The organism is Nonomuraea muscovyensis (genome assembly GCF_014207745.1).
Classification (GTDB): Bacteria; Actinomycetota; Actinomycetes; order Streptosporangiales; family Streptosporangiaceae; genus Nonomuraea; species Nonomuraea muscovyensis.
Genome location: NZ_JACHJB010000002.1, coordinates 2,603,529 through 2,661,199, shown reverse-complemented (window position 1 = coordinate 2,661,199; position 57,671 = coordinate 2,603,529). Strand labels below are relative to the sequence as shown.

Below are 57,671 nucleotides of genomic sequence, written 5' to 3'. Positions count from 1 at the left end.
AGGATCGAGTACACGAACATCATCACCGCCGCGAAGCTCGCCGACAGCACGAGCAGGATGAGCGGCTGGTCGAAGCCGAGCAGCAGGATCGTGATGCCGACCAGCGTCATGGCCCACACCACGAGGAAGTAGACCCGGTTCACCGTGATCGGCTTGTCGCGCAGGTAGACCGTCTTGATCGTGTCGGAGGCCAGGCGGGAGCTGTAGTCGACGATCCCCATGGCGGAGGCGAACAGCGCCAGCGCCCCGATCACCCAGAACAGGACCCCGAACCACGGCCCCACCGTGCTCTGCAGCGTCTCGCCCTCGACCTTGAGGAACTCGATGCTGTTGGCCAGCCCCGGCTCACCGAACACGGTCGAGTAGGCCAGCATCGACATGAGCGCGATCGTCACGAACGACACCAGCGCGAACGTCGCCCCCTGCTCGATGTTGGCGAAGCGCCACCACTCCCGCCAGCGGGTGAGGTTGGCCTTGGTCGGCGCGAACTGGAAGCCCGTCGAGGAGGCCGCCTCCTCGTGCCCGGTGACCGGGCTGACCAGGCGCGGCACGTACAGGCCCATGCCGAAGCCCTTGTCGCGGATCCAGTTGCTCTGGCACAGGTTCTGCCCGCCGCCTGCTCCGGCGTAGGCGATGGCGCCCATGAGCACCGCGAACTCCAGCGGCGGCACCGGGAACCGCGCCCCCACGGTCAGGCCGCGGCCGAGCTGCACCCAGCTCTCGGCCGTGATGGCGAACACGACCGCCACCACGATGAGGATGGCCACCAGGGCGATCTTCACGAAGATCACCCGCTCCAGTGCCACGTAGATGACCGGCGCCAGCGTCAGTGCCAGCGCGATGACCAGCAGCATGCCGATCGCGATCCAGCGCACGCTGCCCTCGGCCGCGCCGGTGAGGTAGCCGACCATGGTGGCCGACGTGGTGACCCAGCCGGGCCACAGGTTGGACGCCAGCGCCATGAGCACGAAGACCAGGCCCCAGTGCCGCCACATCCGGCTGAACCCGGTCAGCGCCGTCTCGCCGGTGGCCAGCGTGTAGCGCTCGATCTCCATGTTGATGAACCACTGGGTGACGATGCCGATCAGCGCGCCCCAGATGAAGATCAGCCCGACCTGGGAGGCGATGTACGGCCAGAGGATGAACTCACCCGACGCCAGCCCCACTCCCGCGCCCACCAGGCCGGGGCCGATGATGCGCCAGGCGTGGCGCGGCGGCTCGGGCAGGTCGCGGACGATGACGGGGGGCAGGATCTTCGCAGGAACGGTGGGAGTGAATTCCGACATCGCGGATCTCCTATGTTCGACGTGCGTGAACGTCACCTTACAGAGATCGCCAACAGGAGTGGAATAGTCAGTCGACCACGATGTACGCACCTTCGCCGGTGAAGCCCGCCACCCGCCCGCCGCGCGCCATCAGGCCGCCCAGCACCTCGCGCACGGCCAGCCGCCACGCCCGGCCCGCACCCGGATCCTCCTGCCGCAGCGTCTCGATGTCGCGCGGCGTCGCGACCAACACCGCGGGCCCGTCCGCGCGGCCGGCCACCGTGCCGCCGACCACCGCGCGCCCGGCCACCGCGCGCCCGACCACCGGGCGCTCGTCCCGCGCCTCCACCCCCACGGCGTACGGCGGGCCGGGCGGCCCGGCGGGCTGCCCGGCCAGCTCCCACACGGTCAGCAGCCGGTCGGACTCGTCGCCCTTGTTGATGGCGTCGTCCATCACGCCGTAGAAGTTCTCCAGGTAGGCGGTGGGCCGGGCGCCGAGCTTGGCCAGGTTGAACCGGGCGTTGCGGCGCACCAGCGGGTCGAACGTCCAGCTGATCCGGCCGAGGCCGCGCTCCAGGCACCACGCGCGCTGGTGCAGCTTGAGCGCGTAGCCGACGCCGCGCCCGGCCCGCGCGCCCGTCACGTGGGAGTGCAGGGTCCCCTCGGCGGCCCGGAAACCGACCGACGCCCCGGCCAGCTCGTCGCCCCGGAAGGCGCCGGCCACGTAGCCGCCCGCGTGCGCGAAGGTGATCATCAGCTCGACGGGCACCGGCGGGTCGCCCGGGCTGAAGTGCCAGATGTCGTCGAAGAGCTGGTACACCGCCTGGAACTCGCCGATCCGGCGCAGTTCGCGGACCGTCACCCCGGCCCGGTCGGCCGCCTCCAGCGCGGCCTTCCTCACCTCCGACATCCCGGCTCTCCTTCCTCCGCGCCGCCTTCCGCGCCGCCCGCCGTGCCGTCCCCGGCGGCACCTGACGCGTCGCCTGTGGTGCCGCTCTCGTGGGTGGCGAGCACGTGGCCCGCGCACCGGCCGTCGGCCCGGGCGGTCAGGCGCCCGCCGCTCACCCGTACCGCCGTCTCCGTGTCGTCGTCCGGCGCCGGCAGGCCGGCCGCCGCGGCGACGGCGCCCCGGTCGTCGCACACCACCCGCACCGGCGGCCACGCGGCCGGGGGCACCGCCCGCCGCAGGTGCTCGCCGAGCCGGGCCAGCGCCAGCCGGGCCAGCGGGCCCAGCTCGTCGGGGTCGCCGGTCACCACGACGGCCGCGACGGGCCCGCCCGGCGGGACGGCGCGCAGGACGTCCTCCAGGGCGGACAGCCGCCGCAGCCCGAGGAAGACGACCAGGCCGTCACCGGCGAGCCCGGCGGGCGTGCCGCGCAGCGCGTCGGCGACCGGCGGCGGCGCCCACGGGACGTCCACGGGACGGGGCCGCACCCGCGCCATCGGGGCCAGCGGGGCGGGCCCGAGGTCGAGGTCGGCCAGCCGCTCGCAGGCGCCCACCACGTCGGCAGGCCGGACCAGCTCCGGCGAGACCGCCGCCAGCTCGGACGCGCCCTGCAGCACGGTCAGCGCCGCGCCGGCCACCCGCACCAGCCGCCGCCCCCGCGCGCCGCCGAGCCGCTCCAGCGCCAGCCCGAACAGCGTCGCGTGCAACGTCAGGAGCTGCGCGTACGCCTGGCGGCTGGCCTCCTCGGCCTGCACCAGCGGCAGCAGGTCACGCTCCAGCCGGCCGAACACGGCACGGGCGCCGCCCGCCTGCCGGAAGCCGCCCGCCTGCCGGAAGTCGCCTCCGCCGCCCGCGAGGGCCTCGGCGACCCACGTCCGGGCCACGGCCTCCAACGCCCCGCGCACCGTGCCGTCCGCCACCCAGTCCGGCACTCCGTCCGCCACCCCGTCCGGCACTCCGGCCGTCACCAGGTCAGCGGCGGCGGCGGGACGGTCGGCGAGAGCGGCGAAGAAGAGGGCGCGCTTGCCCGGGAAGTTGGAGTAGACGGCCCCCCGCGTCAGCTCCGCCCGCTCGGCGATGTCGTCGATCCTGACGTCGCCGAACCCCCGCCCGGCGAACTCCTCGCGCGCGGCCGCCAGGATCCTCGCCCGGTTGCGTTCCTGGGACTCGGCCCGCGTGATCCTCGCCACCGCACCACGATAGCGCCGGAGGTCAGGCCAGCCGTTCGCCGAGGAACCGGTGGACGTTCCCGCCGACGATCTTGGCGACGTCCTTCTCCGGGAGGCCGCGCCGCAGCAGGCCCTCGGTCACCATGGGCAGCCCCGCCGGGCCCTCCAGGCCGGGGACGGACGTCTTCGGATCGACGCCGCGGGCGTTGAGACCCTCGCAGCACGGCGGCGTCAGGTCGTCCATGACCTCGCGGATGAAGTCGGGCCCGAGCCCCACGTGGTCGATGCCGGCGACGTCCGTGACGTGCTCGATGTGGTCGAGCAGGTGGTCGAGCCGGGCCTCCTCGGGCCGGTCCGTCAGGAACGGGGCGAAGAAGTTCACGCACACCACGCCGCCCGTCGCGGCGACGCCGCGCAACTGCTCGTCGGTGAGGTTGCGGTGGTGGTCGCGCAGCGCGCGAGCCGAGGAGTGGGTGGCCATGACCGGCTTCGCGGCCAGCTCCAGCACGTGCGCCACGCCGGAGGCGCCCAGGTGGGAGATGTCGAAGACGATGCCCAGCCGTTCCATCTCACGCAGGGCGGCGACTCCGGCGGAGGTCAGGCCGCTGCCGGTGGAGTCCTCGCCGCTGCCGTCGGCGAGCGGCGTGCGGCCCCAGTGCGCGATCGAGGCGATCCGCACGCCCAGCCGGTGCACGGTCGAGACGAGCTCCACGTCCGCGTCGATGCCGGGCATGCTCTCCATCGCGATGACCAGCGCGATCAGGCCGTCGTCCAGTGCCCGGTCGATGTCGGCGCCGGTCAGGCAGATCCGCACCCGGTCGGCGTTGCCCTCGGCGATCACGTGCGCGCACTCGATCATGCGCAGGGTCTGCCGGAGCGCTCCCTCGGGACGGTACTGGTCGTCGATGAACACCGGCAGCACCTGCAGCCCGACCCCGCCCTCGATGAGCTGCGGCAGCCAGCGCTCCCGGAAGAACGAGGCCCACTGGCCGGCCGGCCTGGCCGAGACCGCCATCAGCAGGTCGTTGTGGGTGTCGGCCACCACGGTCCGCTGGTGCAGGGGTGTCGTCATGGCATGGACCTTACCGCCCGGCCGCACCGCTCAGGCTCGGCGGTACGCGGGCAGCGGCGGCCGGGCCGTCAGCCTGCGGTAGAGGGCGGCCGGGCCGGGCCAGTTGTTGGTGACGCGGCCCTCGGGCGTCTTGTACCAGCTCTGGCAGCCGTTCACCCAGACCATCCGCACCATCGCGCGGTCGAGCTGCCGGGTCCACGCCGCCATCGCCTCCGGTCGCACTTCCAGCGGGCCGTGCCGCGGCAGCGCGCGCAGGCAGGCCATGATGTGGCGCACCTGGCACTCGATCATGAAGACGATGGAGTTGTGGCCGAGGTTGGTGTTCGGGCCGTACAGCAGGAACAGGTTCGGGAAGTGCGGTACCGAGATGCCCAGGTAGGCGTGGGCGCCGACGTTCCACTGCCCGGCGAGCGCCCGGCCGTCGCGGCCGGTGACCTCGATCGGGGCGAGGAACTCCGTGGTCCGGAAGCCGGTGGCGTAGACGATGGTGTCCGCCTCGTGCGTGCCCCCGGTCGTCTCGACGCCTCCGGGGACGATCCGGACGATCCGCTCCGTCACGACGTCGACGTCCGGCCGGGTGAGCGCCGGGTAGAAGGCGCTGTCGATGACGACACGCTTGCAGCCCGGCGGGTAGCCGGGGGTGAGCTTGGCGCGCAGCTCCGGGTCGGCGACCTGGGCGCGCAGGTGCGCGCGGGCACGCCGTTCCAGGACGGCCGCGCTCCATCCCCCGGCGAGCGCGGGGTAGAGGGTGTTCTCGACGTAGCGGAAGAGCCAGCCCCGGTACGCCCGCTGGAGGCCGGGGACCAGGCGTAAGGCCAGCCTGGCGGCCGGGCCGAACGCGGCGTCGGGCTTGGGGATCACCCAGTTGGGGGTGCGCTGGAAGACCGTCAGATGGCCGGCGCGCTCGGCGACGCGGGGGATGAGCTGGGCGGCGGACGAGCCGCTGCCGATCACCGCCACGCGCCTGCCGGTGAGGTCGTGATCGTGGTTCCAGCGGGCCGAGTGGAACGAGGTGCCCCGGAAGCCGGACATCCCGGGGATGTCGGGGAGGCGGGGACGGTTGAGCTGGCCCACTGCCATGACGACCGCGTCGAACGTCTCGCTGTCGCCGCCGGCCGTGCCGAGATGCCAGCGGGCGCCGTCGAAGGAGGCGCGCACCACCTCGGTGTTGAAGCGGATATTTCGCCTGACGTCGTACTTATCGGCGCAATGCTCTAAATAGGCCAAAATTTCGGACTGCTCGGGGTAGCGGCGCGTCCAGCTCCCGTACCGCTCGAACGAGTACGAGTACAGGTGCGACGGGATGTCGCAGCCCGCGCCCGGATAGGTGTTGTCCCGCCAGGTGCCCCCGAGCCCGGCCGCCTTCTCGAAGACCGTGAACGAGCCGATCCCCGCCCGCCGCAGGCGGATGGCCAGGCACAGCCCGCCGAACCCCGCTCCGACGATCGCGATCCTGGGTGCCATGCCGCCCTCCGGGTGGTACGTCAGGGTGCCCGCGCAACTGCCCGCACGGTACACCGAACGCCGTTCGGACGATACCCCCGCGGATCCCGATAGTCTGCGCAGGTGGCTGCAGTGACGCTGGCGGATGTGATCAAGGAGCTCGAGGCGGCCTACCCGCCCGCCCGGGCCGAATCCTGGGACGCGGTGGGCCTGGTGTGCGGTGACCCGGCCGCACCCGTGCGGCGGGTGCTGTTCGCGGTCGACCCGGTCGGCGCCGTCGTCGAGGAGGCGCTCGCCTGGAACGCCGACCTGCTCGTCACCCACCACCCCCTCTACCTGCGCGGCACCACGACCGTCGCCGCCGACACGCCCAAGGGCCGGCTCGTCCACACCCTCATCAAGCACGACATCGCCCTCTACACCGCCCACACCAACGCCGACGTGGCCAACCCGGGCGTCTCCGACGCGCTCGCCCGCGCCGTCGGGCTGGTGGGCGACCTGGTGCCGTTGCGGCCGTTCCCCGACGACCCGTGGCGCGGGCTCGGCCGCATCGGCGACCTGCCCGCGGAGACCACGCTGGAGGAGTTCGCGGCCCAGGCCGCCGCCGGGCTGCCGAAGACCGCGTGGGGCATCCGCGTCGCCGGCGACCCGTCGCGCCGCGTCTCGCGGGTCGCCGTCAGCGGGGGAGCGGGCGACTCGCTGCTGGACACGGCCCGTGCCGCCGGAGTGGACGTGTTCCTCACGGCGGACCTGCGGCACCATCCGGCCAGCGAGTTCGTCGAGGCGGGCGGTCCCGCCCTCGTCGACGCCGCCCACTGGGCCACCGAGTGGCCCTGGCTCGACAGCGCCGCGTCGATCCTGCGCGACGGTGGCGTTACCGTTGAGACGCGCGTCTCCGCCACGGTCACCGATGCTTGGACACGAGGATACTGATCATGAAAGCAGCCCCTGAGGCCCAGAAGCGACTGCTCGACCTGGCAGAGCTCGACTCCGCTGCCGACCGGCTGGCCCACCGCCGCCGCACCCTGCCCGAGCTGGCCGAGATCGAGGAGCAGTCCAAGCGCTACGCCAAGCTCGCCACCGAGGTGATCGAGGCGGAGACCGAGGCGAGCGACCTGGCCCGCGAGCAGACCAAGGCCGAGAGCGACGTCGACACGGTCCGCGCCCGCGCCGACCGCGACCAGAAGCGGCTCGACTCCGGCGCCGTGACCTCGCCCAAGGACCTGGCGGGCCTGCAGTCGGAGATCGCCTCGCTGCAGCGCCGCCAGGGCGACCTCGAAGAGGTCGTGCTGGAGATCATGGAACGCCGCGAGGCCGCCGACAGCAAGGTCACCGACCTGCGCGCGCAGCGCGACGAGCTGGCCGCCACCCGCGCCGCCGCCGAGGACCGCCGCGACGCCGCGCTCGCCGAGATCGACAAGGAGGCCGCCGAGGTCCGCTCCCGCCGCGGGGCCGTCTCCGCCGACATCCCCGCCGACCTGCTGGCGCTGTACGAGAAGCTGCGCGACCAGTACGGCGTCGGCGCCGCCATGCTGCACGGCGGGCGCTGCCAGGGCTGCAAGGTGGCCCTGTCCATCGCGGAGATGAACCGCATCAAGGCCGCCCCGCACGACGAGGTGCTGCGCTGCGACGAGTGCCGGCGCATCCTCGTCCGCACCCCAGAGTCGGGCCTGTGACCTCCTACGTCATCGAGGCCGACGGCGGCTCGCGCGGCAACCCGGGGCCCGCCGGTTACGGCGCCGTGGTCCGCGACGCCGCCGACGGGCAGGTCCTGGCGGAGACGGCCGAGGCGATCGGCGTCGCGACCAACAACGTGGCCGAGTACCGAGGGCTGATCGCCGGGCTGCGGGCGGTGCTCGACCTCGCGGGCGAGGGCGCGTCCGTCGCGGTGCGGATGGACTCCAAGCTGGTCATCGAGCAGATGGCCGGCCGCTGGAAGATCAAGAACGAAGGGCTGCGACCGCTGGCGCTGGAGGCCGGCGAGCTGGCCCGGCGGCTGCGGGTGACCGAATGGACCTGGATCCCCCGCCACCGCAACGGCCACGCCGACCGCCTGGCGAACGAGGCCATGGACGCCGCCGCCAAGGGCCTCGCCTGGAAGGCCGGCGGCACCACCGCCTCGGGCACCGGCACTCCGGGCGCGTCCGGCGTCCCCGGCGGAGGCGCCGCGGGCGCCCCCACGCCCGGCACGACCCTCTCCGCGGCCGGTGCGCCCGGCCTGGCGGAGCAGACAGACCTGCTCGACGTCGCCGAGGCCGCGCCGCCCGGGACTCTCGCCGCCGACCTCTCCGGCCCCGCCGCCTCGGTGGCCGCCGCCCAGCAGCGCGCCACCGGCCAGGCCAAGGGCACCGGCTGGGCGCCCCCCACCCGGGTGGCCACCTCCCTCCTCCTGCTCCGGCACGGCGAGACCCCGCTGTCCGTCGAGCGCAGGTTCTCCGGCCTGGGCGACGCCGAGCTGACCGCCAACGGCCTCGCCCAGGCGGCCGCCGCGGCCAGGCGGCTGTCCCGCGAGCCGTACCATCTCGACGCCGTCGTCAGCTCGCCGCTCAAGCGCGCCCGGCAGACCGCGGAGGCGGTGGCCCGGAGCGCCGGCCTCGACATCGACGTGGACGAAGACCTCAGGGAGACCGACTTCGGCGCCTGGGAGGGTCACACGTTCACCGAGATCCAGCGCCGCTGGCCGGCCGAGCTGGACGCCTGGCTCGCCGACCCCGACGTCCCGCCTCCCGGCGGTGAGAGCTTCGCCGAGGTCGCCGCCCGGGTGCGGCGGGCGGAGGAGCGCCTGGTCGAACGGTACGAGGGCCGGACGGTCCTGGTGGTCTCGCACGTGACGCCCATCAAGACGCTGCTGCGCCTCGCCCTGATGGCGCCGCCCGAGGCGCTCTACCGGATGCACCTCGACCTGGCCTGCCTGTCGCTGATCGAGCACTACGCCGACGGCCGCAGCGTGGTGAAGTCGTTCAACGACACCTCCCACCTGCGCTGACCCGGTCCGCCCCGGCGAACGTGGTGGCGGCCGTACCCAAGGTGCACCCGGGCACGGCCGCCGTTGCGCCACCGCCCCCCTCAGGCGATGGACACCCGCATTCCACCGCAGGGATCTTGCACGCCGCTAGGAGATCGCTTGAGTCCTGGTAACCTTCCCAGTGGACGAGCCGGTCGGGCGACCGCGTCGGGCCTCACGGCCCGCCGAGGAAGGTCCGGGCTCCACAGGGCAGGGTGGTCGGTAACACCGACCCGGGGTGACCCGCGGGACAGTGCCACAGAAAACAGACCGCCTCCCGCTCGCGGGAGGTAAGGGTGAAACGGTGGTGTAAGAGACCACCAGCGCCCACGGTGACGTGGGCGGCTCGGTAAACCCCACCCGGAGCAAGGTCAAGAAGGGCCGCTCTTCGGAGCGACCCGCGCGCGGCGCCTGAGGGCTGCCCGCCCGAGCCGCGCGGGTAGACCGCTTGAGGCCGCCGGCAACGACGGCCCTAGATGGATGGTCGCCCCTTCGCACGAAGGACAGAACCCGGCCTACAGACCGGCTCGTCCCTTTCACCCCTCTGGCCAGGGGCTGAGGGTTCATGCTTCCTTCTTGTTCCGGCTCTGTTCCGCCAGGTCTTTCTCGATCTTAGCGTCGATCGCGCCGCGTCCGAGGTCCTCGTCGTCCGGGAACAGGTACCCGTACGTGTCGAACGTCTCGCTGATGGTCGCGTGGCCGAGACGGCGCTGGATGCTCTTCGGGTTGAGGTTCGCCGCGATCAGGGTCGAGGCGTAGTAGTGGCGGAGGTCGTGGAACCGCGTCCCCTTGGGAAGGCCGGCCTTCTCGACGGCCTCGCGCCAGCAGTCTCCGAACGAGGAGCGCCGGGGGATCTTGCGGATGCGGTTGGTGATGAGCACCCCCTCGGGCCCAGGGGAGTAGCGCTGCATATGCCCCGTGATCTCCGCCAGGACGCCGTCATCGACGGGCAGGGTCCGCCGCGACGCCTTCGTCTTCAGCTCGACGAGAGCGCCCTTCTGCGCCTGCTGCTCGATGCGGATGCGCCGCTTGAGACGACCCTGGCCTCGGTGAGGCCGAGCGCCTCACCTTCCCGTAAGCCGAGGCCGAACCCTAGCCAGACCGCCAGGCGGTACCTCGGCGTGATGGCGTCGGCGAGCGCCAGCACGGACTGGGTCGGCAGAGGCTCCACGACGCGAGCCTCCACCCGGGGGAGTGGAACCCGCAGGCAGGGATTGGCGGGGACGACGCCGTCGTCCACCGCCGCCTGCATGAGCGCACGCAGGACGGCGAAGACCGTGCCGACCGTCGAGGGCGCGAGCGAGCCCTTCAGGGTGGCGACGAAGCTCTTCATGTCGGTACGGGCGAGCGAGCCGATCCGCCGGTCGCCGAACGCCGAGTAGATGTGGGTGTTGAGCACACACCGAGGTCACCGCGCGGCAGGTCCAGCGCGGGCTACAGAAGCGGTTCGACACCGCAGAGGACGTCGCCCGCGTGCTCTCGCTCCTGGAGGACTACGGCTATCTCCGACTCATGGAGGCGGCCCCAACGGGAGGGCGCAAGTCACTTCGGTACGCGGTCAATTCCCAGGTCTTCGATGACACGGCGACAAAAGCCTCGTAGAGGCATGTTGACCTGGGCTGATGGATGTCACCGGCAGGGGTGACAATGGCGGTGACACCGGGCTTCCCGGGACGACAAAACGGTGGTCGCCCAATGTCACCCACCCCGATGACAATTGTTCGCCCAGGTTAGCCGGCCTGCCCTTGGCCCGCGTCATCCCATTGTCATCCCAGCAGATGACACCGTTGACGCAGATCAGAGGGCGCATAGCCCCTTCTGTCACCGCTTCTACGAGCGGCTCGACTCGGCCTTCGCCCGGCGGGACTGGCCAGACCTTGAGACCGCGCTGGCCCAGGCAGAGACCGTGAAGGCTGTGGCGAAGGCGGTTCACAGCACGGCACGAGTCCATCGTGAATGGAACAGCCACCGAGTCGGAGCTCAGCGAGACATGCTCGGCGGGAGATAACGGGTTTGAGACGTATGCGCGCTGGGCGTGGTTGCAGCGTCACGCTAGAGGAGTGACGGCCTCTCCTCCTCAGCCGGGTGAGCCACGACCTCGGCGCTGGCCGCGGGTGCTGGTCTGGACGGCGGCCCTGGTGACGCTGCTGGCCGGCGTGGCCGGGTTCTTCGTGGCTGACCCGCTGGACCTCCCCACAGATCTGCTGGACGTGCTTGACAAGCGCGCCAGCGTGATCAGCATGGTGGCCGGGCTGCTGTTCGGTGGGCTAGGGGTATGGCTGCAACGACGTCCGCCTTCCGCTCCCGCGTCCTCACCGCCGGAACCGAGCAGGGCCCTGGAGCCAGCGGACATGACAGCGCCACGGACGCCTGCTCGACCGTTCCACCTGATGCCACGCCCGCTGCACCTGGTCGGCCGTGATGAGACGCTACCCAGCCTGCACGACCGCCTGGCCAACGCCTCGACGTTGCCCTACTGGGTGGCGGTCCATGGCCTGGGCGGCATCGGCAAGACTAGCCTGGTAGCCGAATACAGCCACCGCTACCAGCACGACTACCAACTGGCATGGCATCTGCCCGCCGAGGATCCCACCGTGTTGTCGGCCGCGTTCGCCGAGTTAGCCGCCCACCTCGGCGTGCAGCAGGCTGACCGGGCTGATCCCGTACGTCAGGTGCACGCTGTACTCGACGCCCATCCTGGTCGATGGCTGCTGATCTTCGACAACGCGCCCGACGCCGAGGCCCTCCACGGCCTCCTGCCGCCCACCGGCTCCGGGCATGTCCTGATCACCAGCCGGTCGGGGAGCTGGCCGGACCCGCACGGCCTGGAGTTGCCCGTTCTGGACTCCGGTCCGGCCACCGCCTTCCTGCTGGAGCGCAGCGGTTGCGAGGATGCGCAGGCGGCGGCCGCCGTGGCGGCCAAACTCGGCGGCCTGCCACTGGCGCTGGAGCAGGCCGGCGCCTACATGGCCGAAACCGGCACCGACCCCAGCGGCTATCTCGACCTCTTGACCCGCCACCGGTCGGCACTGCTCGCCGAGGGCAAGCCCTGGGGCTATGCCGAGAAGGTCACCTCCACCTGGCAGGCCGCCTTCGACCAGCTCACCACCACCCACCCGCAGGCGATCGCCCTGCTACGGCTCCTGGCCTGCTACGCGCCTGAGGACATCCCTTACCACCGCTTACTCGACGACCTCACCGTTGACTCGCTCGTCGAACTCGGTGATGGCAAGGGCGCCAAGAGACAGCTGAGTCTGCTCCCCGCTGGACGCCTGCAGGTAAACACCACGATGGCCGCGCTGCGCCGCTACTGCTTGATCAGCCGACCGCATGGCGGGCTGGTCTCGATGCACCGCCTGGTCCAGGCTGTCACCCTCGATCAGCTCACCAACGGCCAGCGCAACGCCTGGTCTGCCGTCGCCAACACCATCCTGGAGCAGGCCCTGCCCGGCACACCCTACGTACCTGCCGCCTGGCCTGATTACCGGCGCCTGCTGCCGCACGGCCTCACCGTCCTGCCTCCCGGGTCTGATGGCCTCCTCGAAATCTCCAGATATCTCGGCGCCGCCGGCGACTTCCGAACCGCCCGCACTCTGGCCAGGCAGCTGTGCGACCATCGCACCGAACACCTCGGCGCCGAGCACCCCGACACCCTGACCGCCCGGCACGACCTCGCCTATTGGACGGGGGAGGCGGGGGATGCGTCCGCCGCCCGCGACCAGTTCGCCGCCCTGCTCCCCATCCGCCAACGCGTCCAGGGTGCTGACCACCCCCACTCCTTGGAGACCTCACATCATTTCGCTATCTTCACCGGGCTGGCGGGGGACGCGGCCGCCGCCCGCGATCAGCTCGCCGCCCTGCTCCCCATCCGCCAACGCGTCCAGGGCGCCGAACACCCCGACACCCTAAGGACCCGACACGACTACGCCGACTGGATAGGGGATGCAGGCGATGCGGCCGCCGCCCGCGATCAGCTCGCCGCCCTGCTCCCCATCCGCCAACGCGTCCAGGGCGCCGGGCACCCCGACACCCTAAGGACCCGACACAATCTTGCCCATTTCACCGGGCTGGCGGGGGACGTGGCCGCCGCCCGCGACCAGTACGCCGCCCTGCTCCCCATCCGCCAACGCGTCCAGGGCGCCGAGCACCCGCGCACGTTAGACACATGGCACCAGCTCGCCTACTTCACCGGGCTGGCGGGCGACGCGGCCGCCGCCCGCGACCAGCTCGCCGCCCTACTCCCCATCTGCGAACGCGTTGAAGGCCCTGAACATCCCGAAACCCTAACCGTTCGACACGCCCTCGCCCGCTTCACCGGGCTGGCGGGCGACCCGGCCGCCGCCCGCGACCAGTACGCAGCGCTGCTCCCCGTACGCGAGCGAGTCCTGGGCACCGACCACCCCCACACCTTGGCCAACCGACACAGCCTCGCCCACTGGACGGGGCAGGCGGGGGATCCGGTCGCCGCCCGCGACCAACTGGCCGCCCTGCTGCCCATCCGCGAGCGAGTCCTGGGCGCCGACCACTCCGATACGTCGGTTACCCGGCACGACCTCGCCGACTGGACCGGGCGGGCGAGGGACGCGGCCGCCGCCCGCGACTAGGCCCCCGCTCCTGAACGTGTCCCCAGCCGCCATGTAGGTCTGACGGCGCCACTGGATTTCGTGGGGGTGTGGGGATTAGAACTAATCCCCACACCCCCACGAAGGCCGCTCGCTGTATTCGACCCCTGAGACAACACGGAGCGAAGCAGAGAGGGCGATATAGAGCGAGGCAAGTCACAGCCGGCCCAAGCTGCTGCGGGCGGCAGTCTTCCGCTCCAGCACCGAGGCCTTCGAGCCGGTGATAGACGCGCTGGACTTGCTGGAGCACTACCAAGATTCCGATGCCGAGTTCTATGCCGCCGCTGAGATCAAAGCACAACAGAGATCATTCTGTGAGGAGCTCCAAGGCCGCGAGCTCGGTCCTGGACACCACTGTCAGGGGATGGTCGTGCCCGTAAGCTCGCAGGGAGCTGTCCACGACGATGATGTACTCGGCCCGAGCTTCGGCCGTGCGCCCCTGCTTCGCCATGAGGCGCGCCAGCTCATGGCGAGTGACGATCGTGTGGGGGTTGTCGGCACCCGCCACTCTAGTCTGGTCACGCAACACCGCCAGCAGCACGTCTTCGGCCGCGCGATGCTCGCCTTTGGCCAGAAGGGCCCGGCCGAGTTCGTATCTGATGTCGAGGGTGTACACGTGGTCGACACCTCGCACCCGGATGGAGACGTCCAGGGCCTTGCGCAGGCTCTCTTCGGCCTCGGCGTGCCTGCCGAGGTCCGTGAGTGTCGACGCCCTATTGGACAGGCACAGCAAGGTGTCCGTGTGCTCCGGCCCCAGAATACGCACCTGTTGCACCAGCAAAGCGCTGTATCCTGCTTCGGCCTCTTCGAAAAGGCCCTGGCTGGCCAGGTTGGTCATCAGGTTGAGCCTGGTCCGCAGCGTGAGCGGGTGCTCCGCACCAATGACCCTCGTGCGTACGGCAAGCAGATCCCGGTAACCCGCCTCAGCTTCGGCGTAGTGCCCCAGCTCGCCGATGGCGCGGACCCAGTGGAAACGCGTGGTGAGCGTGTCCGGATGCTCGGGGCCGAGGACACGCGTGCGGACCGCCAGCACATCCTTGCAGGCACGCTCGGACGCGGTGAACAAACCGCAAGCCGCCAAGGCGCGCGCGATCTCATGCCGCGTCGCCAGGGAGTCGGGGTGATCAGCTCCGAGGACGTCGTTCTCGACCTCCAGCAGGCTCTCATACTCCTGGCGCGACTCCTCGTAGCGTCCCTGAGCGAACAACGCGTGCCCGACACTGTGCCGTACGGCAAGCGTGTCGGAGTGTCGCGGGCCCAACGTCGCCTCCTGGAGGTGGATGACCTCACGTAGCTCGGCCTCGGCCGCGACTGCGTCGCCCAAGTCGACGCGGGACCTCGCGCGCTGGTGGCGCAGTGCCAGCACCCGCCTGTGCCGCGCGCCCAGCACGTCGCACTGTCGAAGCGCGAGCGCACCCAGTTCCACCGCCGCGACGTATGCGCCGATCCCCCGCAACACGGCCGCCCCGCGAACGGCCACATCGGCGAGCTGGTCGAGGACGGGCTCCTCGATGACGGCAGGGGCCAGGCAGAGCAGGGCACGCAGGTGCGGCATCAGGCCCTGCCACACCGGCCAGTCGGAGGGCTCGTCCTCACGCAACCCCGAGACGACGCGGTGCACCACCCCGACGGCGGCCCGGGTGATCTCCGGGGAAGCATGCAGCCGACTCGCGGCTGCCACCAGGGGATGGACGACCAGCCCACGCCGTTTCCAGCCCGGCACCGTGCGAGTCTCCGCCAGGCCCATCGAGAGCAGTGCCTCCAGCCCGGACCGCACCTTCCGCTCCCCGCCGCTCACCTTGGACAACACTCGTGTGTCCAGCCAGCCGGTATCGATCTCCACCGACGGCGCGAAACAGGACAGCACTCGCAGCAGCGGCCGGGCCTGTGCCTGTCCCTGCCGGGCCAGGGTGTCCAGCGACACCTCCCACGTGCTCGTCACCACAGCGTCCTCACTACCTTCGCCAAGCAGTTCGGGCAGCCGGTCGTCCAGCGCGGTCATATAGGCGGTGAACGTCTGCTCGGCTGAGAACGGTGAGGACAGGTGATGCCCGGCATGCGTCAGAGCCAGCGGCAGACCACCCAGCCGACCCGCGAGGGCTCCCGCCTCGTCGGGTGTTCCTCCGTGCGCGGCCAGGCTTACCAGCAGCCGGGCCCCTTCGTCCCGGCTCAGCGGCGCGAGTGGGTGAAGCGCGCCGTGCCGCCCCCACGCTCCGGCATCGACGACCCGGCTCGTCACCAGGACCAGCCCCGACTGGGTCGGCCGCAGCCACCCGGTCGCCTCCATGACCGGCGCACCGGCCACCTGGAGGGCGTGCAGATCGTCGGCATTGTCGAGGACGAGCAGCCACCCGGTCCTCCGCTCCAGCCTGGTCCACAACACGTCGGCGGCGATCCGCCGACCGGCCCGCGCCTCCTCCACCTCACCCAGCGGCGCTCCGAGCTCCCCAGCGAGCCCCAGCAACGCCGCTGTCACTGAGGCACCGTCGGTCGCACTGACCCACCACACCAGGCAGCCCAGCTCCCGTGCCCGTTCGGCCAGCGCCAGAGCCACCGTCGTCTTGCCCACCCCACCCAGCCCAGCCAGCACGTGAAAACGGCCGTCAGGCTCTATCAGGCACTCCTCCAACTCCGCGAGGAGCTCCTGCCTGCCGTATAACTCGCCGAACTTGCCCGTCGGGGCCAGCAACACCGGCACGGGCGCGGTGGTGGTGACGGCAGGAACACGGGCATCGCGCTCGCGTGGCGTTCGCCGAAGCTGCAACACGGCGACAACCGCGGCAGCCACTCCCGCTAGCGTGCCCACCAGGGCCACGGGATCCATGACTACACTGTATGAACCTACGAGGCTGGGTGTCCTTAAGAGCGTCAAGACCGCTGGCGGCACCGTCGCCGACGATGCTCCACATTGAGCCGCTCCGAAACGATCACTAACCGCAATCATGGACTCTCACTCCGCTACCCGGCGCCCGGGGACATGTTCGGGAGCGGAGGGTCGACTAGGAGACGTAGTGGCGTAGGCAGAATTGGCGCAGGGTACCTGCGGGTAGCCGGATCGAGTGCGTTCAGCTCTAGGGCCTGTTTCAGAAGTGGATCACAGCCACTCGTTGATGGCGGCGATGGTCACGGTGGCGTCGTAGCGGACGGCGAGTTTGTCGTACCTGGTCGCGACGGCCCGGTGGCGTTTGAGCCGGTTGATACCGCATTCCACGGCGTGACGCTCACGGTAGTCGATCTTGCAGAACTTGGGCGGCCGACCACCGCGGCTGCCCCGGTTCTTGCGGTGGCGGACCTGATCGGCCTTCTCCGGAATCGTGCACGCGATGCCACGCCGGCGTAGGTACGCGCGGTTGGCGCGCGAGCCGTACGCCTTATCGGCACGGACCTTGTCGGGACGCTTGCGTGGGCGTCCCGGTCCCAGCCGGGGCACACCGATCAGCTCCAGCACGGGCTGGAACTGGGGAGAATCCCCGCGTTGACCAGCGGTAATGATCAGCGATAACAGCTTCTGGCCCTGCTCGACGGTCAGATGCAGCTTGGTGGTCAACCCACCCCGAGAGCGACCCAGCCCATGGTCGGCGGGCTCGACATCGACGCCCCCGGGCGGCTCTACCTGCAGATCCCCCTTTTACGCGCACCAGCGGCATGCTGGTGCGCACGGGTGACCGTGGAATCCACGCTCACCTCCCACGTGATCAGGCCCTTGGCATCCGCCCTGGCCTGCAGCTCCTTCAAGATCCGCGCCCAGGTGCCGTCCCGCTGCCAGCGCCGGAACAGCCCGTACACCGTCTCCCACTCGCCATATCGGGCAGGAACGTCCCGCCACGGCGCACCCGTCCGTATCCGCCACCGGATCCCATCGATGAGCTGTCGTTTCGTCCACTTCGCCGGCCTGCCAGGCTTCTTGCCGACCGGCAGCAACGGCTCCAGGACCGCCCACTGTGCGGCGGTCAAATCCCCACGACCCACCCCAAGATCATCCCAGAAGTGGATCACTCATGTGGTCCACTTCTGAAACAGGCCCTAGGCGCTACCCGCTGGTACTTCGGAGATCAGTGACGGATCAAGAGGAATACCGCACGCTTCGAATACAGCGCCGTTACCAGCGCTGCGCTGGACCTGCCACCGGACGCTGTGCCGCGAGACAACCACCTGGATGCCGACCGGCGCAGGCAACATTGCTGGCGCCACGGGGTAGGCGAGCCCACACTTCTACGGCCTGGCCATCGCCCTGGGCGAGCGGCACGACATGGCCATCCTCTACCTCGCCATGTCCGACGGCGTGATCGTCGTCGCTCGTGATGGTCTACTGTTCGCGTCGCCGCCTCCGTGTGCCGGTCCTGGCCTGGGTCGCGCTCGCCCGGGTGGGGGCTCATGGCCTGGCTCCTGGTGTAGTCAGGTTGCTGGGTCACAGGCCGGGGTTCGGTGTTGGAGTCACCGGGCCCCGGCCGCTTGCTACTTACTTGCGGAAGGGACCGCGGAAACTCGATTGAGGCGCGCGGTTGAGTGTTATCGGACTATCTGGACATGGCCCTGCCTCCAGCGCGGCGACCGGCTGGATGGGGGAGCGGCCTCCAGGAGGGACTCCAGGCTTCCCGCGTTCCTGTTCCGTCTCTGTTCCGCCGAAGCACCAGAAAGGCGGCAGAACGACGCGAAACGACGAAAGGCAAAAAGCCAGCGTAAATGGGGTGCGAGGGAGAAGTGCAAGGTCACAGAGGGGCGACGTCTGAGCCCGGCCTACAGACCGGCTCGTCCCTTTCATCTCGCTGACCAGCGCGACGCCGGTTGCGTCGAGCGGCCTTACCGGGGGTTGGCTCGTTGGCGCATCCCCTGCATGCCGCAGTCGCCGTAGGTCGTCCAACCGCCGAAGGCCTGGATGCCGTACGCCGAAGCGCCTGCATCGGCGCGCCTGCTGCTGATCATTCCCTTGAACGTGACGCATCGGCCCTTGGCCCGTGCTTTCACCGGTCCCGCGTAGTACTTGAAGGCTCCCTGGTCCTCGTACACGGCGGGGCCGAATACGGAGTTGCCCTGCACGAGGAGGGTCGCCCTGGTCACGGTGGGCGTGCCCACGAAACTCGACTTGATGGTGACGGCGCAGTGCTCCCCGGTGTGCGCGTTGTGGAGCAGGTAGACATGGCCGCGGAGGGAGTTCGTGTGGTCGGTCACCGGTTGGGCGCCTCCCGTCACTATCCCGAAGCCGCTGCCGCACACCTGCTCGGGGGTATACCCGCTCGTCGCGGCGCCGGCGGGCGCCGGTAACCCGGCGAGGACGGTGACGAGCAGGGTCGTTGAGGCGAGTCGCGTGATGACGTGACTGGTCACGTATTTCCTCCTGCGCCGTGGCGTGGCTGTACGGTCAGCGGGCCTGTTCACCGCGCGTGGTCCGGCGGAACTCGCGGTGAACAGGACAGCTCGGATGGTGATCACCCGGCACCTCCGAGGCTGGCGGGTCCGAGGGTTGTCCGGAAGTGGCCGGCGCGAAATCGCTGGTGAGATCCGGACAATGAGTTGTCCGCGGACAATGGGTTCTGTTGAATTGATCATCGGCGAAAGGAGCGGAGGGGAGGCGGCTGCGATGAACCGCAGGGTGGGCAGGCCCCAGGGCGGCCCTCGTGGCAGCACGCAGCAGGCGAACGCGCTGGCGGAGTTCCTGCTGACGCTCACCGGCGGGATGACCGTCCGCGAGCTCGCCGCGCGCTATCACGTGGGCAAGACGCTCTGGGGCGAGTACCGTTCAGGCCAGAAGATCATCCCGCTGGAGCTGCTGAAGCGGCTGGTGCAGGACCACACGCGCGACGAACGCACCCGTCACCTTCAGACGGAGACCGCAGCCCGGCTGCACGCGGCGGCTGTCGAAGGAGCACGCCAGGCACCTGCGCCGATGGTTCCGCAGCCCACGTCGCCTGCGACGGCACCGGCGAGCGCCGAACCAGCAGCGGCGCGGGCCCGGCCGGCCGCGAACCCCGACCAGGCACCCGCGGGGAGACACCGTCCACGTCCCCTGATCCTCGTCGCCGGTGGCGCCGCGATCGCGGTCTTCGCGGTGCTCGGCCTGCTGCTCGGGCCAGGTGTTCTGGGGAGGGACGAGGTGTTCGCCGTGGGGCCGGGTGGCCATGGCGTCTTCCGCTGGGACGGCTCGGACGCCACCGGGTGGACCAAGATCGGTGACGGTGCGAAGCGCCTCTACTCGGGGCCTGCCGGTCTGTTCGCGACCGGGACGGACGACCGTTTCTACAAGTACGAAGGCCGTCCTGGCCGGTGGTCACTCATCGGTGAGTCGGGCGGTGACTTCGCGGTCAGCGGCGCACACGTCTACCGGCTCGCCACCGACAGTCAGTCCGTTGACGTGTGGAACGGGCAGGGCACGTCGTGGACCAGGATCGGCGGCCCGGCGGTGCGGTTGTACGGCGGTGAGCCAGGGCTGTTCGCGACGAGTCCGGAGGACGGCTGGATCTTCCGGTATTCCGGCCGCCCCTTCGATTGGAAGGGCGTCGGCACAGCCGGAGCCTCGTTCGCGCTCACCGACAGGCACCTTTACGGCCTCACCCCGGAGCTCACCGCGGTCAACCGCTGGCTTGCGGACGATCCGGCGGCACCGTGGCCGCCCTGGGCCTATGCGGTGGGTCCGGCGGCGGAGCTGCATGGAGGCCCCGCCGGGCTCTTCTCCACGGACCCGTCGCGCGAGCGGCTGCGCGTCCTCACGGAGCCGGCGCCCGGCGTCGCAGCCCAGAGCTGGCAGGACATCGGCGCAGCGGGTGCGGAGGTGGCGGTCGGCCGGGGGGCGGTGTACGTCCTGACCAAAGACCGCTCGCAGATCCTGCGCTGGTCCCCCGGCTCCGGCACCTGGCAGCGAATCGGCGGACCTGCTCAGACCCTGACGGCGGGCTGATCCCGCGCCACGTTCCCCGCGCCCCACAGGCGGCCGGCGGCGCCGCGGTGGCAGCACGGCGTAGTGCGGTGGCGAGACACGGCGCGGGTCCTGCAGCGCGGGCCGAACGTGTCGCGTACCGGCTGATTTGACGGGATACCCCGCGGCCGGGATGTACTTGTCGCACTGGACATGAGGACAGGAGCGCGCATGCGGATCGTCCGATTCACCCACCCCCGGACCGGCACGGACGCGATCGGCGTCGAGAACGGCGAGCACATCGTGGAGCTGTCCGGGGCGGCCACGATCGGCGAGCTGCTCCGCACCCCGGTCGAGCGGCTGCGCGAGCGGTGCGAGCGGGCCGACGGCCCACGGCATCCGGCAGGCTCCGTGCGCCGGCTGGCCCCGGTGGACGGCCGGATGGAGGTGTGGGCCGCCGGCGTCACCTACCGGCGCTCGCGCGAGGCGCGGGTGACCGAGAGCGAGCGGGCAGCCGACGTGTACGAGCTGGTCTACGACGCCGAACGGCCCGAGCTGTTCTTCAAGTCGGTGGCCTGGAAGGTCTCCGGCGACGGCGGCCGGATCGCCGTCCGCGCCGACTCCGCCGTCGACGTGCCCGAGCCGGAGCTGGGACTGGTGCTGAACTCCGCGGGCGAGATCGCCGGCTACACCGTGGTCGACGACGTCAGCTCACGCACCATCGAGGGCGAGAACCCCCTCTACCTGCCGCAGGCGAAGATCTACCTGGGCGCCTGCGCGGTCGGGCCGGCGATCAGGCCCGCCTGGGAGGTCGCCGACCCGTACGCGCTGGACATCACGCTGACCATCACCCGCGACGGCCGCACGGCCTGGGACGGCAAGGCGTCCACCCGCGAGCTGCACCGGAGGCTGGACGAGCTGGCCGGCTACCTGTTCCGCGCCGACGCCTTCCCCGACGGGGCCGTCCTCGCCACCGGCACCGGTCTGGTGCCCGACCTGCCCTTCACGCTGCGGGCCGGCGACATCGTGACCATCGCCATCGCCGAGATCGGCACCCTGGTGAGCACGGTGGTGGAGGGACCCGACGCCATGCGGGGCTGAGCGCCCTGGTTCCCCCTGCGGGCGGACGCCCGGTCCGCCCCCAGAGGGACGACCGCCGTACGGGGGGCGCCTAACCTCTGCCAGGTGTTGAACGACCATGTCACCTTCCGCCGTGTCAGCGCCGGCATCCTCATCATCGTCGCCCCGCTGCTGCAGGCGGTGGCCGTCGTCGTCGACCCCGGCACCTGGGGGGACGACAGGGAGGCGGTCAGCTTCGGCGACAACCCGGCCCTCGCCCAGACCCAGTCGGTGCTCTACCACTGGAGCTGGATGCTCATGGCCGTCGCCGCCATCGGCCTGGTCCATCTCACCCGGCACCGGGCCACCCGGCTCGGGCACGCGGCCGGCGCGATGACCGTGATCGGCTACATGGCCCTGTCCGGGCTGCTGCTCAGCGACCCCGTCGAGTGGTGGCTGGGCAGGCGCTACCCGCCGGAGGAGACGCAGCGGATCCTCGACGAGATGATGAACCTGCCGGGCGTCGTCTACGGCTTCCAGCTCCCGTGGATGTTCCTCGGCTTCCTCGGCCTGCCGCTGCTCCTCGTCGCCGTGTGGCGGTCCGGCTTCGTCGGCTGGTGGGTGCCGGCGACGGCCACCCTCGGGTACGTGGGGTCGTTCGCGGTCGCGTACGGCCCGCTGACCGCGGTGTTCTGGATCGTCCCCGTCGCCGCGCTCGGCTGGACCGGGCTGAAGGTCCTGCGCATGGGCGACGCGGGCTGGGCCGCGTACTACCGGCCGGCGGTGCGGGGCGACGGCGTCCCCGCGCCCCTCGCCCCCTGACGTCGGCCCGCCCGGGTGCGGACCGGCACCCGGATGCGGACCGACGCCCGGATGCGGAGCGGCGCCTAGATGCGGACCGACACCGTGGACGGCAGCGGAGGCACCATGTGCACCCGCGCCGACCCGATGTCGAAGTAGAGCCCCACCAGCTCCAGCCGCCCCTCGCGCACCTGCTCGTCGACCTTCCGGTAGGTGCGCAGGTTCTCCAGCTGCTGCTGGACGTTGACCCGGCAGAGCTGGTCGAGCGCCCGGGAGTCCAGCGGCCCCTCCGCGGTCTCGATGAACCTCGCCAGGCTGTGGTGCCCGTGCCGCAGCCAGCGGCGCATCCCCGGCAGGCTGCCCGCCTTCACCCCGCCGCTGAGCAGCCCGGCCATCGCCCCGCAACCCGAGTGCCCGCACACGGTGATGGTGTGCACGCCGAGCACCTGCGTCGCGTACTCGATCGCGGCCACCACCGAGTCGTCATGCGGCTCGGCCCCCTTGCGCGGCACCAGGTTGCCGATGTTGCGCACCGTGAACAGGTCACCCGGGCCGCTCGCGGTGATGAGGCTCGGCACCACCCGCGAGTCGGCGCACGTGATGAACAGATGCGTCGGCTGCTGCTTGCGGGCCAGCTCGGTCAGGATCGGCCGTACCAGCGGAGCGGTCCGCCGGTGGAACTCCCTCGCGCCGGCCGTCAGCTGGCACTCGACCGGCGCGCGCGGGCCGTGCTCCGGCTCGTCCTGCGGCCGCCACGAAGGGCGGCGGCGCCGGTGCGCCCACGGCAGCCACCACCGGTCCGGCGTGGCGGGCGGGGTCTTGACCGGGTACATGCGGGCGCCGCTCGCGGCCAGCGCGTACCACTCGTCGTGCAGTTCGTCGATGTCCACCGTGCCGCCCTGCCGTTCGTGGCCCAGCCGCCAGGAGTGAATGGTCTCGAAGGCCGCGTTGTCCATGAAGTCGATGTTCAGGTCGAGGTCCACGGCCACGCCCGCGGGGATCGTGCGCAGCTCGTGCGTGAGCCTGGGCACCCCCAGGAACGTGAGGGAGCCGCAGATCGCGGCGTGCCAGCGGCCGTCCGGCATCTCCCGCACCTTGACCGTCACCCAGGTCAGCCGCCGCAGCGCCAGCAGCGCCGCCAGCGCCAGCCCCGCCAGCACCCCTTCGGCCAGCCCGAGGAGGATCACGGCGCCCATGGTGACGATGTACACCGGCACCTCGCCGTGGCCGTGCACCTTGCGGACGTGGCCCAGATTCACCATCTGCACGCCGATGAACACCAGCAGCGCCGCCAGCGCCTCCATCGGGATGAGCTGGATCGTCCAGCCGAAGCCCAGCGCGAACACCAGCACCCACACGCCGTGCAGGATCGTCGAACAGCGGGTCTGCCCGCCCGCCTGGGCGTTGGCCGTGCTGCGCACGATCACGCCGGCCACCGGCAGGCCGCCCAGCGCGCCCGTGACCATGTTGGCGGCCCCCTGGCCGGTCAGCTCCTGGTCGAGGTCGGCGCGGGGGCCGGAGTGCATGCCGTCCACCGCGACGGAGCACAGCAGCGACTCGACGCCGGCCAGCAACGCGACCAGCAGGACGGCCCCCACGATGTGGTGCCAGTCGCCGTTCGGCAGGACCGGGAAGGCCAGCTCCCCGAAGCTGCCCGACAGGTCGACGCGGGTGACGTCCCACCGGAACACCCACGCCGTCACCGCCGCGACCAGCAGCGCCGCGAGTGGTGCCGGCACCGCCTTGATCTGTTTGGGCAGCCGGGTCCACAGGGCCAGCACCGCGATCGTGAGCAGGCCCACCGCCACCGTGTGGCCGTGCATGGCGGCCACCTGCGAAGGCAGCTCCATGATGTTGGCCAGCGCCGAACGCTGCGGGCTGCCGCCGAGCACGATGTGCAGCTGGGACAGCGCGATCACCACGCCGACGCCCGCCAGCATGCCGTGGATCACGGCGGGGGAGACGGCCAGCGCCGCCCGCGCCGCGCGCAGCAGGCCGAGCAGGAGCTGTACGGCTCCGGCCAACAGGGTGATCATGCAGGTGGCGCGCCATCCGTACGTCTGCACGAGGTCGGCGACCACCAGGGACAGGCCCGCCGCGGGCCCGCTCACCTGGATGGCGGACCCGCCGAGCGCGCCCGCGACGATGCCGCCGACGACGGCGGCGATGAGTCCCGCGGCGAGGGGGGCGCCCGAGGCCATCGCGATGCCCAGGGAAAGGGGCACCGCGATGAGGAAGACCACGAGGGAGGCAGGCACGTCGTACCTGAGAGTCCTCAGGAGGTTACGCTGAGTGTCGCCGGTCATGCGGCAAACCCTAGTGCCCGGGTGGGCCTCCCCTTGGGGGGTCATGAACGGGTTTTACGCAATCCATGGCCTGGTGAGGGCAGCGCGTGTCTACCGGTAGTAGTCGGGAAGATCGTGCTCGGGGGCGCGGCGGCGGCCGCCGTCGCCCTGCCGGGCCCGGCCGTGATCGGGTGCGCCGGGCGCGTCGGTGTACGCCGGCCACCCTGGGGTGTCAGCCGGCGGCTCGGGCCAGGGGGCCTGCGACGGCGGGGCCGCGGTGAAGTCGCCCGTCTCGTACGAGGCGGGCGGCGCCGACAGCACGTCGTCGCGGCCGGAGACCGCCCGCGTGGGCGCGGTCGGGACACCCGCGGCGGGCGACGGGCCCGTCAGCGGGGCGGAGTCGTCGGCCACGGCCCAGCCGGGGCGCACCTCGTACGAGGCCCGCGACGGGGTGGCGGCGGGCTGCTGCGGCTCGAAGCCCGGCCACGAACCGGAGGGCGCCGAGTCGTCGAGGATGTCGGCGACAGGCGCCGCGGGCCAGGAACCGGACGTCGCGGACGGGACCGGGGTGGTCCAGGTCGAGTCGAGCGGGTCGCCCCCCCGGCCATGCGCGGCGGCGGGGAACGGGTCACTGGTGGGCGCGCCGTGGATGGGGGCGACGGGCACGGCCGGAAACGAGCCGCTGCCGGCCGGGGTGAACGCTCCGCCTGCCGGCAGGGTGCCCGGGGCCGTGGTGGACAGCGGGTCCGCCGCCGGAGCCGCGGCCGTCGGAGCGGCCGCAGCGGCGGCCGAGCGGGAACGGCGTGCCGAACGCCGGCTCGTGCCCGGAGCCGAGGCCGGGCCGGTCGAGACAGGGCCGGCCGCCGGGACGGAGGCGGGGGGCGCCGGCCGGGAGCCGGCGGCGAGCGGGTCGGGGCGGCCGGTCGGCGCCACGGGCTGGGCGCCCGCGCCCAGGATGCTCATCACGTCGGGGGTGGGGGCGGCGAACGTCACCGTGCGCTGGTCGGCCAGGTCGGAGGCGGAGGCGGCGGGCCGCTGCACGGGCGCGGGCTCGACCAGGTCGGCCAGTCCGGCGGTGGGAGCGGGCGCCGCGGTGCGGGCGGGACGCTGCGGCAGCGGGGCCTGGATGGTCACCGCGTCGGGATCGGCGGTCGCGGCGGCCTCGCGCCTGCCGGAACGCCTGCGCTCGGCCGGGCGCTGACGCTCGGCCGGGTGGTCGGCCGGCCGGCCGGCGGCCTGATCGGGGGTGCTCTCGGAGTTGCCGTCAACGGGGCGGGAGGCGCCCTTGCGCGCCGCGACCGTGCCGCCGGCGCCGAAGCCGCCCTCGGCCGCGTCGCTGCGGATGGAGGCCCAGAACTCCTCGTCGTCGTCGTCCGAACGGGGGTTGCCCCACTCGTCCACGCCGCGCTTGCCGCGCTGGCCGGTGCGCACCGGCTTGGGCTTGGGCTCGTCGATCGGGCTGAAGTCGGGGCTGAAGTTGGCCATCCGGGGTTCGTGGGCCGCGAACTCGTCGGTGGATCGAGCGTGGGTCTGCTCCTCCTTCTCGATCATCTGCTTGAGCCGTTCCGGGGGAAGCGAGCTCTCCCGGCGGTTCATGGAACGCATGCCCAGTGCCACGACGACGAGCACGAGGAGCACGATAGCGACCAAGCTGACGACGACCGCTGTCATTGCACCACCCTCAAAGCCATGGCCTCCCTGTGGCACCGGTGAGATCGCGCGGCCATCGACGCGATCTGCCCCCTTTGATCACCAGCGCCTGACAATTGGATCTGATTGTGTCGGACCACTGCGAGCGTTGTCACACCCTAAGCCAAGAATTGGTAACGATTATTACCCCTGGTGTTTGATTTCTCACTCGATGTGTACGGCGGTGAGCCGCCCGCGGGCGATGGTCTTGTCCGCGATCTCCTTGAGGACCGCGGAGAGGGGCGCGCCCTGCGCCACCTGGACCCTGCCCTGCAGCGTGTAGACGGTGAAGCGGTAGCTGAGGCCCTTGTCGCACGGGGGCTGGTAGCCGGGCTTGCCGCTCGTCACCCGCGCCTGGGCCGAACCCTCCGGCGGGCTCTCCGAAGCCCCCGGGCCCAACTCGGTCGTGGTGGCCGGGATGTTGTAGAGCACCCACTGCACCGCCGACTCCGACGAGGTGTGGGAGTCGGCCACGATCGCGATCGACCTGGCCTGCGGCAGCGGCTCGCTGGACCAGCGCAGCGGCGGGCTGCCCTGGCGGCCCTCGCACCCGTACTCGCGCGGCAGCGGCTCGCCCTCGCGCAGATCGGGGCTCGACACGTTGATCTCGGCGATCTCCTTGGCCTCCGACCTGCTGATGAAGCCGGCGCAGCCCGACACGAGAAGCACAAGGCCCACCGCCGTCACACTGACGGCGATCCGCCCCACGCGTCCTGTCGTGTTACACAGCCCCATGCCGGATGATGCTACGCGGCTATCGGGCATGCGCCGACCGTTTCGCGAGGGTCGGTGGACGGTAAAGGACGCAAAATCGGCCACAATCGAGGCATGAGGGGGGTGGGCACGGACGCGGACACGACCTTCGGCATCCTCGGGCCGCTCGAGGTGCGGCGGCACGGCCGGGTCGTGGAGGTCTCCGGGCAGCGCCTGCGCACCCTCCTGGGTCTACTCGCCCTGGACGCCGGGGTGACAGTTCCGTTCGACCGGCTGACAGCGGGGGTGTGGGACGACCGCGCACCCGCCGCCGTGGCCAACGCCCTCCAGGCCCTCGCCTCCCGCCTCCGCACCGCCCTGGCCAAACCCCCACCCGCCCACCCGCGTCCCGACACCGCCCCACCGGCCCACGAATGCGTCCCCCGCACCGGCCCCGTCGAGACCGCCGGCCCGGTCGCCCCGCACGCCGGGGACGGGAGCCGGGACACGGCAGCCCGGCAGATCGTGGTGGCGGACCCCACCGGCTACCGGCTGGCTGTCGCCCCCGAGCAGGTCGACGCGCACCGCTTCACCGCGCTCGCCCGCAGCGGACGGTCCGCCCTGACGGCGGGCGACGCTCGTACGGCGGCCGGGACGCTCCGGGCCGCGCTGGCCCTGTGGCGCGGTCCCGCGCTGGCCGACCTGGCCGGCGTGAGCGTGGCCGCCGGCGACATCGCCAGGCTGGAGACCCTCTGGCTGGCCGCCACCGAGGACCGCATCGAGGCCGACCTGCTTCTCGGCCGCCACGCCCATGTGCTCGACGACCTGACGGCGCTGCTCGCCGAACACCGCCTGCGGGAGCGGCTGCACGGCCAGCTCATGCGGGCGCTGTACGGCGCGGGCAGGCGCGTGGAGGCGCTGGCCGCCTTCGAGTCCGCGCGCCGGACGTTCCGCGACGAACTGGGCACCGCCCCCTCACCCCAGCTCACCGACCTGCACACCACACTCCTGCGCGACGACCCCCCTCCCACCCCCGACCGCGAACGCGCCGCCCTCGCCCAGACGCCCTCCGCCGCCCCCGACGCGGCACCTCACACCCCTCCCCACGATCGGACACCCGCCTCCCACCCAGACCCGCTCCCGGCTCCGGACGGCGGGACGGGGCCCGTCTCCGCCCCCGAGCCGCCGTCCCACCTCACCGCCGGGTCGCCTCCCGCCTCCCGCCCCGAGCCGCCGTCCCACCTCACCGCCGGGTCGCCTCCCGCCTCCCGCCCCGAGCCGCCGTCCCACCTCACCGCCGGGTCGCCTCCCGCCTCCCGCCCCGAGCCGCCGTCCCACCTCACCACCGGGTTGCCCCCCGGCTCCCGCCCCGAGCCGCCCGCTCACCCCGGGCCCGCCCGCGCCCTCACCGATCCGTCGCCCACCGCCGGCCCCGAGCCGTTCCCGTCCTCCGCGGTCCCGCCACACCCCCAGCGCTCCGGCGACGGGACGCTTTCGCCGCGTGCGGGGAACCTGCGCGCCCGGCTGACCAGCTTCGTCGGGCGGGAACGCGACGTCGACCACACCGGCGAACTGCTGTCGGGCCACCGCCTGGTCACCGTGCTCGGCCCCGGCGGGGCGGGCAAGACGCGGCTCGCCATGGAGGCGGCCGAGACGATGGGCGACGCGATGCCCGACGGGGTGTGGCTGGCCGAGCTGGCCGCGGCCACCGACGCGGCCGGCGTGACCCAGAGCCTGATCGGCGCTCTCGACGTGCGTGACGGCATCAGCGCCGCCCCGTCTCTCGGCGCCGCACCGCTGGAGCCCGTCGACCGGCTGGTCAGGGCGCTGCACGGCAAGCGGCTGCTGGTCGTGCTGGACAACTGCGAGCACGTGGCCGAGCACGCCGCGTTCCTGGCGGAGCGGGTGCTCGCCGAGTGCCCCGGTGTGAAGATCCTGGCCACCAGCCGCGAACCCCTCGGCATCACCGGTGAGATCACCTGGATCCTCCCGCCGCTCGCCGTGCCGCCCGCGGGCGCCGGCGCGGCGCAGGCGGCGGACTATCCGGCCGTGCGCCTGTTCGCCGACCGGGCCGCGGCCGTACGGCCCGGATACCGGGTGGACGACGACGCGGCGGCCGTTATGAGCATCTGCCGCGCCCTCGACGGGCTGCCGCTGGCCATCGAACTGGCCGCCGCGAGGCTGCGGTCCATGACGGCCGAACAGCTCGCGGCGCGGCTCGGTGACAGGTTCCGGCTGCTGAACGGGGGCAGCCGCACCGCCCAGCCGCGTCACCGGACGCTGCGCTCCCTCGTCGAATGGAGCTGGGAACTGCTCGGCGACGACGAACGCGTCCTGGGGCGCCGCCTGGCCGCCTTCGCGGGCGGCGCCACGCTGGAGACGCTGGAGCAGGTCTTCGGCGACGTGCTCGACCCGCTGTCGCGCCTGGTCGACAAGTCGCTGGTGGTGTACGACGCGGGCAGGTACCGGATGCTGGAGACGATCCGGGCCTACGCCGCCGAACGTCTCACCGAGTCCGGCGAGGAGGGCGCCGTACGCCAGGAGCACGCCCGCCACTTCACCGGGCTGGCCGAGGCCGCGGAGCCGGTGCTGCGGACGGCCGCCCAGCTCGACGGGCTGGGCCGGCTCACCGCCGAGCACGAGAACCTGTCGGCCGCGCTGCGCTGGTCGCTCGACCGCGGCGAGCCGGAGCTGGCGCTGCGGCTCGTCGGCGCGCTCGGCTGGTACTGGTGGCTCAAGGGGCACCGGCTGGAAGGCGCGACGCGGGCCCGAGAGGTGCTGGCCGCCACCCCGGGCTCCGACCCCGGGCTGCGCGCACTGGCGCTGGCCGTCCACGGCATCAACGCGGTGGGCGCGGCCATGACGTTGGAGGAGAGCCGCGACTCGATGCGGGAGCTGCGCCGGCTGCTCGGGTCCGTGCGCGAGGCGCACCCGATCGTCGCCATGGCCGTGCCGTCGCTGGTCCTGTACGGGGTGGAGGAGCCGGGCGACGACCGCCACATCGACGAGATGGTGCGGCACACCGACCGGTGGGCGAGCGCGACGGGCCTGATCTTCCGCGCGCTGCTGCACTACGCGGCCGGGCGGATCGAGGAGAGCGGGCGCGACAGCCGCGAGGCGTTCGAGCGCTACCGGGAGACGGGCGACCGGTGGGGGATGGGCACCGCGCTCGGCACCCTGTCGGACGTCCACCTCCTGCGCGGCGAGGCCGAACAGAGCGTGCGTGTCATGCGTGAGGCGTTGCGCCTGATGGACGAGTTGGGGGCGGTCGAGGACACCGCGTACATGCGGGCCAGGCTGGCGCTCGCCCTCAACCTGCTGGGCCGGTGGGCGGAGGCGGACTCGCTGCTGGGCGAGGCGGAGCACATCGTGACCACCCTCGGCGACGGTGTCGGCGAGGCGGGCGTACGGGGGGCGTGGGGGGAGTTCGCCCGGCATCGCGGCGACCTGGAGAGCGCCCGGCGGTACTACGCCCAGGCGCTGGCGCTCATGGACGACCTCGTCGCCACGCCGCCGCAGATGGTCTCGGCGGTCAACTCGTCGCTCGCGCTGCTCGCCGTCCAGGAAGGGGATCTGCCGCGGGCCAGGCGGATGGCGGTGCGCGCCCTCCGCCAGGCCGAGGGCGCTCGGGACGCGCAGGCCCTCGGGAGCGCGGTCATCGTCTGCGCCGGGCTCGCGCTGGCCGAGGGTCGCGCGGAGGAGGGGGCGACGCTGCTCGGTGGCGCGCAGGCCATCAGGGGCACCACGGCGGTGGTCGAGTGGGACCATGTGCGGATCGTCGAGGTTGCCGAGGCCGCGCTCGGCGGGAGCGGGCTGGCCCACCACCTGGAGCGCGGCCGGAAGCTGGATCGTGCGGACGTGGTGGCCATGGCCCTCGGCGTGTGACCATCCGCGACGGGCGTGTCAGCGCCCGCGGCCGGTGTGTGAGCAGCCGCGACGTTCTCCGCGGCGGGGAACGGGTCGCCGTTCCCCGCCGTGCGGACGTCGCGGCGGGCGGGCCGCGTGGGTGGGGCCGGGGTCAGACGTGGCTCCGGAAGACCCTGATGGCCAGCGGCGCGAACACCGCCATGAAACCGGCCGACCACAGCAGCGCCACCAGCATCGGACCGGCCACCTCGCCGCCGATCAGCAGGCCGCGGATGGCGTCGGCCAGGTGGGTCACCGGGTTGACGTCGGACCAGGCCTGCAGCCAGGAGGGGAACGTGGCCGACGGCACCAGGGCGCTGCTCGTGAACGTCAGCGGCATCATCAGCGAGAAGGAGAACATCTGCACCTTCTCGGGGTTGGACGCCTTGAGGCCGATCACCACCGACATCCACGACATCGCCAGGGCGACCACCACGAGCAGGGCCAGCGCCCCCAGCAACCCGGCCACGCTGGTCGTCACCCGGAACCCCAGCACCATGCCGAACCCCACCAGCAGCGCGAACGCCCACACCTGCTTGAAGGTGTCGGCGATCACCCGGCCGGCCAGCGGCGCGGTGCGCGCGATCGGCAGGCTGCGCAGCCGGTCGAAGACGCCCTTGGTGATGTCGGTGTTGAGCCCGATCGCCGTGGACAGCGTGTAGAACAGGGCATTCTGCACCAGCAGGCCGGGCAGCGCGAACTGCAGGTAGTCGCCCGTCGAGCCGGAGATCGCCCCGCCGAACACGTAGGTGAACAGCAGCAGGAACATGATCGGCTGGATGCTGAGATCGAGCAGCTCCCATGGGTTGTGCTTGATCTGCACCAGGCTCCGCCAGGCGAGCGTCATCGTCTGCTGGACGGTCGCGGCCGGCCCCACGCGCCTGGCCGCGACGGGCGGCGCGGTCGTCGTCACGGCGGTCATACGAGAGCCTCCTCGGCCTTGGTCTCATCGGGGGCGGTCTCCTCGGCGCGGTGCCCGGTCAGCGCCAGGAACACCTCGTCGAGCGTGGACTTGCGCAACGCCAGCTCCGAGGCGACGACGCCCAGGTCGTCGAGGCGCCGCACGATGGCCGGGACCACGGCCGGGTCGTGCACGGAGGCGGTCACCGTGCCGCCCGCCGTCTCGGGGACCGTGTCGATGACGTCGGTGACGACCTTGACCACCAGCTCCAGATGCTCCCCGCTGAGCGGCCGCACCTCCAGCACCTGGGCCCCGGTGGTCGCCTTGAGCTGGTCGGAGGTGCCCGACGCGATCACCCGGCCGTGGTCGAACACCACGATGTCGTCGGCGAGCTGGTCGGCCTCCTCCAGGTATTGGGTGGTCAGCAGCACCGTCACCCCGTCGGCCATCAGCCCGCGCACGACCGCCCACAGCTCGGTGCGGCTGCGCGGGTCGAGGCCCGTGGTGGGCTCGTCGAGGAACAGCACCTGTGGCCTGCCGACCAGGCTCGCCGCCAGGTCGAGCCGCCTTCGCATGCCGCCCGAGAAGGTCTTGGCGGCCCGCCCGCCGGCCTCGGTCAGGTCGAACCGCTCCAGCAGCGCCGCCGCCCGCGCCCTGGCCTCGGCCCGTGACATGCCGAGCAGCCGGCCGATCATCATCAGATTCTCGACACCGGTGAGCATCTCGTCGACCGCGGCGTACTGCCCGGTCAGGCCGATGAACGAGCGGACCTGGTGGGCCTGGCGCCGGACGTCGAACCCCAGCACCGTCGCCCTGCCGGCGTCGGGGGCGAGGAGGGTGGCGAGGATCCGCACGGCGGTGGTCTTGCCCGCGCCGTTGGGGCCGAGCACGCCGAGCAGCCTGCCGGGAGGCACCACGAGGTCGACGCCGTCGAGGGCCTTGGTCTCGCCATAGTGCTTCACGAGGCCCTCGGCCTCTATCGCGTAGCGCATGACTCCCCTTCAGTGGTTGTGCTCCCACTGTGGCGTACGCCACTGACATTTCCCTGACCGCAGTGCGGACGCCGCTGATAGATCGCTGACGTGCCGCGCGGCTTAAGCTGGGATTCGTGACACTTACTGGCCCGCTCCGCGAACCGGCGCACCGCGTCTCGCCGAAGGCCGTCAAGCTCTGGCTGCTGGAGGCCCTGATCGCGTTCGTGATCATGGTCGGTGGCTCCTGGCTGGTCGCGTCCTGGGTCGGCGGCAGCGACTGGTCGTGGGTGCCGGGCTGGTTCGCGACCCGCCCGTGGGTGCTGCCCGTGGGGGTGGCGGTGCTGCTGACGCCGTTCCTGGTGGCGGAGCCGTTCGTGCGCTACGCGGTGCACCGGTGGGAGCTGTCGGGAGACGTCGTGTACGCGCGGACCGGATTCCTGACCAGGGAGTGGGTGTTCGTGCCGGTGAGCAGGATCCAGACGGTGGACAAGGCGCAGGGCTGGCTGGAGCGGATGCTCGGGCTGGCCACCCTCGAGATCCGCACCGCCTCGCACGCGGGCTCCTCGACGATCCAGGGACTCGACTTCCACGTGGCGGCCGGACTGGCCGAGCAACTGGCGCACCGGGCCGAAGAGCTCAGGGACGACGCCACGTGACCGGCCCGGCCGAACCCCCCGAGACCCCCCGCCCGAAGAGCCCCACCCAGCAGGACCCCGCGCCGCACGGCCCTGCACCTCAGGGCCCTGCACCTCAGGGCCCTGCACCTCAGGGCCCTGCACCTCAGGGTCCTGCACCTCAGGGTTCTGGGCCTCAGGGTCCTGTGTCGCACGGTTCTGGGCCTCGGGGGCCTGGGCCGCACGGTGCTGTCCCTTCCGAGGTCGGTGCGCCGCCGTACGGGCCTGTTCCGCCCGCGTACGCGCCGGGGTCCGCGTACGCTCCGGGAGCGGCCCCTCCCGGGCCGGGGCCGGGTGGGCGGGCGCCGCAGCGGCTGAGTCCGAAGGTGCTGTTCATCGACCCGGTGCGCATGCTGCCCAACCTGCTCGTGCCGCTCGTCGGCGTGCTGTTCGTGGGCGGCTTCTCCGGCTCGTCGTACCTGTGGGCCGCCGCGGGCGCGGTGGGTGCGGTGGTGTTCGCGCTGATCAGGTGGATCACGTTCACGTACGAGATCGTGGGCGACCGGCTGGAGATCAACCGTTCGCTGATCAGCCGGTCGCTGCGCACCATCCCGCTCGAACGGGTACGGGGCGTCGACGTGTCCACCCCGCCCCTGCACCGGCTGCTCGGCCTGGCCATCCTGAAGATCGACACGGGGGCGAGCGGCGGCGACGAGGAGGGCAAGCTCGACGGCGTCACCCTGGAGGAGGCCGAACGGCTCAAGACCCTCCTGCTGCGCCGCGTGGCCGTCGCCAGGGCCCGGGCGGGCGCGGGCGCAGCACCGGGCCCGGCCGGCGCGGGAGAGGCCGCAGGCGCCGTCAGGGGGCCCGCCATGGAGGCCGGGCCCGGGGCGCCGGGCGGTGTCGCGGACGTACACGGGGCACCGGCGCAGGAGATCCACGTCCCGTCGGAGCGGACGATCATCACCGTGCCCCGCAGGTGGCTGCTCTACGGGCCGCTGTCCGGCGCGTACCTCTTCACACCGTTCGCCCTCGCGGGCGGCGCCATCGGACTGGCGTTCCAGTGGGGCAACGAGCTGGGCGTCGGCCAGGACGCCGCCTGGCAGGCGGGGCAGTGGCTCTGGGACCGGCCCTACCTGCTGCTGATCGCCGTGTTGCTGCTGGTGGTGGCCATGCCGTTCGTGGGCGGTGTCATGTACGCGGTGTTCAACTGGGACTTCCGGCTGAAGGACCGTGACGGCTACCTCGTGGCGGAGCGCGGGCTGATCAACCGGCGCAGCGTCTCGCTGGAGGCCAGGCGGGTGCGCGGCTACGAGATCGTGGACGGCCTCGTCGAACGCCGGGCCGGGGTGGTGCGGGCCTGGGCCATCGTGACGGGCCTCGGAGACTCCTCGACGCGAGGCCAGCTCCTGCCCGTCGTGCCCCGGAAGGTCGCCATCGAGGTGACGGCCGGGGCGATCGGGCCGTTCCGTGCCGAGCTGCGCCCGCACCCGCCCGTGGCACGCCGGCGCCGCCTGTTCAGGGCGGTGGCGCCGTGGCTGGCGTTGGGCGTCCCCGCCCTGGTGGCGGCCGTGGCGACGGGGAAGCCGGCGTGGTGGGTCCTCGCCGTGCTCCTCCTCGGGCCGGCGGGCCTGGGGGTGCCGCTCGGCATCGACCGCTACCGGTCGCTCGGGCACGGCTACGACGGGGCCCGCCTGTCGGTCCGCTCGGGGTCGCTGCGGCGCAAGCAGGCGGTGGTGGAACGGCGGGCCGTGGTCGGCTGGCGGCTGAAGCAGACGTGGTTCCAGCGGCAGGCCGGGGTCTACACGCTGATCGCCGGAGTGGGCGCGGGCGAGGGCGGCTATCCGGCGGTCGACGTCTCGGCCGAGCAGGCCAGAAACTTTCCCGCCGAGGTCACCCCCGAATGGCTGGCGCCGTTCATGGAGGGGCCGCGGCGGTAGTCCCCGGGCCGCGTGTCCTCGGTTTCGTCGATGACGCTTCAGGCGGCGGTACGTCCTCCTGGACGTACCGCCGCCTGATGGCCGGGTCAGTCCTGGCGGCGGGCGCCGAACATGATCTCGTCCCAGGTGGGCACCGAGGCGCGGCGGCCCCTCGAACCCTTGCGCGGCTGGCGGGCCGCCGGGGCGGGCGGGGGAGAGGGCACGGGCACCGGGGCCTCCTTCGCGGGGGCCTCCTTGCCCTTGTCGCCCTTGCCGGAACCGCCCTTGCCGCCGGCGTCCTTGGCCGTGTCGTCCCTGCCGGGGCGCGCCGCCGGCACCGTCGCCGCGGCCGGTGCCGGTGCCGGCTTCGGCTTGGGCGCGGGCGGCTTGGCGACCGGCTCGGGCGCGGCGGCCGCGGGTGCCGGTGCTGCCGCGGCAACCTCGCTCTCGGCAACCTCGCTCTCGGCAACCTCGCTCTGGGTGGCCTCGCTCTGGATGGCGTCGTTCTCGGTGGCGTCGCTCTGGGTGACCGCGCTCTCGGTGGCCGCGCCCTGGGGTGCCTCCACCTCGGGCACCCTCGTCGCGGGTGTCCCTGTTACGGGCGCTGCTGCCTCGGACGCCTCCGCCTTCGGCGCCTCGGCCTCGGACGCCTCCGCCTTCGGCCTCTCGACCTGGGGTGCTTCGGCCTGGGATGCCTCCGCCTTCGGCGCGTCGGCCTTCGGCGCTTCGGCCTGGGGTGCCTCCGCGCTGGGGGCCGGGGCGGCGGCTGCGCCGGCCTCGGGCGCCTGCGACGTGGTGACCTCGGTCACCTCGGTCGCCTTCGGCGTGGCCGGGGCAGGCTCGGTCGTCGCTGACTCGGCCGGTCCGGACTCGGCCGCCGTCACGGGCGCAGTGTCACGACCCTTCGTGTCAGGGACCGTCGTGTCAGCGGCCGTCGTGTCAGCGGCCGTGATCTTGGGAGCAGGCGCGTCAGGAGCAGGTGCGTCGGCAGTGGTGGGCTCGGGTGTGGCCGGCTCCGCCTGGGGCGACTCGGCCGCTGCGGCCGACTCGGCGCCCGGGGCCGGAGGCTGGGCCTGGGGCTGGGGCGTCTCCGGCTCGGGTCCCTGGGTGACGGCGTCCGGTTGCGGAGCGGCTGCGGTCTCCGGTGCGGCCTGTGCCTGCTCGGGTGCCGTTGTGGTCGCCTCGGCGGCGGGTCCGGCGGTCGGCGCGGTAGCCGGGGCCGCGTCCTCGGCCGCGGCGTCGGCGTCGGCGGACCGCGACGGCGATGCGGCCGGGGTGTCGGCGGGCTGTGCCGGCGTCGTGGTGTCGGCCCGCTGTGATGGCGCCTCGGTCGTGGTGTCGGCCTGCTGCGCCGGTGAACCGGCCGGGGTCGCGGCGGGCGCCGGTGACTCGTCGGGCGGCGTCGCGGGCGCGGCCTGGCTCACCGTGTCCGGCTGGAGCCCGTTCGGGGTGCCGGTGGTCGACGGCGTGTCCCGCGCCTCGGGAACGTCGGTGTCCGCACCCGCAGGCGTGTCCGTGGCTCCGGGTGAGTCAGGGAGCGCAGGCGTGCCGGCGGGCACGGGCGCGGCCGGTGCGCCGGTGGCGGAGGGCGTCTGCTCCTCGACGCCCGTGACGGTGCGCGCCGGCTCCCCGGTGACCGGTGTCGGCGTCTCCGAGGGGAAAGCGGGTACGGGCGCCGCCTGGGCGGGAGGCTCGGTGTGTGCCGGTGGGGTGTGCGCCGGGGCGGTGTGCTGGGGCTGGGTGTGTGCCGGGCCGGGGTGCGACGCGGGCGCGAGGGACGACGGCTCCTCCTCGTGAGGTGCCGCGGCGGTGGGCGACGGCTCGTCCGGCCGGGGGGTCGTGGCGGTGGGCGCCTGCTGGGAGGCGTCATGGGTCGCCGGGGCGTAGAAGGCCTCGGCCTCGCGGGCGCCACCGCGCTCCTCCGTACGGCTCAGGCCGAAGTCCGGAGGCCAGGCCGCGGGCGCGCCGCCGCGGCGGGCGGCGTCACCCGGCCGCAGGTGACCGGCGTCACGGGCGGGCTCGGACGATGAGGCGGCACCCGCACCGGAACCGGCGTCACGCGGTGGAGCGGCCGGAGTCGCCGAGGCGGCGGGCGGGGCAGGAGAGGTGGGAGAGAACGGCGAAGCGGGGTCACGCGGGGCGGCCGGCTCGGACGGGAAGGCCGGGCGGCGGTCCGGGGGCGTGCCCGGAGACCGCTGCAACGGCGGCGGTCCGAAGTCGGCGGTCCGCGGCTCGCCGCGCGACGGCCCGTGGTGCCCGACGGCGGGCTCCTCCGGTTCCCTGCGCGCCACCGGCGGGAACGGCAGCGGGTCCGAGCCGAGCGGCGGCACCGGCTGCAGCTTGGCCACGCGCGGCGTGAACGGCGTGACCGTGGTGTCCTCAACCGGAGGACTGGGGTCGAAGTCGGCCGACGACAGCCGCATGGCCTCGTCGTCGTGGGGCGTGACGTGGCGGCGGCGCGGGTCGAACAGCCACTCGGCGTGCCGGGTGTGACCGTTCCAGACGTAGCCGAGCTTGACCCGCCACAGGCCGTCGTCGCGCTTGGCGGAGTCCCAGTCGATCTCGTCGGTGGGCACGCCGCGCCGGGTGAGGCGCTCCGCGACGAGCTCGCCCAGGGTCGGGCCGGCCGATGACTCTCCGGGCATCCGCACGGCCACGCGCTGCGCCTGCTGGGCGACGTACTCGCGTTCCTGCAGCACCGGCCCCTCGAACCAGCGCACGCGTTCGACCGGGATGCCGGCGGTAGCGGCGATCTCTTCCGCGGTCTCTCCGGCGCGGATGCGCGCCTGGATCTCCTTGGGGCGCAACGGGCTCTCCACTTCGATCTCGTACTGCCCGAGACGGGAGAAGTTGCCGCGGACGGCAGCACGGAGCCGGTCGTCCACGGGAAGTGTGAAGCGTGTACCCCGCCCGGCAGTCGCCAGCACGAGATAGGTGCCGTCCTCACTCACCGCGACGAGTCGGAGCTCCTGCATGCGAGTCCCTTCGTCAGCGTGCTCAATCTTCCCCCGGACCCTTGAGTCTCTCGCGTGTGCCGGTTGCCTGCCAGCACCGTACCCGGCATGTCCGAACATCGCCTTCATGGGATAGCCCCCGGGCGATGTGACGCCGGTCACATTTGGCGATTCCATCCCCATCAGAGCTCTCCGGCCCGGAGAGTCCCCGACGGATTCTGTCGGACTAGGGCGTGTGACGCACCGTGGTCGGCCGAAAACGCCGAAAACGCCGGACGCGTCGGTCGCGCCGGACGCGCGAGCGAGGCGCCGGTGACGGGGACGCCGGCGCGTTCGAGCCGCCGCACGGCCGTCGACAGGGCGGCGGAGCCGGCTCCGTCGACGGCGAGCGTCGCCACGGCGGGTCTCCTGGCGTGCCTGCGCACCCAGTCGAGCCCGGCGACGACGTCCGACAGCGTGCCCGTCCCGCCGCAGCCCAGCACGCGGACCGAGGCGAGCCTGGCCCGGGGCGCCGCCCCGTGGACCCGCCCCGCGGCCTGGCGGGCCACCCGCGTGCCGTGGCCGGTGCAGTCGCCGCCGGTGCCGCCGGTGGCGTCGAAGGCGTGCCACGCCCGGTCGCCGAAGTCGCCGTGGGCCGGGTCCAGGCCGCTGTCGACGACGTACACGGTGATCCCGGGTCCGTCCGCCGCACCGGCGGGAAGCCGATGCGGGCCGGGGACGGGCAGGACCAGCCGGTCGGGCTCCAGGGCGCGCACCCGTGGGTCGGCGGCCAGTTCGGCCGCCTCGGCCGCGGTGAGCCACGTGGCGAAGCCGGGCAGCGCCGCCGTGTAGTAGCGGCGCACCCGCCAGCGCACCTCGCCGACGAGGTCGCGGGCGGCGGAGCGGTCACGGGCGGTGACGAGGTAGGCGCGGGAGGGTTCGTTCGCGGCGGGCCGGCCGGCCAGCCCGGAGGCCGGCGTCATGGCGAGGGGCACCGCGGTGGTCACGGCCGTCGCGACCGCCGTCGCGGCGGCCGCGGCGAGGTAGACGGAGGGCAGGCCGAATCGTCGGGGCACGAGCCAGAAGGGTGCCTGTCACGTACGTCACAGGAACAACGGGACACGCGCCCGCGTCTATTCACGAGGAAGCTCTTTACCCGGCGCATGACGAACGGCGCCCGTGAGCGATCCCACGACACACACACCACGAAAGGGGACTGGTCCCAGGCATGGGCGGCGAGCAGCGGAACTTCGAGCTGAGCGTGCCGCAGATCGGGGGAAGCGCCCTTGCGGCGGTGACGGCGGCGGTGGCGGCCTCCTATCTGGGGGTCGCGGGCACGGTGATCGGCGCCGCGGTGATGAGCGTCGGCACCACGATCGGCACCGCCGTCTACACGCACTACCTCAAGCGCACCGGTGACAAGGTCAAACAGCGCACGGTCATCGTCTGGCGGCGGGACGGGGAGGAGCCCGAGGGCGCGACCGAGGGCGAGGGCCAGGGTGAGCCGGCGACGGCCGTCCACGCGACGGCCCGCGACGCCACTCCCGCCAACGCGGAGGACGCGGAGGACGCGGAGGACGCGGGGAAGGACGCGCCGACCCTGGTGATGGAGCGGCCGGTGCCGGCGGGCCCGTCGCGCGGCGGGCTGCCGTGGGTCAAGATCGCCGCCGTCGCCGCGCTGGTGTTCGCGATCAGTATGGGGGGCATCCTGGCCTACCAGGGGCTGACCCAGGCCACGGTGCACGAGCAGGTCACCGGCCAGACACCGAAGAAGCGGCCCGACCCGGCGCCCGAGCGCGAGGAGCGGCGGTCCGAGGAGCCCGCGGCGCGGACCGGAACGGCTCCGGCGGCCCCGTCCGCGACGCCGACGCCGACCGCCACGCGCACCGCCACCCCCACGCCGGCTCCCACGACGTCCGCCACCCCGTCGGCGACGCCCTCGCCCACCCGCGACACGGCGCAGCCGTCCGCACCGGCGACCGAGGCGCCGACGCAGGACCCCGGGGAGACGGGGGCGCCTGCCGTGACGGAGCCCGCGCCGCAGGTCAGCGAGCCGGACGCGGACCCGGAGGCGAGCACGGAGGCGGACACGGACCCGCTCCCGCGGTGAGTCAGCCAAGGACGCGGTCGAGGTAGGCGTTGCCGAACAGCCGGCCGGGGTCCAGCCGGTCGCGCAACGCGACGAAGTCGGCGAAGCGCGGGTAGACCCTGGCCAGGTACGCGGCGTCCCGGGTGTGCAGCTTGCCCCAGTGGGGCCTGCCCTCCAGCCGCGTCATGATCTCCTCGACGCCCTCGAAGTACGCCCCATGCGGCGTCGGCCGGTACATGTGGCACGCCACGTATCCGGTCGGCCGCCCGTACGCGGTGGACAGCCACGCGGAGCTGGGCGGCGTCACCCGCACCTCCACCGGGAAGGTGATCCGCCACCCGGCGCGCTCGACCAGGTCGCGTGTCTCGCGTAGCGCCCGGCCGAGGTGCTCGCGCGGCACGGCGTACTCCATCTCCAGGAAGCGCACCTCCCGCCGCGAGGTGAAGACCCGGTACGAGACGTCCACGGCCTCGGAGTCGGCCAGCGCCGCCGCGCTGAGCGCGTTGATCCGGGGGATCAGCCCGGGCAGGCAGGCGCCCGCGGCGCAGGCCAGGCCGAAGAGGGTGTTCTCCAGGAAGACGTTGTCCAGCCAGTGCTTGACCGCGCCGGGCGGCCGGGCCGGCCCGGGGTCGCGGTTGCTGGTCTTGACCAGGCACGCGTCGGTGTGCGGCAGCCAGAAGAAGTCGAGGTGCTCGTCGGCGGAGGCGATCTCGTCGAGGCAGCCGAGCATGCCGCTCAGCGTGGCCCGCCGCCGCCTGTTGCGCAGCAGGAACGCGGGCTCCACCCGCAGGGTGACCGCCGTCAGCACCCCGAGCGCGCCCAGCCCGACCCGGGCGGCGTCGAACAGGTCCTCGCCCGGTGCCGCCGTCACGACCGAGCCGTCGGCGAGCACCAGCTCCAGCGCGCTGACCTGGTCGGCGAGGCCGCCGGTGTCGCGGCCGGTGCCGTGCGTGCCGGTCTGGATGGCGCCGGCGACCGTCTGCTCGGTGATGTCGCCCATGTTGGCCAGGGCCAGGCCCCGCTCGTGCAGGAGCTCGTTGAGCGCCTTCAGCGGTGTGCCGGCGAGCACGGTGACCTGGTCGCCGGTGATCGAGCGGACGCCGGTCAGCGCCGTAGGGCGCAGCATGATGCCGTCGGTGAGCGCCACGTCGGTGAAGGAGTGGCCGGTGCCGACCATGCGCACCCGCCGCCCGCCGGCGGCGGCGTCGCGCACCGCGCGCACCACCTCGTCGGTGGAGGCGGGTGTGCGGACCTCGGAGGGGCTGGCCGTCTGGTTGCCTGCCCAGTTCGTGAACAGCATGGCCCCTCCGAGGCTCGTTCCGACTAAACGTGAACGATACTCAGTTTTCCCAGCCCTGCGGAAGCGGGAAGACGTCGCCCGGCTTGAGGTCGTGCTTCTTGACGATGTCGGACACCTTGACCAGGTGGTAGCCGCGGCCCTGCAGCGTCTTGACGATGGAGGGCATCGCCTCGACGGTCTGCTTCACCCAGTCGTGCATGAGGATGATGCCGTCCCGCTCGGCCACCTCGAGCGTGGCCTTCTTGATGGCCTCCGCGTTCTTGGTGTCCCAGTCGCGCGAGCCGGCCGTCCACAGGATGACCGGCATGTCGAACTCGGCCGCGACCTCCGTCACCTGCAGGTCGGCCAGTCCGTACGGCGGGCGCAGGAGCTTGGGCTCGACGCCCGCGGCCTTCTTGATCTCGTCCTGCGTCTTCTGGATCTCGCTGCGGATGGCCCACGGCTCGATCTCGGTGAACTTGGGGTGCTTGTAGCTGTGGTTGCCTACGTCGTGCCCCTCCTGCACCATGCGCTTGACGAAGGAGGGCCGGCTCTTCACGTACTGGCCCTCGAGGAAGAACGTCGCCTTGGCGTCGTACTTCTTCAACGTGTCGAGCAGGGTGCCGGCGTACTTGCCGGGCCCGTCGTCGAAGGTCAGTGCGATGCACTTGACCTGCGTGCAGTCGACGGCCTTGGCCGTCTTCTTCGTGGCGGCCGCCTTGCCGCCCTGGGGAGGAGTGGTGTCGGCCAGCGCGGGTGCCGGGATGAGGGCGAGCGTGACAGCCGCGATGGCCAGGAGTGAACTGCTTTGTCGGGACATACTAGTCGTATCCAATGTGAAGGGTGTTGCGAGGGATGTCTCGACCGTAGCGGATCAGGGTTTGCCGGGTGAAGCCGCGTCGGGAATCCTCAGCAAACCCGAACCTCCGACACCCACAACGACGGCGACCGCCGCGGCGGCCAGCGCGAAGCCGTAGGCGTTGGACGCGCCGAACGCCTCGGTGAGCCGGCCGCCGGCCCACGCGCCGATCGACACGCCCAGCCCGATCGAGGTCGAGATCCACGCCATGCCCTCGGTGAGCAGCGACGACGGCACCAGCCGTTCGGTCAGCGAGAAGCCGGTGATGAGCGTCGGCGAGATGGCCAGGCCCGCCATGAACAGCGCCACGGCCATCACCCGCGCGTCGCCGATGAAGGCGATCGGCAGCAGCCCCACCGCGAACACGCCGAGCGCCCGGACGAACCGCCCGCGCAGCGAGATCCGCCAGCGCCGTGACCCGAACCACAGTCCCGACACCATCGACCCGCCCGCGAACGCCGCCAGCAGGAACCCGGCGGCGCCCTTGACGCCCTCCTCCTCGGCGAACGCCACCGTGATCAGGTCGACCGAACCGAACACCGCCCCGAGTGCCAGGTAGACGCATGACAGCAGGGCGATGCCGGGGATCAGGATCGGGGTGCCGCCGCCACCGCCGCGGTCCGCCCGCACCGGCGGCTGGGTGCGCCGCTGGGCCGCCAGCGCGAGCGAGCCGCCCAGCATGGACACCAGCGCGACCAGCAGCCCCGCGTACGGGTTGATCGCGGTGGCCAGCACCGTGACCAGCGCGGGGCCGGTGACGAAGATGACCTCGTCGGCCACCGACTCGAAGGCGAAGGCGGTGTGCAGCCGGGCCGAGCCGCCGTGCAGCGCGCTCCAGCGGGCCCGCACCATCGAGCCCAGCGACAGGGAGGTCGCGCCCACCAGCAGGCCGGCGGCGTACAGGGTCCACTGGGGCAGGTCCAGTCGGGCGCACAGCATGAGCCCGGCCAGCGCGAGCGCGTTGACGACGGCGAACGGCACGATCACCCGGGCCTGGCCGAACCGGTCCACGAGCCGGCCGGACAGCGGGGCGGCGACCGCGAACGCGAGGTTGGTGGTGGCGGCGACCGCGCCGGCCATGGCGTAGGACTCGGTGAGCGCGGTGATGAGCAGGACGATGCCGATGCCGAGCATGGACATCGGCATCCGGCCGATGAACCCGGCCAGCACGAACCCTTTGACGCCGGGCCCGTCGAACAACCCCCGGTAAGGCCCGACCACGTACTTTCCTCCTGTCACACTACGTGCTTACCTTTACGTGCCGTATGTCCGAACGGCAAGTGGTTTTCCCGCTGTTTCCGCTAACCTTTCGCGAGTGCCAGGTCTTCCTTCGCTGCGCGCCGTGCTGCTCATGGTCGCCGCCGTGGTCGTGCTGACCGTGGCCGGCGGGGCGGTGGCGGTGGTCGTGGGAGACGACCTCTTCCGCACGGCCCGCGAGACCCCCGAGCAGCCCTTACGCCGGGCCGAGCCGCAGCGGCAGCCCGAGCGGCTCGACCGGCTCGTCCCCACCACCGCCCCGGTCAACGACCGGGCCGCCGACTTCGGCGCCGGCGGCCCCGGTGTCACCCCCACCCCGCCCCACGTGCTCGCCATCGCCCGCGGCGAGGTGCTCAAGCGGACCCGCCACGCGCTGTCCGGGATCAGGCACGTGCAGAAGATCACCGTGGTCGACGCCGGCACGGTCAAGGTGTCGGGCACCGCACTCAACCTGCTCGCCGTGGACCCCGCCGAGTTCCGCTCCTGGACGCCCAAGGCGGTCGCCGACCAGCCGGCCGTGTGGAGCGCGCTGGCCAGGGGCGAGTTCGTCGCCGAGTCGGCGGCCGCGCGGCGGCTCGGCCTGGTGCTGGGCGCCGACTACCAGATCGATGGCGGCCCGAGGCTGCGCCTGGCCGCCTCGGCGCCGCTCGGGCTCAAGGGCATCGACGGGCTGGTCAGCGCCGAACTGGGCGGCAGGCTCGGCCTGGCGAAGGGGGTCGCGGTGCTGCTCCACGGCACCAGGCCGGACATCAGCCCCGCGAGCGTGCGGCGGCTGCTCGGCTCGGGCGCCCAGGTGCTCTCGCTCACCGCCGCGGCCCCCAAGCCCCGGACCAGCCGGCAACAGGACCGGCAGCCGCACAACCCCGTCGCCGCCAACCGGCCCACCAGCTACCTCGACCTCTACAAGCAGTCGGCCACCCGCTGCCCCGGCCTGTCGTGGACCGTGCTCGCCGCGATCGGCCAGGTGGAGAGCTCGCACGGCCGCAACAACGGGCCCTCCAGCGCGGGCGCGCTCGGACCGATGCAGTTCATGCCCGCCACCTGGAAGGCGTACGGCGTGGACGGCGACGGTGACGGCAAGGCCGACATCTGGAGCCCGTACGACGCGGTGCCCGGAGCCGCCAACTACCTGTGCGCCAACGGCGCCGGCAAGGGCGGCGAGAAGCTGCGCAAGGCGATCTGGTTCTACAACCACTCGTGGGACTACGTGAACAAGGTCATGGGCATCGCCGAGGCGTACGCCCGCACCTATGCCTGAGACTCCCGAGCCTGGCGGGCGGCGGGCCGGACGGGGGCGGGGCAGCAGGTCAGCGGGCACGGCACCGGCTCCGGCTCGTCCATGAGCTCGCGCACCATCCGCACGAACGCCGGGTGCGTGCCCGCCGTCGCCGCCCGCTCCATCGGCAGCCCCCGCTCGGCCGCGACCTGCCGGGCCTCGGTGTCGAGGTCGTAGACGACCTCCATGTGGTCGGAGACGAACCCGATCGGCACCAGCACCACCGCCGGCGCGTCGAGCTTGCTCAGGTGGTCGCACACGTCGGGCTCCAGCCACGGCACCTGCGGCGGGCCGCTGCGCGACTGCCACACCAGGTCCCAGGGCTCGCCGCGGCCGAGCGCCTCGTTGACCAGCTCGGCCGAGCGGCGCAGCTGCGCCTCGTACAGGCCGCCCTCGGGCCCGGCGCTGCGCGCCATGCCGACCGGGATGCTGTGCGCGGTGAACACCAGGCGGGCGTCGTCGCGGCCCAGCCTGGCGAGCGCCTGCCGGGTGTGGTCGGCCATCGCCTCGACGAACCCCGGATGGTCGCCGAAGTGGCGCATCTTGACCAGCTCGGGGCCGCCCTCGACGGAGATCCTGGCGATGTCCTCGTAGTACTGGCGGCAACCGGAGTAGCCGGCGAACGCCGAGGTGGCGAAGACCGCCGCCCTGCGCACGCCGTCGTCGCGCATGCGCCGCACGGTGTCCTCGCCGAACGGGCGCCAGTTGCGGTTGCCCCAGTAGACCGGCACGCCCGCCACCGGGCGCAGCGCCTCGACCAGGTCGCGGTTCTGCTGGTTGATCGGGCTGATCCCGCCGAAGCCCTGGTAGTGCTCGGCCACCTCCAGCAGCCGCTCGCGCGGCACGCCGCGCCCGCGCACCACGTTCTCCAGGAACGGCATCACGTCGCCCGGACCCTCCGGACCGCCGAACGAAAGGACCAGGAGCGCGTCGTAATTCCCCACGTGACAACCCTATGCCGGGACGGTGACGGTCCACGCCGCGAGGTAGGTTCGATCGGGTGAGCGCATTCAACGACATACGCGACTATGTGGCCGTCCCCCGGGTTCTCTCGCTGAAGCTCGCTCCCGACGGGTCCCGGCTGGTCTCCGCTGTGCAGTCACTCAACCCCGACGGCAGGTCGTACGGCACCGCGCTCTGGGCGATCCCCCTCGACGGCGAGCCCCACCGGCTGACCCGGTCCGCCAAGGGCGAGAGCGCCGCCGAGTTCACCGCGGCGGGCGACCTGCTCTTCACCTCCGCCCGCCCCGACCCCACGGTCAAGGACGCCACCGACGAGGTGCCCGCCCTGTGGCTGCTGCCGCGCGCCGGCGGCGAGGCGCGCCAGGTGGCCTGCCGCCCCGGCGGCGTCTCCGCGGTCCGCACGGCCGGCGACGTGGTCGTGTTCGCCTCCGATGTGCTCGACGGCGAGGCCGAGGCCGAGGAGCAGCGCCGCAAGGCCCGCAAGGACGCCGGGATCAGCGCGATCCTGCACGAGAGCGCCCCCGTGCGCTACTGGGACCATGACCTCGGCCCCGGCCGCACCCGGCTGTTCGCCGCCCGGCTCGGCGCCGACCGGCTGGAGGACGTCCGCGACCTGACGCCCGACCCCGGCGAGGGCCTGCGCGACGTGTCGTTCGAGCTGACCCCCGACGGCTCCACCGTGGTCGCCACCTGGCGGGTGCACCTGCCGCTCGGGCAGTTCCGCACCGAGCTCGTCGCCATCGACGTCGCGAGCGGCGAGCGGCGCGTGCTGTTCACCGACGACCGCAACGACTTCACCGGTCCGCTCGCGGTCTCGCCCGACGGCGGCCGCGTGGCCTGCGTCCGCGACCGGCACACCGACCTCGACGTCTCGGCCCGCTCCGAGCTGTGGATCGGCGACCTGGCCACCGGTGAAGGCGCAGCCCACGCGCCCGACCTGTTCCCGATGGACCTCGCCTGGGCGCCCGACTCCTCGGCCGTCTACCTGGCCGCCGACCACCAGGGGCGCCGCCCCGTCTTCCGGGTCGCGCTCGACGGCCAGGTCACCCGGCTCACCACCGACGACTCGGCCTACCTCGGGCTCAACCCGTCGCCCGACGGGCGCTTCGTGTACGCGCTGCGCAGCGCCGTCGATCGGGCACCGGGCCCGGCCCGCGTCGACACGGCCACCGGCGAGATCGCCGACCTGTCCTCGCCCGCGCCGCGCCCCGAGGTGCCCGGCGCGCTCACCGAGATCTCCGCCACCACCGACGACGGCGCCACCGTCCGGGGCTGGCTCGTCCTGCCCGAGGGCGCCTCGGCCGAGCACCCGGCGCCGCTGCTGCTGTGGATCCACGGCGGCCCCGTCGCCTCCTGGAACGACTGGCAGTGGCGATGGCAGTCGTGGATCATGGCCCAGCGCGGCTACGCCGTCCTCATGCCCGACCCGTGCCTGTCCACCGGGTACGGCCAGGACATGATCGACCGCGGCTGGGGCGACTGGGGCCCGCGGACCATGGCCGACCTCGACGCCATCGTGGACGTGGCCGTGGCCAGGGACGACGTCGACGGCGAGCGGCTGGGCGCGATGGGCGGCTCGTACGGCGGCTACATGGCCAACTGGGTCGCCGGGCACAGCGATCGCTACAAGGCCGTCGTCACCCACGCCTCCCTGTGGCACCTCGACCAGTTCGCCGGCACCACCGACGTCGCCATGTACTGGCAGCGGGAGTTCGGCGAGCCGGGCTCCGAGCGCTACGCCAAGCTCTCCCCCCACCACTCCCTCGACCGGATCCGCACGCCGATGCTCGTCATCCACGGCGACAAGGACTACCGGGTGCCCATCGGCGAGGGGCTGCGCCTGTGGTGGGACCTGCAGCGCACCGGCGCCGAGGCGAAGTTCCTCTACTTCCCCGACGAGAACCACTGGATCCTCAAGCCGGGCAACGTCGTCGCCTGGTACGAGACGGTCCTCGCCTTCCTGGCCCAGCACGTGCTGGGCCAGGAGTGGAAGCGCCCGGACTCGGTGGCATGATGGCGCACCGCACCGAATCCACCGACGCGGCCGGCTTCCTGCGGCTGGCCGAGGACATCGCGCGCGAGGCGGGCGACATGCTGCTCGCCAAGCGGCCCTCGATGTCCACCGCGTCCGGCGACATCGAGACCAAGTCCAGCCCCACCGACGTGGTCACCGCCCTGGACAAGGCGTCCGAGCAGCTCATCCGCGCCCGCATCCAGCAGGCCAGGCCCGGCGACCGGATCCTCGGGGAGGAGGAGGGGGAGGCGGGCGGCGACTCCGCCGTGCGCTGGATCGTCGATCCGATCGACGGCACCGTCAACTTCCTGTACGGCCTGCCCGAGTGGGCGGTCTCCATCGCCGTCGAGGTGGCCGGACGGATCGTCGCGGGCGTGGTCAACGTCGTGCCGCGCGGCGAGGTGTTCACCGCGGCGCTCGGCGCGGGCGCCCACCTGAAGACGGCGGGGCTCGGCGTCGAGACGCTGCGCTGCAACACCGGCGTCCCGCTGGGGCGGGCGCTCGTGGCGACCGGGTTCGGCTACGCCGCCGGGCGGCGCGCCGTGCAGGGCGAGGTGGTGGCGGCCGTGCTGCCGCGGGTGCGCGACATCCGGCGCGGCGGCTCGTGCGCGGTGGACCTGTGCTCGGTGGCCGCCGGCCGGGTGGACGCCTACTACGAGCGGGGCGTCAACCGGTGGGACCACGCGGCGGCCGGGCTGGTGGCGAGCGAGGCGGGGGCCCGGATGGGCGGCCTGAACGGCGAGCCGGCCGGCTCCGGGCTCGTGCTGTGCGCGGCGCCCGGCCTGTTCGAGGAGCTGCACGACCTGCTCGTCCCGCTCGACCCGGAACGCGACGCGTGACCCCGTTCCGTCCGAACTGATCACGCCCGGACATGACGCCCGGACATGACGCCCGGACATGACGCCCGGACATGACGATGGCCGGGGCCCCCCTCCTCCCAGGGCCCCGGCCGCCGTCTGTCAGCCGGTCAGCGGAACGCCGTGATCGTCCGCCAGGCGGCGCAGATCCTCGATCTCGGCGGTGAGGGTGTCGGCGAGGTAGTCGTCGCCGGTGCTGCGGGCCTCGCGCAGGCCCTGGTAAGCCTGGTCGAGGCGGTGTTCGATCGTGGTCGTGAACTCGCCCATCTCACCTACTTTCTGCGGGGGTTACAGAAACCTCTGGGGCGAAGTGACCCCACCGGTGCCACGCACGCGGTCAAGGGTGTCCAGCAGGCATACCCAACCCTGTCGCCGTCCCAAACCACCGATTCGCCATGAGACGGCCGTCGGTGGCTCCGGAGCGCCGTCACATGCCTTACCGTGCGCTTATCGACGTGCTGGGCAGAATGAACGCGGAATCGGAAAGAGGTGCATCGGGCGTGCGGGTGCTGGTGGTTGAGGACGAGCGGGTGCTCGCCGACGCGATCGCGACCGGGCTGCGGCGCGAGGCGATGGCGGTGGACGTGGCCTACGACGGCGGCGGCGCGCTGGAGCGCACCTCCTACATCGACTACGACGTGATCGTGCTGGACCGCGACCTGCCGGTCGTGCACGGCGACGAGGTGTGCCGCCGGCTGGTGGCCCAGCGCACCGCCTCCCGCATCCTCATGTTGACGGCCTCGGGCGACGTGGACGACAAGGTGGAGGGGCTCGGCCTCGGCGCCGACGACTACCTCGCCAAGCCGTTCGTCTTCGTCGAACTGGTCGCCCGGGTGCGGGCGCTCGGCCGCCGCTCGGCCCCGGCGCTGCCGCCGGTGCTGGAGCGCGGCGGCATCCGGCTCGACCCGGGCAAGCGGCTGGTCGAGCGTGACGGGCGGGAGATCAACCTCACGAAGAAGGAGTTCGCGGTCCTTGAGGAGCTGATGCGCGCCGAGGGCGCGGTCGTCAGCCAGGAGGACCTGCTGGACAAGGCATGGGACGAGAACATCGACCCGTTCACCAACGTGGTGCGGGTGACGATGATGACGTTGCGCAAGAAGCTGGGCGACCCTCAGGTGATCGAGACGGTGCCCGGAGTGGGATACAAGCTGTGATCCCGTCCCTCCGAGGCGGCGCCTTCGTCGGGGGGGCCGGCGGAGGAGGTTCGGTGAGTGAACGGCAGGACGGGCGCGAAGCGGTGCCCACGCACCCCATGATCAGCCCCCATTCGGAGCGCAAGGCGACGCGGGTGCAGGCCCCGCCGCCCAGCGGCCCTCCCGCCTGGGACGGCCCCCCGCCGCCCACCCACAACCCCCTCCAGCGGACGGCACGCGAACGCGTGCGGGAGCTGCCCGCCAAGGTCAGCATCCGCTGGCGGCTCACGCTCACCTACAGCGGGTTGTTCCTCGTCGCGGCCGGCGTGCTGCTGTTCTCGATCTACCTGATCGTCGGCAGCGCGATCGACGAGGCGTGGCTGCCGCTCGACCTGACCGATCTCGGCCTCGACCCCCGCGACGAGCTGCAGGCGCAGCTCCAGTGGAAGGCGGCGCAGCAGTACGCGGTGCGGTCGGCGCGCGAGACCCTGGTCCGCAGCTCCATCCTCGCCCTCGTCGGCGTCGGCATCCTGGCCGTCATCCTCGGCTATTTCGTCGCCGACCGCGCCCTGCGGCCCGTCGCCAAGATGAACACCACCGCGCGCAAGCTCTCCGACAGCAACCTCGCCCACCAGCGCATCGACCTGCAGGGCCCCGACGACGAGCTGAAGGAGCTGGCCGACACCTTCGACGACATGCTCACCCGGCTCAACGTCGCCTTCGACACCCAGCGCCGCTTCGTCGCCAACGCCTCGCACGAGCTGCGCACCCCGCTCACCATCAACCGGACGGTTCTGGAGATCGCGCTGTCCGACCCGGAGGCGTCCGAGGACCTCAAAGCGCTGGGCCGTACCCTGCTGGAGGTCAACGCCCGCAACGAGAAGCTCATCGAAGGACTCCTGCTGCTCGCCAGGAGCGAACGCGAGCTGGCCGTGCGCAAGCCGCTCGACGTGAAGGACGTCGCCCGGACGGCCGTCGAACAGGTCGCGCCATTCGCCGCGGAGCACGGGGTAACCCTCACCACCGATCTGGTCAGCGCGCCTACCGTCGGTGATCCGGTGCTCCTGGAGCGGTCCGTCAGTAACCTCCTTGAGAACGCCGTGAAGTACAACATTCCCGAAAACGGAAAAGTCTGGCTCCGGACGGGAATGGTGGACGGTGCTCTGGTTGTTCAGGTGGCCAACACTGGGCAGCACGTCCCGGCGTACGAGGTGAACAGTCTGTTCGAGCCGTTCAGGAGGCTCCACGCGGACCGCGTGGATTCGGCCAAGGGAGCGGGTCTGGGGCTGTCCATCGTCCGGGCCGTGGTGCAGGCACACGGGGGCAACGTGACCGCGGTGCCACGGGACGGCGGCGGGCTGGTGGTGACCATTCGGTTGCCGAGTCGCTGATCCGGCGTGTTGGTCCGGTGGGGGCGTCTCGTTCTTGCCGCACATGTGGTTGGATGTGCCGTCGAAACACGGTGGTGCGTGACGCCCGGGCTGTGGGTTTCGCCATATTTGGCTAACCATCGCCACTGGCAGCAGGCCCTGACGTGTTGGGAGGTTTCGTTTGCCGTTCTCCGGGGGTACCGATGCACAATCTTCCCCACCGAGCGGGCACAAGACGTACCTCTCGGACGTTAGAAGACGCGCGATGAGCGCGAAGACATATAGATGAGGGGGATGGAGTAGCACTATGGCTACCGACTACGACAGCCCGCGTAAGACAGACGACGACCTCGGCGAGGACAGCCTGCAGGAGCTGCAGGCACGCCGCACCGACAAGTCGTCCGGCAGCATCGACATCGACGAGACCGACCTGGCCGAGTCGCTGGAGCTGCCGGGCGCGGACCTGTCCAACGAGGAGCTCAGCCTGCGGGTCATCCCGCGCCAGGCTGACGAGTTCACCTGCTCGCGTTGCTTCCTCGTGCACCACCGCAGTCAGCTGGCCTCCGAGAAGAACGGTCAGCAGGTCTGCCGGGAGTGCGCGGCCTGACCGGAGCGAAGGAGCTCGGGGCGTCGCCGGCATGAATCGATGCCGGCCGGGCACTGAGCTGTCGCGACCATAGGACGGAGGCTTCGCGTGGCCGAACCGGACGCCGAACCTGACAGGGACCAGCAACCGCGGACCGAGGCCGCCGACTCCGACGTCGGCGAACTCGTCGGCAGGCTCACCGAGCCCGGTGACCTGGAGCCGGCCGAGCGGCGCAAGCTGCTCGGCCGTCTGACCCGCGCCCTGCGTCAGCGCTCGAAGCAGGCCGAGGGCACCGGGCGAGGCCGGTGGCTGGCCGACGTCTTTCTCAACATCGCGCCCCGCATCCCCATCCGCGATCTCCAGACCATTTCCGAGCACCACCACGGACTGACCGGCGAGCTGCTCGCCGACGACCTCGTCCGCACCGCCCAGAAGGCCACCATGACGGTCGGCGCCATCGGCGGAGCGCTCGCCGCGGCCGAGTTCGCCGCCCCGCCCCTGCTGCTGTCGGCCCCCGCCCAGCTCGTGGCCGAGACCCTCGTGGTCGCCGCCATCGAGGTCAAGCTGCTCGCCGAGCTGCACGAGGTGTACGGCGTGCGCATCGAGGGCACCGGCACGCAGCGCGCCGCCGCGTTCACCGCCGCCTGGGCCAGGCAGCGCGGCATCGACCCGCTGGCCCCCTCGTCCGTGACGCTGGCGCTCGGCGCCGCGACCAAGACCGCGCTGCGCAACCGCCTCATGCGGACCCTCGGCCGGCACCTGACCACGCTGGGCCCGTTCCTCACCGGCGCCGTCGCCGGCGGCGCGCTCAACCGGATCGCGACCAAGAAGCTCGGCGAGGCCATCCGCACCGACCTGCGCGGCAAGCTGCCGCCGCCCCCCGAACGCAAGCGGCTCGGCCGCTGACCCCGTTCCTTCGAGGTGCGCGAGCCGCTGCCGCGCGTCTCGCCTAGCCGCCGGTCCGCCGGTCGACGACGCGCTTGAGCTTGCCCACCGAGCGCTCCAGCGTCTCCGGGTCCACCACCTCGGCCTCCACGCTCACGCCGACCGTGTCCTTGACCGCCCGGCGCAGCGCCGCGGCGGCCTCCTCCCGGCCCGCGCGCGCCTCGAAGCCCGGCCGCGCCTCCACCTTGACCGTCAGCACGTCGAGCCGCCCCGGCCTGGTCAGGTGCACCTGGAAGTGCGGTGACAGGCCGGGCGTGCGCAGCACGATCTCCTCGATCTGGGTCGGGAAGACGTTCACCCCACGCAGGATGATCATGTCGTCGGTACGGCCGGTGACCTTCCGCATGCGGCGGAACGCGGGCCGCGCGGTGCCCGGCAGCAGCCGGGTCAGGTCGCGGGTGCGGTAGCGGATGACCGGCATGGCCTGCTTGGTGAGCGTGGTGAGGACGAGCTCGCCCTCCTCGGCGGGCGCGCCGGTGAACGGGTCGACGACCTCCGGGTAGAAGTGGTCCTCCCACACGTGCAGGCCGTCCTTGGACTCCACGCACTCCTGCGCCACGCCCGGCCCCATCACCTCCGACAGGCCGTACACGTCCACGGCGTGCAGGTCGAAGCGGTCCTCGATCTCGCGGCGCATCTCCTCCGTCCACGGCTCGGCGCCGAAGACGCCGATCCGCAGCGAGCACGCCCGCGGGTCGAGGCCCTGCGCCTCGAACTCGTCCAGCAGCGCCAGCATGTACGACGGCGTGACCATGATGACGTCGGGCCGGAAGTCGGCGATCAGCCGCACCTGGCGCGGAGTCATGCCGCCGGAGACCGGCACCACCGTGCAGCCCAGCCGTTCGGCCCCGTAGTGGGCGCCCAGCCCGCCGGTGAACAGGCCGTAGCCGTAGGCCACGTGCACGATGTCGCCCGGCCGCCCGCCCGCGGCGCGCAGCGAGCGCGCCATCAGCCCGGCCCAGGTGTCGACGTCGCCGCGCGTGTAGCCGACCACGGTGGGCCTGCCGGTCGTCCCGCTGGAGGCGTGCACCCGCACCACCTGCTCGCGCGGCACCGCGAACATGCCGAACGGGTAGCCCTCGCGCAGGTCGTCCTTCGTGGTGAACGGGAAGGCGGCCAGGTCGCCCAGTTCCTTGCAGTCCTCGGGGTGGACGCCGTGCTCGTCGAACCTGCGGCGGTGGAGGGGGACGTTGTCGTAGGCGTGGCGCAGCGTCCAGCGCAGGCGGCGGAGCTGGAGGGCGGCCAGCTCGTCGCGGGAGACCCGCTCGATCGGGTCGAGGCCTCCGGGGGAGGGCGGGTCACCGAGGCGCATCTGATCTCATCTCCCTGCTGCGGCCGCGGAACTCCGCGACCACCTGACCGCCGGTCCTGCTCACCGTGACGTCGTAGATGCCGCTGCGGCCGTACCGGGTGCGCTCGGCGGCCTCGGCCACCAGCTCGTCGCCGGCGCGGGCCGGGGCGACGAACGTGATCTCCGCGCCGGCGGCGACCGTGACCGGGCCGTAGGTGTTGCACGCGCACGCGAAGGTGGTGTCGGCCAGCAGGAAGACGTAGCCGCCGTGGCACAGCCCGTGCCCGTTGATCATCTGGTCGGTCACCGTCATGCGGCACACCGCCCGGCCCTCGGCGAGGTCGACCAGCTCGATGCCGAGGGCGGCGGAGGCGGTGTCGGCGTCCAGCATGCGCCGCGCGCTCTCCACGTCAGCCCCTCTCTACTGACCGAATGTTCGGTAAACAAAACATTCGGTGCGGCCTTCTGTCAAGGGTCCGGTCGCGGTGGCTGCGGGACCGCTGGGGCGGGGGGTGCGCGCGTGCCGGCCGGTGCCGGGCATCCGGTGCGCCGCGGATCGCGGCGGGATTTCGGTCCGACCACCATCTGGAACATTTGGGCGAAATGTGTTAATCGCGTTTGTTTATGCAGGTCCTGGGCACGGTGTCTAAGGCGCCGCTCGCCGTCTGCGAGCTCGCGGCGAAGACTGGCACCGGTGGCCCGGCCGAACCTCGGTCGTGGCCGGCCGCTCCTTGGGCCCCACCAGCCGCTCGATCGCCGTGACCGGTCCCGCGCGGACCGCAGGCCGGCGGCGGACGCCGTGAGCCGCACAGCGCGGCTTCCGGACAGCAGAGCCTAGGAGGACTTGGGTGAATGGCCGTAGCTCGTTTCTGATCGTCGCCAACCGGTTGCCGGTCGACCGGTCGATCGAGCCCGACGGAACGGCCTCATGGCGCAGGAGCCCCGGCGGGCTGGTCACCGCCATCGCACCGGTGATGCAGCGCCGCCACGGCGCCTGGCTCGGGTGGCACGGCGCGCCCGACGAGACGCTGGAGCCGCTGGAACAGGACGGGATGAACCTCATCCCGGTGCCGCTGTCGGCCCGCGAGGTCGAGCTCTACTACGAGGGCTTCTCCAACGCCACGCTCTGGCCCCTGTACCACGACGTGGTCGCGCCCGCGATCTTCGAGCGCGAGATGTGGGACGCCTACCGCGCCGTCAACGAGCGCTTCGCCGTCGCCGCGGCCGAGGCCGCCGACGAGGGCGCGGTGGTGTGGGTGCAGGACTACCAGCTGCAGCTCGTGCCCGCCATGCTGCGCAAGCTCCGGCCCGACCTGCGCATCGGGTTCTTCCTGCACATCCCGTTCCCGCCGGTGGAGCTGTTCTGGCGGCTGCCATGGCGCAAGGAGCTGGTCGAGGGCCTGCTCGGCGCCGACCTGGTCGGCTTCCAGTTGCCCGGTGGCGCCTCCAACTTCCGGCGGCTGTGCCGCAGGCTGCTCGGCCTGCCGTACAAGGGGAACGAGCTCTTCCTCGACGACCGGGTCGTCACCACCGCCGCGTTCCCCATCTCCGTCGACTTCGGCGAGCTCGACACCCTCGTCCGCGAGCCGCACATCATCCAGCGCGCCAAGGAGATCAGGGCCGAGCTGGGCGACCCCGAGCACGTGCTGCTCGGCGTGGACCGGCTCGACTACACCAAGGGCATCGGCCAGCGGCTGGAGGCCTTCCGCGAGCTGCTGGAGGAGGGGACGCTCGCGCCGGGAGAGGCGGTGTTCGTGCAGATCGCCACGCCCAGCCGCGAGCGGGTGGAGGAGTACCGGCGGCTGCGCGACGACATCGAGCTCCAGGTGGGCCGGATCAACGGCGAGCACTCGACGCTCGGCCTGCAGCCGGTGCAGTACTTCCACCAGTCGTACGGCCGTGAGGAGCTGGCCGCCCTCTACCTGGCCGCCGACGTCATGGTCGTCACCCCGCTGCGCGACGGGATGAACCTGGTGGCCAAGGAGTACGTGTCGTGCCACCACGACCTGTCCGGGGCGCTGGTGCTCAGTGAGTTCGCCGGGGCGGCCGACGAGCTGCGGCAGGCCTACCTCGTCAACCCCTACGACGTGGAGGACGTCAAGCGCCAGATGATGGCGGCCATGCGGTCCACGCCGCACGAGCTGGCCCGGCGCATGCGCACGATGCGGCGCCGGGTGGCCACCTACGACGTGGACCGCTGGGCCAGCGAGTTCCTCAACGCCCTGGAGTCACCTGCTTCAGAGCCCGCCACGAGTCGTACCGCTTCTTGGCAGTCCGATTGACCACGATCTGCGCCACGGACATGCCCACGCCCATCACGACCGCGTAGCCGATCGCCTCACCCATGCCGACCTCGGGGGAGTCCGGGTCGACCGGCGGCTCCTTGCCCGTCGTCTTCACCCAGACGAACCCGAGGATCTTGCGCGCCGCCCACGCGGTCGCCAGACCGACCAGTCCGCCGACCACCCGCCAGGCGACATCGGGCCTCTCCTCTGCCATGCGGCCTCTCCTTCCCGTATGTAACGAACACTAGTCTCTACCGCTTGTGCGACCTTGGAAGCCGTACCATAAGGAGGCATGACTCAGCAGCGACCAGAACATGCGCTCATGCCGGAGAAACCGACTCTCGACGGCTTGGAGCAGGTATGGGCGGCGCGCTGGGAGGACGAGGGCACCTACCGCTTCGACCGGTCCAGGACGCGTGATCAGGTCTACTCGATCGACACGCCTCCTCCGACCGTCTCCGGCTCTCTCCACGTTGGTCACGTCTTCTCCTACACGCACACCGACACCGTCGCCCGTTTCCAGCGGATGCGCGGGCGCGAGGTCTTCTACCCCATGGGCTGGGACGACAACGGCCTGCCGACCGAGCGCCGCGTGCAGAACCACTTCGGTGTCCGCTGTGACCCCTCGGTGCCCTACGACCGCGACTTCACACCTCCCGCCAAGCCTGATCCCAAGCGGCAGGTGCCGATCTCGCGCGGCAACTTCATCGAGCTGTGCGAGCGGCTGACCCTCGACGACGAGAAGGCGTTCGAGGAGTTGTGGCGGCGCCTCGGGCTGTCGGTCGACTGGACCATGACGTACGCGACCATCGACGGGCACGCGCGGGCGGCCTCCCAGCGGGCGTTCCTGCGCAACCTGACGCGCGGTGAGGCCTACCTCGCCGAGGCGCCGACCCTGTGGGACGTCACCTTCCGCACCGCCGTCGCCCAGGCCGAGCTGGAGGACCGCGAGTGGCCGGGCGCCTTCCACCGCATCTCCTTCTACGGCGAGAAGGGGCCGGTCTGGATCGAGACCACCCGGCCGGAGCTGATCCCGGCCTGCGTGGCCCTCGTCGCCCACCCTGACGACGAGCGCTACAAGCCGCTGTTCGGCACCTCCGTGCTGACGCCGATCTTCGGCGTCGAGGTGCCCGTGCTGGCCCACCACCTGGCCGAGCCCGACAAGGGGTCCGGCATCGCGATGATCTGCACGTTCGGCGACCTCACCGACGTCACCTGGTGGCGCGAGCTGGCCCTGCCGACCCGCCCCGTCGTCGGCCGTGACGGCAGGCTGCTGCCCGAGCCGCCCGAGGGCGTCGAGCCCGGGCCGTACAAGGAACTGG

Annotated in this window: 45 protein-coding genes and 1 other RNA gene (2 of these 46 cut by a window edge); 21 read left to right on the top strand and 25 right to left on the bottom strand. The window is 72.3% G+C overall.

The window, feature by feature from the left end; genetic code table 11:
* From FHU36_RS29010 to FHU36_RS28990, 5 genes are all read right to left on the bottom strand, one after another.
* On the bottom strand, window positions 1–1,286 hold the 5' portion of the coding sequence (locus FHU36_RS29010; protein WP_185086941.1) for an Nramp family divalent metal transporter. It extends 145 nt beyond the left edge of the window; only the first 1,286 of its 1,431 coding nucleotides appear in the window; the start codon lies at window positions 1,284–1,286; its stop codon lies beyond the left edge, outside the window.
* 67 nt (window positions 1,287–1,353) lie between these two features.
* Entirely contained in the window at window positions 1,354–2,175 is an 822-nt protein-coding gene (locus FHU36_RS29005; RefSeq protein WP_185086940.1) for a GNAT family N-acetyltransferase, read from the bottom strand.
* Window positions 2,163–3,401, bottom strand: a complete 1,239-nt coding sequence (locus FHU36_RS29000) for a TetR/AcrR family transcriptional regulator (RefSeq protein ID WP_185086939.1) — start codon at window positions 3,399–3,401, stop codon at window positions 2,163–2,165. The genes FHU36_RS29005 and FHU36_RS29000 overlap by 13 nt, the downstream gene beginning before the upstream one ends.
* A gap of 22 nt (window positions 3,402–3,423) precedes the next feature.
* Complete coding sequence (locus tag FHU36_RS28995) at window positions 3,424–4,452, bottom strand: dipeptidase (protein ID WP_185086938.1); 1,029 nt, start codon at window positions 4,450–4,452, stop codon at window positions 3,424–3,426.
* Window positions 4,453–4,482: 30 nt separating this feature from the next.
* On the bottom strand, window positions 4,483–5,916 hold the full coding sequence (locus FHU36_RS28990) for a flavin-containing monooxygenase (protein ID WP_185086937.1): 1,434 nt from the start codon (window positions 5,914–5,916) through the stop codon (window positions 4,483–4,485).
* Between the two features lie 111 nt (window positions 5,917–6,027).
* Between FHU36_RS28990 and FHU36_RS28985 the strand changes: the two genes are divergently transcribed.
* From FHU36_RS28985 to rnpB, 4 genes are all read left to right on the top strand, one after another.
* A complete protein-coding gene (locus tag FHU36_RS28985) occupies window positions 6,028–6,828 on the top strand; it encodes a Nif3-like dinuclear metal center hexameric protein (RefSeq protein ID WP_185087716.1) in 801 nt (266 codons plus the stop codon).
* 2 nt (window positions 6,829–6,830) lie between these two features.
* On the top strand, window positions 6,831–7,571 hold the full coding sequence (locus FHU36_RS28980) for a zinc ribbon domain-containing protein (protein WP_185086936.1): 741 nt from the start codon (window positions 6,831–6,833) through the stop codon (window positions 7,569–7,571).
* Complete coding sequence (locus tag FHU36_RS28975) at window positions 7,568–8,881, top strand: bifunctional RNase H/acid phosphatase (RefSeq protein WP_185086935.1); 1,314 nt, start codon at window positions 7,568–7,570, stop codon at window positions 8,879–8,881. Before FHU36_RS28980 ends, FHU36_RS28975 begins: the two co-directional genes overlap by 4 nt.
* A gap of 165 nt (window positions 8,882–9,046) precedes the next feature.
* Window positions 9,047–9,433, top strand: an RNA gene (gene rnpB, locus FHU36_RS28970) — RNase P RNA component class A.
* Window positions 9,434–9,462: 29 nt separating this feature from the next.
* Here the strand turns inward: rnpB and FHU36_RS28965 are convergent.
* Both FHU36_RS28965 and FHU36_RS28960 read right to left on the bottom strand, forming a co-directional pair.
* Entirely contained in the window at window positions 9,463–9,852 is a 390-nt protein-coding gene (locus FHU36_RS28965) for a tyrosine-type recombinase/integrase (RefSeq protein ID WP_376774178.1), read from the bottom strand.
* A gap of 23 nt (window positions 9,853–9,875) precedes the next feature.
* Window positions 9,876–10,298 carry a site-specific integrase gene (locus FHU36_RS28960; protein ID WP_185086934.1) on the bottom strand — a complete coding sequence of 141 codons (423 nt, stop codon included), beginning with the start codon at window positions 10,296–10,298 and terminating at the stop codon, window positions 9,876–9,878.
* A 991-nt stretch (window positions 10,299–11,289) separates the two neighbouring features.
* On the opposite strand from FHU36_RS28960, the gene fxsT (FHU36_RS28955) reads away from it, so the two are divergent.
* A complete protein-coding gene (fxsT, locus tag FHU36_RS28955; RefSeq protein WP_185086933.1) occupies window positions 11,290–13,503 on the top strand; it encodes an FxSxx-COOH system tetratricopeptide repeat protein in 2,214 nt (737 codons plus the stop codon).
* Window positions 13,504–13,828: 325 nt separating this feature from the next.
* Here fxsT (FHU36_RS28955) and fxsT (FHU36_RS28950) read toward each other — a convergent pair whose 3' ends face one another.
* The 3 genes from fxsT (FHU36_RS28950) to FHU36_RS28940 form a co-directional block, all read right to left on the bottom strand.
* On the bottom strand, window positions 13,829–16,345 hold the full coding sequence (gene fxsT, locus FHU36_RS28950; protein ID WP_185086932.1) for an FxSxx-COOH system tetratricopeptide repeat protein: 2,517 nt from the start codon (window positions 16,343–16,345) through the stop codon (window positions 13,829–13,831).
* A gap of 270 nt (window positions 16,346–16,615) precedes the next feature.
* Window positions 16,616–17,490 (bottom strand): IS5 family transposase gene (locus FHU36_RS28945; protein WP_376774177.1). Its coding sequence is split into 2 segments (ribosomal slippage): window positions 16,616–17,145 and window positions 17,145–17,490, totalling 876 coding nucleotides; the frame shifts between segments, so codons are not numbered across the junction.
* Between the two features lie 831 nt (window positions 17,491–18,321).
* Window positions 18,322–18,846 (bottom strand): hypothetical protein, encoded by a 525-nt coding sequence (locus FHU36_RS28940; protein WP_185086931.1) that lies wholly within the window; start codon window positions 18,844–18,846, stop codon window positions 18,322–18,324.
* Window positions 18,847–19,099: 253 nt separating this feature from the next.
* Here FHU36_RS28940 and FHU36_RS28935 point away from each other — a divergent pair, with 253 nt between their 5' ends.
* The 3 genes from FHU36_RS28935 to FHU36_RS28925 all read left to right on the top strand — a co-directional run bounded on the left by FHU36_RS28935 (window position 19,100) and on the right by FHU36_RS28925 (window position 22,252).
* Window positions 19,100–20,413: a hypothetical protein gene (locus tag FHU36_RS28935; protein WP_185086930.1), complete on the top strand. Its 1,314-nt coding sequence runs from the start codon at window positions 19,100–19,102 to the stop codon at window positions 20,411–20,413.
* Window positions 20,414–20,602: 189 nt separating this feature from the next.
* A complete protein-coding gene (locus FHU36_RS28930) occupies window positions 20,603–21,472 on the top strand; it encodes a fumarylacetoacetate hydrolase family protein (protein ID WP_185086929.1) in 870 nt (289 codons plus the stop codon).
* 84 nt (window positions 21,473–21,556) lie between these two features.
* A complete protein-coding gene (locus FHU36_RS28925) occupies window positions 21,557–22,252 on the top strand; it encodes a hypothetical protein (RefSeq protein WP_185086928.1) in 696 nt (231 codons plus the stop codon).
* A 65-nt stretch (window positions 22,253–22,317) separates the two neighbouring features.
* Here FHU36_RS28925 and FHU36_RS28920 read toward each other — a convergent pair whose 3' ends face one another.
* The 3 genes from FHU36_RS28920 to FHU36_RS28910 form a co-directional block, all read right to left on the bottom strand.
* Window positions 22,318–24,537, bottom strand: coding sequence for a SulP family inorganic anion transporter (locus FHU36_RS28920; protein WP_185086927.1), 2,220 nt, complete (start codon window positions 24,535–24,537; stop codon window positions 22,318–22,320).
* Between the two features lie 90 nt (window positions 24,538–24,627).
* Window positions 24,628–26,187: a hypothetical protein gene (locus FHU36_RS28915; protein WP_185086926.1), complete on the bottom strand. Its 1,560-nt coding sequence runs from the start codon at window positions 26,185–26,187 to the stop codon at window positions 24,628–24,630.
* A 183-nt stretch (window positions 26,188–26,370) separates the two neighbouring features.
* Complete coding sequence (locus FHU36_RS28910) at window positions 26,371–26,883, bottom strand: YbhB/YbcL family Raf kinase inhibitor-like protein (protein ID WP_312891899.1); 513 nt, start codon at window positions 26,881–26,883, stop codon at window positions 26,371–26,373.
* Window positions 26,884–27,033: 150 nt separating this feature from the next.
* Here FHU36_RS28910 and FHU36_RS28905 point away from each other — a divergent pair, with 150 nt between their 5' ends.
* Window positions 27,034–30,783, top strand: coding sequence for an AfsR/SARP family transcriptional regulator (locus FHU36_RS28905; RefSeq protein ID WP_185086924.1), 3,750 nt, complete (start codon window positions 27,034–27,036; stop codon window positions 30,781–30,783).
* Window positions 30,784–30,916: 133 nt separating this feature from the next.
* Here FHU36_RS28905 and FHU36_RS28900 read toward each other — a convergent pair whose 3' ends face one another.
* Together FHU36_RS28900 and FHU36_RS28895 are read right to left on the bottom strand one after the other, a co-directional pair.
* On the bottom strand, window positions 30,917–31,726 hold the full coding sequence (locus tag FHU36_RS28900; RefSeq protein ID WP_185086923.1) for an ABC transporter permease: 810 nt from the start codon (window positions 31,724–31,726) through the stop codon (window positions 30,917–30,919).
* Entirely contained in the window at window positions 31,723–32,697 is a 975-nt protein-coding gene (locus tag FHU36_RS28895; protein ID WP_185086922.1) for an ATP-binding cassette domain-containing protein, read from the bottom strand. The genes FHU36_RS28900 and FHU36_RS28895 overlap by 4 nt, the downstream gene beginning before the upstream one ends.
* A 116-nt stretch (window positions 32,698–32,813) precedes the next feature.
* Between FHU36_RS28895 and FHU36_RS28890 the strand changes: the two genes are divergently transcribed.
* Both FHU36_RS28890 and FHU36_RS28885 read left to right on the top strand, forming a co-directional pair.
* Window positions 32,814–33,335 carry a PH domain-containing protein gene (locus FHU36_RS28890; RefSeq protein WP_312891898.1) on the top strand — a complete coding sequence of 174 codons (522 nt, stop codon included), beginning with the start codon at window positions 32,814–32,816 and terminating at the stop codon, window positions 33,333–33,335.
* A 344-nt stretch (window positions 33,336–33,679) separates the two neighbouring features.
* Window positions 33,680–35,233 carry a PH domain-containing protein gene (locus tag FHU36_RS28885; RefSeq protein ID WP_185086921.1) on the top strand — a complete coding sequence of 518 codons (1,554 nt, stop codon included), beginning with the start codon at window positions 33,680–33,682 and terminating at the stop codon, window positions 35,231–35,233.
* Window positions 35,234–35,319: 86 nt separating this feature from the next.
* On the opposite strand, the gene sepH is transcribed toward FHU36_RS28885, so the two are convergent.
* Both sepH and FHU36_RS28875 read right to left on the bottom strand, forming a co-directional pair.
* Window positions 35,320–38,187: a septation protein SepH gene (gene sepH / locus FHU36_RS44965; protein ID WP_246502596.1), complete on the bottom strand. Its 2,868-nt coding sequence runs from the start codon at window positions 38,185–38,187 to the stop codon at window positions 35,320–35,322.
* A gap of 161 nt (window positions 38,188–38,348) precedes the next feature.
* Window positions 38,349–39,221, bottom strand: a complete 873-nt coding sequence (locus FHU36_RS28875) for a S8 family serine peptidase (protein WP_185086920.1) — start codon at window positions 39,219–39,221, stop codon at window positions 38,349–38,351.
* Between the two features lie 152 nt (window positions 39,222–39,373).
* On the opposite strand from FHU36_RS28875, the gene FHU36_RS28870 reads away from it, so the two are divergent.
* Entirely contained in the window at window positions 39,374–40,255 is an 882-nt protein-coding gene (locus FHU36_RS28870; RefSeq protein ID WP_185086919.1) for a hypothetical protein, read from the top strand.
* A gap of 1 nt (window position 40,256) precedes the next feature.
* On the opposite strand, the gene FHU36_RS28865 is transcribed toward FHU36_RS28870, so the two are convergent.
* From FHU36_RS28865 to FHU36_RS28855, 3 genes are read right to left on the bottom strand one after another with little or no spacing between them, the layout of a single operon-like run.
* Window positions 40,257–41,534, bottom strand: coding sequence for a D-arabinono-1,4-lactone oxidase (locus tag FHU36_RS28865; protein WP_185086918.1), 1,278 nt, complete (start codon window positions 41,532–41,534; stop codon window positions 40,257–40,259).
* 40 nt (window positions 41,535–41,574) lie between these two features.
* Entirely contained in the window at window positions 41,575–42,333 is a 759-nt protein-coding gene (locus FHU36_RS28860; RefSeq protein WP_185086917.1) for a polysaccharide deacetylase family protein, read from the bottom strand.
* A gap of 54 nt (window positions 42,334–42,387) precedes the next feature.
* Window positions 42,388–43,611 carry an MFS transporter gene (locus FHU36_RS28855; protein ID WP_312891897.1) on the bottom strand — a complete coding sequence of 408 codons (1,224 nt, stop codon included), beginning with the start codon at window positions 43,609–43,611 and terminating at the stop codon, window positions 42,388–42,390.
* Between the two features lie 76 nt (window positions 43,612–43,687).
* On the opposite strand from FHU36_RS28855, the gene FHU36_RS28850 reads away from it, so the two are divergent.
* Window positions 43,688–44,887 (top strand): lytic transglycosylase domain-containing protein, encoded by a 1,200-nt coding sequence (locus FHU36_RS28850; RefSeq protein ID WP_185086916.1) that lies wholly within the window; start codon window positions 43,688–43,690, stop codon window positions 44,885–44,887.
* On the opposite strand, the gene FHU36_RS28845 is transcribed toward FHU36_RS28850, so the two are convergent.
* Entirely contained in the window at window positions 44,878–45,849 is a 972-nt protein-coding gene (locus tag FHU36_RS28845; RefSeq protein WP_185086915.1) for a ferrochelatase, read from the bottom strand. The genes FHU36_RS28850 and FHU36_RS28845 overlap by 10 nt on opposite strands.
* A gap of 56 nt (window positions 45,850–45,905) precedes the next feature.
* On the opposite strand from FHU36_RS28845, the gene FHU36_RS28840 reads away from it, so the two are divergent.
* Window positions 45,906–47,882 carry a S9 family peptidase gene (locus FHU36_RS28840; RefSeq protein ID WP_312891896.1) on the top strand — a complete coding sequence of 659 codons (1,977 nt, stop codon included), beginning with the start codon at window positions 45,906–45,908 and terminating at the stop codon, window positions 47,880–47,882.
* Entirely contained in the window at window positions 47,879–48,721 is an 843-nt protein-coding gene (locus FHU36_RS28835; RefSeq protein WP_376774160.1) for an inositol monophosphatase family protein, read from the top strand. Before FHU36_RS28840 ends, FHU36_RS28835 begins: the two co-directional genes overlap by 4 nt.
* 120 nt (window positions 48,722–48,841) lie before the next feature.
* Here the strand turns inward: FHU36_RS28835 and FHU36_RS28830 are convergent, their stop codons facing one another.
* The gene (locus FHU36_RS28830; RefSeq protein WP_185086914.1) at window positions 48,842–49,006 is read right to left on the bottom strand and encodes a hypothetical protein; all 165 of its coding nucleotides are present in this window, start codon (window positions 49,004–49,006) and stop codon (window positions 48,842–48,844) included.
* A gap of 233 nt (window positions 49,007–49,239) precedes the next feature.
* Here FHU36_RS28830 and FHU36_RS28825 point away from each other — a divergent pair, with 233 nt between their 5' ends.
* The 4 genes from FHU36_RS28825 to FHU36_RS28810 all read left to right on the top strand — a co-directional run bounded on the left by FHU36_RS28825 (window position 49,240) and on the right by FHU36_RS28810 (window position 52,734).
* The gene (locus FHU36_RS28825) at window positions 49,240–49,893 is read left to right on the top strand and encodes a response regulator transcription factor (protein ID WP_185086913.1); all 654 of its coding nucleotides are present in this window, start codon (window positions 49,240–49,242) and stop codon (window positions 49,891–49,893) included.
* A gap of 98 nt (window positions 49,894–49,991) precedes the next feature.
* Window positions 49,992–51,263, top strand: a complete 1,272-nt coding sequence (locus tag FHU36_RS28820; RefSeq protein WP_185087709.1) for a sensor histidine kinase — start codon at window positions 49,992–49,994, stop codon at window positions 51,261–51,263.
* A 286-nt stretch (window positions 51,264–51,549) separates the two neighbouring features.
* A complete protein-coding gene (locus FHU36_RS28815) occupies window positions 51,550–51,849 on the top strand; it encodes a DUF4193 domain-containing protein (RefSeq protein ID WP_020542847.1) in 300 nt (99 codons plus the stop codon).
* An 87-nt stretch (window positions 51,850–51,936) separates the two neighbouring features.
* Window positions 51,937–52,734 carry a hypothetical protein gene (locus FHU36_RS28810; protein WP_312891894.1) on the top strand — a complete coding sequence of 266 codons (798 nt, stop codon included), beginning with the start codon at window positions 51,937–51,939 and terminating at the stop codon, window positions 52,732–52,734.
* Window positions 52,735–52,777: 43 nt separating this feature from the next.
* On the opposite strand, the gene paaK is transcribed toward FHU36_RS28810, so the two are convergent.
* Window positions 52,778–54,085: a phenylacetate--CoA ligase PaaK gene (paaK, locus tag FHU36_RS28805; RefSeq protein ID WP_185086912.1), complete on the bottom strand. Its 1,308-nt coding sequence runs from the start codon at window positions 54,083–54,085 to the stop codon at window positions 52,778–52,780.
* Window positions 54,072–54,455: a hydroxyphenylacetyl-CoA thioesterase PaaI gene (gene paaI, locus FHU36_RS28800; RefSeq protein ID WP_185087707.1), complete on the bottom strand. Its 384-nt coding sequence runs from the start codon at window positions 54,453–54,455 to the stop codon at window positions 54,072–54,074. Before paaI ends, paaK begins: the two co-directional genes overlap by 14 nt.
* Before the next feature lie 457 nt (window positions 54,456–54,912).
* Here paaI and FHU36_RS28795 point away from each other — a divergent pair, with 457 nt between their 5' ends.
* Window positions 54,913–56,346 carry an alpha,alpha-trehalose-phosphate synthase (UDP-forming) gene (locus tag FHU36_RS28795; RefSeq protein WP_185086911.1) on the top strand — a complete coding sequence of 478 codons (1,434 nt, stop codon included), beginning with the start codon at window positions 54,913–54,915 and terminating at the stop codon, window positions 56,344–56,346.
* Here FHU36_RS28795 and FHU36_RS28790 read toward each other — a convergent pair.
* Window positions 56,279–56,563 (bottom strand): DUF4235 domain-containing protein, encoded by a 285-nt coding sequence (locus tag FHU36_RS28790; protein WP_185086910.1) that lies wholly within the window; start codon window positions 56,561–56,563, stop codon window positions 56,279–56,281. The two genes, FHU36_RS28795 and FHU36_RS28790, sit on opposite strands and share 68 nt — an antisense overlap.
* A 108-nt stretch (window positions 56,564–56,671) precedes the next feature.
* Between FHU36_RS28790 and valS the strand changes: the two genes are divergently transcribed.
* A protein-coding gene (gene valS, locus FHU36_RS28785; RefSeq protein WP_185086909.1) for a valine--tRNA ligase crosses the window boundary here: on the top strand, window positions 56,672–57,671 show its beginning. The gene runs 1,490 nt beyond the window's last position; the window shows 1,000 of its 2,490 coding nt (coding positions 1–1,000); the start codon lies at window positions 56,672–56,674; its stop codon lies off the right edge, out of view.

Coding starts and splice junctions, on each gene's coding strand:
- FHU36_RS28905 (WP_185086924.1), top strand. CDS start 27,034: ATGAGGGGGGTGGGCACGGACGCGGACACGACCTTCGGCATCCTCGGG.
- fxsT (WP_185086932.1), bottom strand. CDS start 16,345: ATGGATCCCGTGGCCCTGGTGGGCACGCTAGCGGGAGTGGCTGCCGCG.
- sepH (WP_246502596.1), bottom strand. CDS start 38,187: ATGCAGGAGCTCCGACTCGTCGCGGTGAGTGAGGACGGCACCTATCTC.
- FHU36_RS28915 (WP_185086926.1), bottom strand. CDS start 26,187: ATGACAGCGGTCGTCGTCAGCTTGGTCGCTATCGTGCTCCTCGTGCTC.
- FHU36_RS28935 (WP_185086930.1), top strand. CDS start 19,100: ATGAACCGCAGGGTGGGCAGGCCCCAGGGCGGCCCTCGTGGCAGCACG.
- FHU36_RS28995 (WP_185086938.1), bottom strand. CDS start 4,452: ATGACGACACCCCTGCACCAGCGGACCGTGGTGGCCGACACCCACAAC.
- FHU36_RS28835 (WP_376774160.1), top strand. CDS start 47,879: ATGATGGCGCACCGCACCGAATCCACCGACGCGGCCGGCTTCCTGCGG.
- FHU36_RS28990 (WP_185086937.1), bottom strand. CDS start 5,916: ATGGCACCCAGGATCGCGATCGTCGGAGCGGGGTTCGGCGGGCTGTGC.
- FHU36_RS28870 (WP_185086919.1), top strand. CDS start 39,374: ATGGGCGGCGAGCAGCGGAACTTCGAGCTGAGCGTGCCGCAGATCGGG.
- paaI (WP_185087707.1), bottom strand. CDS start 54,455: ATGCTGGACGCCGACACCGCCTCCGCCGCCCTCGGCATCGAGCTGGTC.
- FHU36_RS29005 (WP_185086940.1), bottom strand. CDS start 2,175: ATGTCGGAGGTGAGGAAGGCCGCGCTGGAGGCGGCCGACCGGGCCGGG.
- FHU36_RS28980 (WP_185086936.1), top strand. CDS start 6,831: ATGAAAGCAGCCCCTGAGGCCCAGAAGCGACTGCTCGACCTGGCAGAG.
- FHU36_RS28895 (WP_185086922.1), bottom strand. CDS start 32,697: ATGCGCTACGCGATAGAGGCCGAGGGCCTCGTGAAGCACTATGGCGAG.
- FHU36_RS28920 (WP_185086927.1), bottom strand. CDS start 24,537: ATGACCGGCGACACTCAGCGTAACCTCCTGAGGACTCTCAGGTACGAC.
- FHU36_RS28900 (WP_185086923.1), bottom strand. CDS start 31,726: ATGACCGCCGTGACGACGACCGCGCCGCCCGTCGCGGCCAGGCGCGTG.
- FHU36_RS28930 (WP_185086929.1), top strand. CDS start 20,603: ATGCGGATCGTCCGATTCACCCACCCCCGGACCGGCACGGACGCGATC.
- FHU36_RS28815 (WP_020542847.1), top strand. CDS start 51,550: ATGGCTACCGACTACGACAGCCCGCGTAAGACAGACGACGACCTCGGC.
- paaK (WP_185086912.1), bottom strand. CDS start 54,085: ATGCGCCTCGGTGACCCGCCCTCCCCCGGAGGCCTCGACCCGATCGAG.
- FHU36_RS28830 (WP_185086914.1), bottom strand. CDS start 49,006: ATGGGCGAGTTCACGACCACGATCGAACACCGCCTCGACCAGGCTTAC.
- FHU36_RS28865 (WP_185086918.1), bottom strand. CDS start 41,534: ATGCTGTTCACGAACTGGGCAGGCAACCAGACGGCCAGCCCCTCCGAG.
- FHU36_RS28860 (WP_185086917.1), bottom strand. CDS start 42,333: ATGTCCCGACAAAGCAGTTCACTCCTGGCCATCGCGGCTGTCACGCTC.
- fxsT (WP_185086933.1), top strand. CDS start 11,290: ATGCCACGCCCGCTGCACCTGGTCGGCCGTGATGAGACGCTACCCAGC.
- FHU36_RS28820 (WP_185087709.1), top strand. CDS start 49,992: ATGATCAGCCCCCATTCGGAGCGCAAGGCGACGCGGGTGCAGGCCCCG.
- FHU36_RS28790 (WP_185086910.1), bottom strand. CDS start 56,563: ATGGCAGAGGAGAGGCCCGATGTCGCCTGGCGGGTGGTCGGCGGACTG.